The sequence below is a fragment of the Gilliamella sp. N-G2 genome, from assembly GCF_002142215.1.
Lineage (GTDB): Bacteria > Pseudomonadota > Gammaproteobacteria > Enterobacterales > Orbaceae > Gilliamella.
In genome coordinates this window covers 1-49,270 of record NZ_NAST01000019.1, presented here as the reverse complement: position 1 = coordinate 49,270, position 49,270 = coordinate 1, and the positions used below count along the sequence as shown (strand labels likewise).

Sequence of the window (49,270 nt, the reverse complement as noted above, 5' to 3'; positions counted from 1 at the left end):
CGCCATTTCGGATACAACATTAAATAATATTGCCCAAATTTCAGAAGGCAAAGAATGTCAAAATATTGTTAAATAACAATAAATAATTTAATATATCGCCTTTATTTTAATTAATTAAATATGGATGATTTATGCAACGTATCGTTATTTGTCTCATGATGATTTTATGGCTTGCTGCTTGTTCTAGTGGCGGTTCTTCTAAAACTCCTATGCAGAAACATCGAGGACATTCTGATGTAAAAGGTGGTGTTTATTTAGAGAAACAGCATGAACAGCCGAAACCTGATAGTGCACCTTTATCTGTTGATAAAGAAAAGTTTATTACCATGATGGTAAAAAAACATGGTTTTAATCGTCAACAGCTTCGTACAGTTTTAGAACAGACAAACAAACTTGATTGGGTAATTGGTTTAATGGATAAACAAGCACCTAAATCAGGCTCTTCGAATGTACCTAATGGTGCCTGGATTCGTTATAAAAATAAGTTCATAACACCGGGTAATTTGCCTAGAGGAGTCGAATTTTGGAATAAATATGACAAAGATTTGCAACGGGCTTATAAAGAGTACGGTGTGCCACCAGAAATCATCGTCGGTATTATTGGCGTTGAAACAGGTTGGGGCAGAGTTATGGGTAAAACCAAAATTATTGATGCATTATCAACGCTTGCATTTTATTATCCAAGACGATCACAATACTTTGCTAACGAACTTGAAGACTTTTTAGTCATGTGTCGTGATGAGGGTGTTGATCCATTCGATTTGAATGGATCGTTCGCAGGTGCAATGGGTTATGGCCAATTTATGCCATCCGCATTTAGAAAACATGCTGTTGATTTTAATCATGATGATCATATAGATTTATGGGATCCCGTTGATGCAATTGGCAGTGTAGCTAACTACTTCAAAGCACATGGTTGGCAATTCAACGAAAAAGTAGCCGTTGCTGCTGATGGTCAAGTTTTCCAACTTGATACAGGATTTAGCACAAAATACTCAGTTGAATACTTAGCTAAAGCGGGATTAAAGCCAAAAAGCTCTATTGGCGGTTATAAAGAAGTCAGTTTATTACGTCTGGATATGGGCGATAATTACCAATTTTGGTATGGTTTACCTAACTTCTATGTCATCACCCGCTATAATCATAGCACCCATTATGCGATGGCAGTATGGCAATTAGGTTTAGCAATTAAAGAAGCAAGATAAACTAACAAAGAGTTAAAAAAATCAAAGTAAAGTATTGTAATCATGCTTTTCTGCTTTATTTATTATATCTTTAAAAAAAGTTGAGAAGAGGGCTTTTATATTTTTTAAATCATGAAATTATAAGTTTTAACGAGATTAATAATAAGAAGATACCAAAATATTTGATTAGTTTATTTATTGATAATTTTTGAGTGATTTGTACTCCTATTTTTGCCATTGGTATACTAGCTAACATAATAGATAATACTGCTGGTAGATAGACAAAACCTAAACTATATTCTGGTAGTCCTTTGGTATTCCATCCGGCAATGATGTAACCAATAGTACCACCAAGTGCGACAGGTAAGGTAAACGCCGCAGAAGTGCCGATAGCTTTTCTTATATCTACTCCGCATTTCTTTAAAAAAGGTACCACTAATACACCACCGCCAACTCCAACTAATGCAGCAAATACACCAATTAATCCGCCAATAAGTATATAAATTGAATTAGGTAATGATGTCGCTCGGTTATCTTGTATTTTCGCAACTTTTCCAGTTTTTAGAATAAATTTGCTGCCTGTATAGATAAGGAAAACAATAAAAATCCATTTAAGCCAAATACCGGGAATATAAGGCGTCATGTAAGATCCACCAATGGTACCAATAATGCAACCTATTACCATCTTTTTTAAGATCGACCATTCAATATTATGATTTTTATTCTGAACCCAACTTGATGATAAACTAGTACCAATGATTGTTGCTAGAGATGAAGCAACTGCAATATGGTTTATCCATTGCCCACCATGTCCAAAATAGTTGAGTACCATGAGTAATGCTGGCACAATTAAAGCACCACCACCAATACCAAACATACCGGCAAGTAATCCAGCAAATGCTCCTATACAAAGCAAGATAATGAATTCAACAATCATACTCTATCCTTAAGTTGGCGCATTCACATACTTTAATAATTTGATTTTTTTGAATTATAATAAGATTTTTGGCAAACCTATTAAAAATAACTATTAGTTACATGTTATGGCAATATTGTATAAAGGCTGGCTAAAAATAACAATAGATTGTTAAATATTGATGAATTATATGTGAAAATATTTCTAATCTTTAATAAAATATTTGTAAAGTTTGGGTTAAACCAAACAAAAAGTGTAAATTTTGATTATTAATTTGTATGCGCCAAATTAATCTATCAGTTCGCTACGTTTGTAACAAGTATAATATTATAAAAGTATTTTTTTGATTGATCATTCAATATTAGAATTTTCATTCTGCTCCAACTTAATTTATTGATGCCAAATATCGTTATTAATGGTTTAGATAACCAATTGACGCCAAGATAAAGTAATCAATTACTATAAGTCTTCATAAATCAAAGCCTACTCTATATCAAACATACTAGCAATTATATTTTAATAAATTAACTATTTGAAATTAATTGCTAATAGAATAACAAGATGGTTTTATAAAATTTTCATAACTATAATCATTTTTAATAGTTATATAAATAATGGTTACCTTTTTATATAATGCTCCTTTTCATTTAGGATTTTAAGTTCAATGCTAACAGAAATATTACACGGCTCGATGATCTCGGCAAGTTTAATTATAGCTATTGGAGCCCAAAATTTGTTTGTACTTAAACAGGGATTACTAAAAAATCATATCTTTTTTGTTGCTAGTATTTGTTTTATCTGTGATTTTACCTTAATGGCTATAGGTATTTGGGGAGTTGGTGCATTTATTAGTAGTAATCCTATTATTACCAACGTGCTTGCTATTTTTGGCGCTTTATTTTTGATTTGGTATGGATTTAATGCCTTCAAAAGTGCAATACAAGGTAACAGTACTATGCAAATTGATTCTACTCAGCAACAAAAAAATGCGCTAACTAAGGTTATATTGTCTACTTTGGCTGTTACTTTACTTAATCCTCATGTTTATTTAGATACAGTTGTGATTGTTGGTGGTATAGCTGGTACTTTATCAACTGAGCAAAAATGGGCATTTTTAATTGGTGCTGTTTGTGTTTCATTTATTTGGTTTTTTGGTATTGGTTATGGTGCTCGGTTACTTATACCATTATTTAAACAAAAAAGAATGTGGATTATATTGGACTCAATTGTAGGCATCGTAATGTTCTATATTGCTTACCGACTTATTTTTTATGTTATTTATGGTAGTTGAATGTTACTAATTTCCCCACAGCATTCAACTTGAAAATTAATTAGCGTTAGCATGAGTACAACTTTTTTTATAACCATTTTTGCAGGCTAAATAATAATGTCTGGCTCTTTTAGGATCTTTATCAACTCCCAGTCCTTGTTCATAGATAATTGCTAACATGTATTGGGATCCTTCTTAGTTTTGAGCGGCTGCAAATTCAAATAATTCTCTGGCGTAGTTATGATTTTGCTCAAAGTAAGTACCTTCATAATAAGACATGCCTAAATAGTATTGCGCTAATGCTACTCCTTGGTTGGCTGCTTCGATTTCCAATTTTATACCTTTAGCCAAATCTTTGGTTAGTCCTCCCTCACCATTGAAGTACATAATAGCCAAATTATACTTTGCACAAGGATCGCCACCTTTTGCTGCTATTTCATAATATTGTCTTGCTTTAAATTTATTTTTTTTAACACCATTACCATTTGTATTACCAGACTCAATGGATAGTGTTATAAAATAATCTTCTGATTTAGCAAACGACATACAGGCATTATATCCATTAGGTTATGATTTAACGCTATAAATCGTCTATTTTTTGCTATTGAATTAAGTTAAGGCAATAGCACAATTATTATTTTCAGTGGAGTTTTTAACTATAAATAAGCAATAAATTGAAAAATATGATAATTTTTTCGGTATTAACTACATCCACAATCAACATTGCTAGTTTTTTGTTTTTTTGCTTGATTATTTTTCTTGATAATTGCTTGAACTTTTTTGGAAACTACTGATAAATGGTCTTTAGAATCTAAATAGTTTTGTTCTGCGGCTTTAGCAAACCATTGTTTTGCTTTAAAATAATTCTGTTTAACACCAGTGCCTTTATAATACATAGTTGCTAAAGTATATTGTGCTACAGGATCTCCTTTTTGCGCTGCTTTAGTATCCCATTCAATACCCTTTAGATAATTTTGCTTAGTACCTTGTCCGTTATAATACAACATAGCTAAACTATGCTGAGCACCAATATGTCCTTGTTTAGCTGCTTTTTCAAACCATTCTTTTGCTTTACTATAATCTGGTTCAGTTTTTTGTTCGGGCTCATTAATTGCCCCTTGTTCAATACCTTTAAATATCCGTTTTTTAACTGTATAACCATTAAAATACATTATTCCAACATGATATTGAGCCTCAGGATCATTTTGTTCTGTAGCTTTTTGATATTCACTTTCAAAATTTAATTCATGTTTTTCATCAGCAAAAGCCGAACCATAAGTGAACAAACCTAATGATAGGATTAGAATTAATTTTTTCATTATATACCCAGTAATTTTATTACTGTAAAAGACTGTAGCGAATTTATTCGTTATAGATAAATCTATTGTCGTTGTGTAATTTAGCTATTTTATAAGCAAGTTTACAAAAGTATCAATAGTTTTCTTTTGGTTAGTAAAATGTTGGGTCGTGAGCTAGATTATTCGGCACATCGTGTGCCTCACCCTTTTAAGGCCTACACAAGTGTTGTTCAAATTCGTTCCAGACGAATTAGTCGAACGCAGCGTTCTCTTCACTAAGTAATTTATCTGTAATGGAATAGGTGAAAGAAAAAAAAGTGGTGGGTCGTGAGCGATTCGAACGCTCGACAAACGGATTAAAAGTCCGCTGCTCTACCGACTGAGCTAACAACCCATAAGATAAATAGTAAGTGGTGGGTGATACCGGGTTCGAACCAGTGACCCCCTCCTTGTAAGGGAGGTGCTCTCCCAACTGAGCTAATCACCCCAAATGTTTTATTTCTAAAACTTCACGGTAAGAATTGGTGGGTGATACCGGGTTCGAACCAGTGACCCCCTCCTTGTAAGGGAGGTGCTCTCCCAACTGAGCTAATCACCCTTACCGTGTGGATGTGCATTATAAGTCGTGTCTTATTTCAGTCAACCTTTTTTTTCACTTTTAAAAAAAATTAGCTCTATTCGGTGTAATTTTAGTCATTTTTTGGGTAATACTTCGCAAAAATGGATTTTGTGGATTTATTTCTTTATATTTGTCTCTAAGATTGGGTGATATCGTTTATCAACCCATTTAAACTAAATATGACACTTTTTAATAAAAGTCGAATGGTAATTTATGTCGAGCCAATGCAACTGCGCTATCAAATAATAGAAACTAAAATGCGCAGAGAAGAGATTATAAATTTTAATGAGATTGTTTATCAAAATTGGACTGATATTGACTGTTTTATTCAAAATTTAAAACAGCAAGCCCCGAGATTAACTGCGATTGAATTGAATTTAAGTGATGATTATATAAAGTATCAGAAAATTGCATATCCAGAGGTAAAATTGACGCCAACCGAATTAGCCACATATGTTGAAGCATCTCTATATAAACTCTTTCAACAGTTTGGTAATCAGCTTTTTTTTGATTTTGTATCTATTTCACATAAAACATTAATGATTGCTGTCTGTGAGCGTGATACAGTTAATTATTGGATAGAATTGTTCCAAAAGAATGGGTTTACTTTGTTGTTTATGGGTAGTCATTTTGAAAGTAATTCATTTAACTTTTTACCATGGCGCAAGCAAAAAGCAAAACAGCACCAATTCCAGTTGCTTCTATTTGCTGTTAGTTTGATTGGAGTGATGAGTTGTTATTTTTTTTATCTTTTAATCAAAGCTCAGTCAGACTTATATCACTATTCCCAACTATTATCCGAGCAGCAAGCATCACAACAGCAGTTGAAAAGTGAATTATCAGGTTATATACCCTATCCGTCATCAAGCCAAAAACAGATCCAACAATCGCTACAGATGTTTTCAGAAAAAATGCCGACAACGATTTGGTTGAATCTATACGAATATGAATCTCAAAAAATAAAAATTACCGGTCGAAGTGTCAATTATGTGGATATTATCAACTTTAACCAGCTAGTTTCTTCCAATCATGATGTGAAGAACAGCCGAGTAAAAAATATCGAAAATAGTCATGATAGTTTGTTGTTTCAGATGGATATTGAGTTGAATGAATAATGATTTTTTAGAGAGACCAATTTGGCAACAGTACTTAATTTGCATTTTGTTACCGTCAACGTTGTTTTTTATTGGTTATCAATTTTTTATCCAAGATTTAAAGCTGCAAGCTGATCATCAAATGACCTTATATAAAGAAAAGCGAATTGAAACAAAATCCCTTCAAGCAAGAATTGAACGTTATCAAGCTACTAAAAATAGTTCGCTAACGTTGATAACAGAGCATGAACTTGCTAAAGCAATTGAACATTATAATTTAAGCTTAACATCTTTCAAACATGAACAAAATGATTTAGAAATTTATTGGGATGTTGAATTAAATGGGCCGTTTGCATGTTTTATGAATTTTATTAGCGATTTCAATAATAATTTTTATTATTTGAATTTTCAAAACCTTTCTATTAGTAAGCAAGATAGTTATTTGAAAATTAAATTTAGTTTACAGTTTAAAAGAGAGGATACACGATGAGCCGTTATTTATTAATATGTGTATTGATGAGTTACTGTTCAATGATTCATGCTGTTGATTGGCGCGATCCCTTTTTGCAAATAATTGAGCTTGGTTGTCAAGAACAAACCGATCTTTTAAATAAACAGCTCCAAGCTTGGCAATTTAGAGGATCTATTCAACGTGTTAATTATCAACAAATATGGCTTCTATCCGATAATGATTGGTTGGCGATTACGAATAATAATGTTCCTCATGTTTTGTTTCCATGGACAATTCAAGCTGTACTTAGCGATAAAATTCTATGGCAAGCAAATTTGTCCGAGTATTGCAACCATAAGATAATATGGGCAATGCCGTTAACTAAATAAGATAAGATTTATATTAGAGGTTGTAATTAATGAATCAATCTAATCAACCATTTAGTCAATTAGTTAGCCTATTAGAAAAAAATTTAAAGAAACTATTTTTAATAATTTGGTTAATGATTTTATCGATGCCATGTTCGGCAGAGCCTATAGTTTCGGAAAAGAATCAATCAAATGAACTTATTTCAATTAATTTTTATCAAACTGATATTGCAATTATTTTACAGGCTCTAGCCGATGATAAACTGATGAATTTAGTTATGATGGATGATATATCTACTAAGCAAACTATTAAGCTTCATAATGTAGATTGGTCAAAAGCATTAAAAGTTGTGTTAAATTCAGCAAATTTAGAGGCAGAAATTGAAGACAACATTTTATTTGTCTCTAAATCTATTGAGCCGGACTTATTAGCGCATAAAGAGTTGTTAGAGCAGAAAGAGCAGGAATTAAATCAGCCGTTAAATTTGTTAACTATTTCAATTAATCATGCCGATCCTAATAATTTAGTTGAGAATATTCAACAACAAGGGTTATTATCTAAGCGTGGTAAGGTAACTGTGGATAAGCGAACCAATTCAATAATTATTACCGACATGAATAAACAATTTGCTGATATAAAAAAATTAGTTAAAACTTTGGATCAACCCATTCCACAAGTTCATATTTCGGCCCATATTGTAACAATGAGTGATGAGAGTATGGAAGAGTTAGGGATTAAATGGGGATACTCAGGCAAATCTTCACAATTTTTTAATCAACTAAATGTTGACTTGGGTGTAGCTCATTCGTCGTCTTCTGTCGGTTTTAATTTAGCTAAACTTTCGGGGAGTTTGTTAGATTTGGAGCTTTCCGCATTAGAATCGGAAAATCAACTTGAAATTATTGCTAGCCCAAATTTGTTAACGGCAAATCAAAATATGGCGTCAATTAAACAAGGAACGGAAATTCCTTACGAGGTGTCAAATGGCAGTAATGGTTCAACATCCATTGAGTTTAAACAAGCGGTGCTAGGTTTAGAAGTCACTCCAAAAATTGTTGCTGGTAATCAAATGATATTGGATTTATATATCACTCAAAACACTACTGGCCGTTCAATTAAGCGCCGCGATGGGGGCGAAGCGTTAGCAATTGAAACACAAGAAATTAGAACGCAAGTCAAAATTAAAAGTGGCGAAACGGTTGTGTTAGGCGGAATTTTTCAGCAAGTTAATAATGTCAGTAAAAATAGCGTTCCAGCCATTAGTAATATACCGATTATTGGTAATGCTTTTAAAAACAAAGCAAAAAAACAACAAAAAAGAGAATTAGTTATCTTTATTACTCCGCAATTAGTTGAGTAAATAGTCATGGAGTTGTATCATACTTAAACTTATTTTGTTACTTTGTTTTGAGCATACTAACTCACAGCAAAATATAGTCACTAGAATTACAATTTATTATAAAAGTTGAGAATATCATGTTTCATTTTGTCGCTTCTGATTTAGATGGCACTTTGCTAAATACTGAGCATAGTTTATCGCCATTTACTAAAAAAATTCTTCAAGCTTTACGTCAAATGGGGATTCACTTTGCCTTTGCTACTGGTCGACATCATATCGATGTTGGTCAAATGCGCGAAAATATGGAAATCGACGCTTTTATGATAACTTCAAATGGCGCTAGAGTTCATGATAGTCGAGGTAATTTAGTTTTTAGTCGTAGCTTTGAGCCTAATATAGCCTGTGAGTTAGCACAAATTTGTCAAGACAGTCCATATGTTTATACGCATGTTTATCGTGGTGATGATTGGTTAATTAATAAACCAGATGCATATTCGCTTAGTTTTTTCACTGACACGCAATTTAAATATCAGTTTTTCGATCCGCGTAATTTTGCCGCTGATGATATTGCCAAAATTTATTTTACCACTTCTGATGTTGCACATAACTATCATTTGATTGAACTAAAACACAAAATTGAACAACAATTCGGCAAAAAAGTTAGTATAGCTTTTTCTACAGCAAACTGCCTTGAAGTGATGGCGGAAAATGTAACCAAAGGTAGTGCATTAAAATTAGTGGTTGAAAGCTTAGGTTATCAGCTTAAAGATAGTATTGCCTTTGGTGATGGAATGAATGATTATGAAATGTTAAAAATAGCAGGGAAGGGTTGTATCATGAAAGATGCAAGTCCTGAACTTAAGTCATTACTTCCTGAACTTGAAGTAATTGGATCTAATGCTGATGATGCTGTTCCTCACTATTTAGCTAATCTTTTACTTTAATTTGAATAGTTATATTAACCATAAATATGATTGTTGATAAAGATCTTAATACTCTGGGCTTGCGTTGCCCAGAACCCATTATGTTGGTTCGTAAAGCGATTAGAGAATTAGCAGTTGGTCAAATCTTACATGTTATAGCTGATGATTTCGCTACAACTCGTGATATTCCTAGCTTTTGTCGGCATATGGATCATCAATTAGTGAATGCTCAGATTGAATCAGTACCATTTGAATATTGGATTAAAAAATCACATTAATAAATTGATCTGAATAATTTTCAATTAAATTCATTTTCATTACGATAAATCAATTTGTTTTAAATGATAGTGTAATGTGCGCCAATCATTAGGCTCAAGGTTATCGATCATTAAAAACAGTACCCTTCTTTTGCCATCGCGACATGATTTTAGATTTAAAATTACCACATAACGTAAAAGCAGTGGTTTTCGCATTAAATGCCAACGTTGTTTATACCAATAAATTTGGTGTATATAATCAAATAATGCCAGTTCACCGTTTATAGTTCTAAAATAATTGACACTACGCCACCATTCAACGATTGAAACTAAAATTAAAATATAGATATAACAATTCAAAGATGTATCGGCTAACTGAATAAAACTGATCATAATTAAAATTAAATAAAAACAACTAGAACCTAATAATTGTAAAAAAGATGGAGTAAGATTTGTGCTCCACATATTAATATTCTTAAATTGATGTAAAGCACAATTATTTAATTGTTTTATCTGTTTTATTTAAAAATATAAAAATATTGTGAGATAATACGCAAAATTCTTGAATAATTTACTAATAATACGGTTAACATCGTCAATTTATTAGCTATTTGGTTGTTGTTTTATAACATATTGGTTGTAGTAATTTATTAATCAATGTATTAGTAACGATATATAAAAATAGCAATTAATTTTAATCTAAATTTCTTATTTAAATTAAAACAATTAATGGTTAAAAATTTGATTCAAGTTTTATTTGCAATATAGATAATTATTGCTTTTTATTTTGAGTCTTATCGAGTAAGTAGTATACTCGTCGGTTAAAAATGATATTAATAAATATAACAACAGTTTTATTATCTTTCTTTGATTAAAAATCAATTGGATAGGAATGATTTGTGATAATACTAAAAATATTAAAATTTTGCCTTAAACTTTTTATAGGTTTATTTCTTTGTGGTTTAATTATTGGCATAGCTGGTTATAGCTATTATTCAAAAGATCTACCGGATGTTGCAACATTAAAAGATGTTAGATTGCAAACACCTATGCAAGTTCTCAGTAAAGATGGTGAATTGATTGCTGTTTTTGGTGAACGTAGACGAATACCTTTAAAATATGATGAAATTCCACCTATTGTTGTAAATGCTGTTATTGCTACTGAAGATGCACGGTTCCATGAGCATTTTGGCATTGACCCAATTGGTATTGTACGTGCCATGTATATAGGATTAAAAGATAAGAGCTTTTCACAAGGTGGTAGTACTATTACTCAACAAGTTGCTAAAAACTTTTTCTTAACACCGGAAAAAAGCATATCTCGTAAAGTAAAAGAGATGATTATTGCTATTCGTATGGAGCAAGAATTATCTAAAGACGAGATAATGGCGTTATACCTTAATATGATCAATTTTGGATCGCGAGCATATGGTATTGCTGCCGCATCATTTACCTTTTTTGGTAAAACACCTGATCAGTTAACCGTAGATGAAGCCGCATTACTTGCTGGTTTACCAAATGCTCCTTCAGCGTTTAATCCGATTTCTCATCCAGATAAGGCGTTAATTAGACGTAACTGGGTCTTGGGACGAATGTTAGACCAATCTTATATTACTCAAGCTGAATATGATGAAGCAATTAAGAAACCTTTAAATGCCAGTTACCATACGCCAAATATTGAATTTTCTGCACCATATGTCGCTGAAATGGCAAGACAATTTATGTATGATAAATTTGGTGAAAATGCTTATACTGATGGTTATAAAGTTTATACAACCATCTCTAAAACTGATCAAGTTGCAGCAACTGAAGTAGTTCAAAATCATATTATTGATTATGATATGCGACATGGCTATCGAGGCCCTGAAAAAGTCTTATGGGAAAATAATGAGCCAGCATTAAACGAAGATCAAATCCAAGAAGCCTTGCACAAATATATTTGCTACAGCGGTATGTGCCCAGCAGTGGTATTAGAATCGAATGATAAGGAAGCAAAAGCTGTATTATCTGACAAAAGTAATATTACTATTGCTTACCAAGATATGAAATGGGCAAGAAAATTTATTAATGATAATCAACAAGGTGTTTTTCCAAGAAAAGTTAATGATACGTTAAAAGCAGGTCAACTAATTTGGGTAAAAAAATCTGATGATAATTGGTCTTTAGCGCAAATACCAGCTGTTAATGCCGCATTGGTTTCTCTTGATTCGGATAATGGGGCTATTAAGGCAATTGTTGGTGGTTATGATTTCAATTTAAGTAAATTTAATCGTGCAACACAAGCTTTACGTCAATTGGGTTCGAATATTAAACCATTTGTGTATACTGCCACGTTAGAGAAAGGTTTAACTATGGCAACACTGCTTAATGATGCACCTATCGTGCGTACTACTGGGAGTGAGACTTGGCGTCCAAAAAATTCACCACCTACTTATGCGGGGCCGTTAAGAATGCGAATTGGTTTAGGAATGTCTAAAAACGTGATGATGGTAAGGGCACTACGTGCAGTTGGTATTGACTATGCAGCTACTTATTTAGAACGTTTTGGCTTTCCAAAAGAGAACATTTCACACAATGAATCACTTGCTTTAGGTTCTGCTTCGTTTACACCATTGCAGGTTGCTCGTGCTTATTCGGTGATTGTGAATGGTGGTTATCTAATTACACCATATTTAATTGAAAAAATAGAATACGATAATGGTAGTGGTGTGATTTACCAACATCAACCATTAATCGCATGTCATAACTGCAAAGATGAAGTTGTGAAATTCGATTCAGTTACAGTATCATTAGATAATGTTGAAAATGAGTCAAATGAGACAGGTAATGAAGAACCGGAAGAAGCGAATCTTAAATCAGAAGATAATTTAATCTTACCAGATATTAATAAAGACAATAAAATTTCTGATGTAACACCAAAATATGCACCACATACAATTGATAGTGGTATTGCCTTTATTATGAAAGACGGATTACGTAGTATTGTCTTTGGTGGTTCGGATTGGCAAGGTACAGCTTGGCGTGTAAAAGCCTTAGGTCGAAAAGATGTTGGTGGTAAAACTGGTACAACTAACCAATCGAAAGATGTTTGGTTTTCTGGATTTGGGGGCAATATTGTCACATCGGTTTGGATGGGCTTTGATGATCACCGTCGTGCTTTAGGGCGGACTTTCCGTGCCGAAGCTGGGGCAGTTACAGCTAATCCAGTATGGGTTGATTATATGAAAGTTGCTCTTAAAGATGTGCCAGAAAAACAAGATGTAAAACCAGATAATGTGATTTCAGTGACAATTGATCAACGAACAGGAATGTTACCTGGTTCTGGTGCAAGAACAATGTCAGAATACTTTATTAAAGGAACTGAGCCAACTACATATGGATCACAAGAAGTTGGTACTAGTGTGACGGATTCACAAGGTAATACTCAAGAACTATTCTAAGTAAGGTTATTATATGAATGGTTCAATAAGAATTATTGGTGGCAAATGGCGCGGTAGAAAATTGTCGGTTCTTGATAAACAAGGCCTGCGTCCTACCACAGATAGGGTAAAAGAAACTTTGTATAATTGGTTAATGCCAATTATACAAAATAGCAATTGTTTAGATTGTTTTTCAGGTAGTGGATCATTAGGTTTTGAAGCAGCATCACGTGGAGCTCAATCAGTCACATTATTAGAGAAAGACAAGCAAGTAGCTAATCAGCTGAAAAAAAATAAACAACTCATTTCAAGTGATAATATTGATATTTATGCAACCGATACTTTTCAATGGTTAGATAAACCTGCGCAAAAACAATTTGATGTTGTTTTTATCGATCCGCCTTTTCATCAATCATTGATTGAAAAGACAGTAAAACTCCTTGAAAATAATCATTGGGTTACTTCATCAGCTTATATTTACATTGAGTCTGAAACCACTCATGATCTAACTAGTTATATCCCATCAAATTGGTATTTACATCGGGAAAAAACAGCCGGACAAGTTCATAGCTATCTATTTATACGAGAAGACAAATAATGTTTATACTTTTGGGTAAATTAATCTATTCATTTATATGGTTATTTTTATTATTTAACTTAGTTCATCCATTTCCAAAGCCAGCCAATGTTGTTGCATACGTTGGATTGGCCGCTTTTGCTATAACACATGGCTTACAAGCTTGGTTATTACAATCAACGATGACCAATCAAGAAAAGCAGCAGGATAAATATAAAGCACTTAGACTTTTTATTTTTGGTGTTTTTGAAACACTTAGCTGGAAGAACAAAAAATAACGGTTAAAAAAGGTTGCCATACACGAATATTTTTGTATAATGCTCACCACTTCTTTCGAAGCATTCAATATGCGGGAATAGCTCAGTTGGTAGAGCGCAACCTTGCCAAGGTTGAGGTCGCGAGTTCGAACCTCGTTTCCCGCTCCAATTTAAGATTTATAGTATCCTACAATCAACAGTTAACTTATTTCCCTTTTTGAAACTGTCAATAATTGCCATCTCTGTGTCTATATAAGTACGTAAATGAAATGCATCAATTCTACTACAGACATACCGACTCAATTATAGAACTCACTAATCAACAAGGTACTATTGTTTTGTGAGCCAATTATAAAACATGGTGTAAAGTTGATAGCTTATGTATCAATAAAATTGAACAAAAACCTAAAATATTAAAGCTAATATTTTGGTGAAGAAGCCATATTATATTACGATACTTTTAAGTTTTATGAGGAGTAAATAGTGCGATTTATCACTCCAAATCCGATTATGTTATTGGTTGGGATTCACTTATATTAGTATACTTCTAATCCAATAGTTTGGTTTGATCCTTTTGGAATAGATCTTATGTCATATAGTGTCATTGTTTGTAGAAGATGAGTTTGTCTTCCTGATTCATTGGCGTTAAAATTAATAACAAAAGGAAATTCGTAAAATATTTCTGTTAACGGTAGATTTGCAAAAACATTAGAATAATTAGTTAATGGAATACAACATAATAAAGTTGGTGTAACTAATGTTGGTGAATTACGAGCAACAGGAGGGAGATATCCTCTCCAAATGCTTCTAATCCAAATCATGCAAGCTTATAAGGAATGAATCGTTAAAAAACGGCATAGTTAATGGATATTTCAAAATTATTGAAGAAGAAAGGTAATTTTTAATGAAAAGTATACTCACAGATCAGGAACTTAAAGAAATATCAGATCGTTGTAGTAAAGCAACAAATGGTCCTTGGATTTCTTATGTAGAAGGAAGGGATCACGTTAGTGGTTCAAATTTTATCATGACTGGATTAGATGATAATAGAGGTGAAGATATAGAGTTATTAGGCGCAACAATCGATGATCAAGATTTTATAGCTCATGCTCGACAAGATATTCCAAAACTATTAGCGGAAATAGAGTCATTAAAGAAGCAACTTAAAACAATAAGTTAGTAATTATGGCATACAGGGCTATGCTACACAAGCAAAGTAGAAAAACTCACTTCTATAAAATAGGTAGCTACGCCTGTTAGATCTATCGATACCAAATACGAAATAAATGAACTCTATTACAACCATAATGACTAAATGGGGTCTTTACTATATCTCCTTAATGAATAAGTAACAATCGTTTGATAAGTCAATTACAAAGCCTGGGCGGGATAGATAGTTTTTACATTAATGAAATAGAGAAAAATCTGCCTTCTCAAGGCATGACTTTGATGAAGAAACAGAGTTACATTACAATATCTTTAGGTATTATGATAAGCAGATAGCGAGATTTACTATTGAAAGACCCGATTGGTTTATTAGAAAGGAAGAATCTTTGCTTATAAACCTAATCCTATTACTTAAATTGATCAGCGTAGATTATTATTCATAATTTAAAAGACCTAAACAAATACAGAAACTCACCATAATATTACAGCCCATCCGTAAAATAGAGTGTTTAGCCAAAAGATAGCTTATATTGCATAAATAATTGTATCAAAATGATGTTATTTCTTTACTTTTGTTGTAATTTGTATTGATTACCTGCTATATCACTAATTGAATTATCATTCATAAATTAAAAAACTCTGAAAGCATAGATTAATGATAATATTTTTATTGTTTCTTTATACCTATCTATTTTATCGTCTTATCTACTCTTATTGAGGTCAGAAGATTGGTATCGGCTAAACAATTTAAAAGAAGTAAGTCCCAACTATGAACCGGTTGTATTTTTACTATAAAGTGGAATAGTTTTTTTATTTAATTATAAATAACCTTATTTTGTTATGCTCATATATTCTATTAAACTATCAACAAATAACCTTACGTTCAGTGGTAGGTGTTTTGCATGCTGTTATAATAAAAAGAAAGGCCGTGTTGTGCCATTAAACTCCATCAATAAATCAACGAGCTCGCTACTTTTTAATTTTTTTCTACCGAAAAACGATAAAGTTGCATAAGGCCAGCATGATTTTTGACTAATTCATTAGTTGCTAAAAAATCATCCAGTATAATAAAGTTGCCTTTTATTTCTAACTCTATTGGTTTTTCTTTTTTACATAAGTGCCATAAGATTTTACGTCTTGTACTCGGTAATTCAAATTCAATACATTTATGTTTTTTTTAAATCTTCTAATATGACTGGCTTCCCCAACATATTTTGTAAATATGTTGGGGAAGCCACAACAATTATTAATCCTCTAATTTTCTGGCGATTAGATTACAGTCTTTCGGTTTTTGTCTTCTTATTGCTATATCAAAATTATCTTCATAAAATATACAAGTGAATGCTATTGCTCATGTATAATTGATACCCCTTAATGCCATTCATAATGCACAAGATAGAGAAAATTTAGCTAAAATGTCTCCTATGGGAAAAATTGGCAACCCGCAAAATATAGTTCATGCAGTTGTTTATTTAACGCAAAGTGAATTTGTGACAGGAATGACAATGATAGTAGATGGTGGATCCTCAACGGGTGTTTGATAGAAAAATAACTAAAATTAAATAAAACTGCAAGTAATAACTATTTATATATTATCGGTTGATAAATATATAATTATATTGCAAAATTGGCTAATAATGTTATTTACTTGTCAATTGAGTTAGTGATGGATGCTAAGAAAACAAATATTATTAATAAATTAAATAGTTTATTAAACCGTCAGGTTGCCTTAATTGCGGAAGATATTGATTATTTAAGTTACCAAACAGCCTCTATTCCTAGCGATATTTCTGCTTATGACGCATATAGAATGATGACTCAATCTCAACCTAAATGGCTTAAAATATTATTTAAGATGAGAGATTTTTTAGGCAAAATGGTAGGAATTAGAACCATTAAAGGTTTTGAACAGTTAAGTAAAAATATACCTAGTGTTGGAGATACAGTGCATTTTTTTAACGTAATGGAGTTAGAAAAAGATAAATTAACTTTAATCATTAGAGATCATCATCTAGATGTTTGTTTACATCTTCGCTTAGTTGATGATAATGATAAACAAAATAAATTATATGTAATTACATCAGTCAAAAATCATAATTTTATCGGCAAGGTATATATGGCACCAGTGTCTGTTCTACATCCATTTATTGTTAATAGACTATTGATTAATCTTAAAGCTAAAAAATAAATGTATTAGTAAATCTGGGTTGAATTTGATTGCATAATTAACCATTTTTAACTTTATTTCGTGTTATAAAAAACAAATCAGAATTAGTAAAAGTTTTTAGCTCTGAAAAATTTAGCTAAAGATTTATGCAAATAATTTAAAATATATAAGGAGTGTATAATGATAATTGTAACTTTTAAGTTTAAAAAACCTTTGGAAGAATTGTTAGCTAAATTTGAAGAACATAATAAATTTTTAGATGAGTATTTTGCTAACAATAAGTTTATTGCGTCTGGTCCTTTAGAGAATAAAACAGGTGCGATTATTGTAGTAATGAGTGATTCACTTGAAGAAGTTAGAAATATTATGAAATTAGATCCATTTTGTATTTATGATCTGGTTGATTTAGAATTTACTTTATTCCAAGCGAATAAAATTTCGTCTAACTTATTAAGTAATTAAATTTACATTATCTGATCTGATGGGGTAACAGTAGGTGCTTATGATGCACCTACTTAAACAAATAACTTAGTAAATACTAAAAAACTTACTTAAATAAAACTAATTTTGTCTATCTAAAAACTATCCGTAGTACGATATCCACCGCCACCTGATGAAGAGCTCGATGAATAACTATTCCCACTGCCACTGGATGAGGAACTTGAAGAACTTGATGAAGTTGATGATGTTCGATTACTACTGGATGACCAGCTTGATGATGAGCGACTTGAGCGCCTAGAAGATGATGAACTTGAGCTACTAGACATCGACCAGCCACTATCTGTACTTGATGAAGTTGTATTATTTCTTAGTACACGCCTAGCTAGAAGCTCCATAACGATTTTTTCAGGAGAATCACCATTTTCTATTAAGTTATTTAGTAGGTTATTAAGTGTGTTTGAAGAAATTTTATATTCATAAAAAGAACTAGGTATATTATTTTGCCTAAATAAATTCAATGTTTGATTAAAGCGAATAAAAATATCTTCAAGGTTTCCAATTGATTGTTGAAAATGTGGAATACGTTGTTCAAGTTTTTTTATCTGTTTATCTAATTCAGGAATTTTTTTAAGTAATATATCATCTTCTTTGGATTTAGTTTGTAAGGTTAGCTGTTCAAGTTTTTTAATTGACTGATTTTCTAATAATTTAGCTAGCTTTGAAGATAATTTTTTAAACTGAACACTTTGTCCTGATTGTGTGTCATTTAATGTATTATAAGCCTCTTGCTTCTGGCATTCAGCTTTATCTAAATCATGTTCAATTTTAGCTAATTCAGTTTTTAATTGCGGCAGCTTCAAACTATTTTCAACCAGTTGTTCTTTGTTATTTTTTTGTTTTAAGGCAAAATCGTATAATTTTTTCTGATTATCGTATTTCAATTGCGATTCTTTCATTAAGGATTCGAGTATTTTTTGGTTTTTATAATTTTCATTGAAATGAACAAATTCAGCTAGCGATTCATCCAGATTTCTAAAAACCCAACGCCCCTTATAATTATCTTCGCCATAGTTTCTTTTGATTAAATAATTGTAATAGCTATTTTTACTGTACTCGGCTAATTTTTTTGAGAACTCTTTTTGGCATATTTCATAATCATTGTTTACTTTTTCTAAACTTTCCTGTTCGATAATAAAACGATTAAACGATGAAACGTAATCTGGATCGCTTTCCAGTTGTAGTACCTTTTGGGTAGTAAGTTCATCTAACTTTGCAAGAGTATTTGTCAATTGTTGTTGATATTGATTAGTTTGTTTTTCTAATTTACTAAGCTTGCTATTTAAGTCACTATATAGTCCCTGTAATTGCTTAATAATATTTTGGACTTGAAAATCACCATTTTCCGGTGATTCTTTTAAATAGATGACAGCAATTTTTTGATAAATATTAGCCTGTTCATTCTTTAAATTTAAAATCTTATCAAGGGTATCTTGTCTTTCTTGATAAGCCATATCTAAAGTGGCTTTAATCCCTTGTGCTTGTTCATAAATTTTATTTTCAATTATTTTGGTCTGCATGGTTTACCACTCTAAAATCCTACCTGATTTCACTGATTTAGGGCAATTGAAGATTAAACGTCCTTTCGGTTTGGTACAAAGTTTATTGTTATCAATATGCCCATCTTGCATTTTATCGGCTTTAACACTGTTATATTTTTCTAAAGTGACTTGTTGACCAAATGTATTTACCAATTTTGATTCTCCAGTTTCAATACTTTGTACCCATAATGAATCTGAATGGTTATTGGTTGTCATCGGTCTTACAATCAAGTACCAAGATTTACCATTAGTATTGTCATGAGTGCGCTCTACTCCTGATTTGTAATCTGGATGATCAACAATCGTTAAAGTTAAATTAGTTTGAGCCAGTTTAATATAATAAGCCATCATTTCTTGATAATGCTCGACATGCTCAAAATTCAAATTTTTTAAATCAGAACTTAAGGCATTTTGTAATGCAACAACCTCACTCATATCAGAGTTAGGTACGTTTAATGTTTGTAGTTGTTTAGTATCAGATAGAATTTTATTTTCAAGAGCTTCAGCACGCCCAACTGAATGATAAAGTTTTTCTATTGGTTCAAGATCAATATCTTGTTGTCCTTGATTGAGATTATCAAGAATTTTATCAACTGAAATTTGTAAAATAGGATATTTTTTAGTTGCCTCTATAAACTCTTTACTTTGAATTAAGTTGGCCAAATTTTTATCCTTTTCAAGTAATTCACTTAATTCTGTTATTTGTTTGGTTATCTCAGGTAAAGTAGAGGAGATTGAGTTATCAAGTTCTTTCAGATCATTAAGTGTTTTCTTATTCATCTCAAACGTTGGCGATGAAATCTCCGTTGATTCAGTAACAGGAAGATTAATCTCTTGATTGAGTAAATCAGTAATTGAGTCTTTTAATTTTTTTACGGGAACTTGTGCAAAGTAAACAGGAAGTTTATCAATTTGCAAAAATTTATTGTTAAGATCATTTAAGGTATTTTTTTGGGATAAAATATGACTATAAGTCGTATCGATATTATCATTAATTTTTAGAATATCTTTTAATATGCTGAAGTTGAGCAACAATAAAATAATTAAGATCACACCGATAAAAGGATAAAGTATACTTCTTTTTATGTAACAAAAAGCAAAAAAACGAATTAACCAATTACGTTTAGGTGCAATAAATTGTAATCTTTGGTTAAACCAAAGATTAATTCCCTTCTCAATGATTTCGTCATTAACAATTTGCCCCTTAGCTTGATAATAATTTTTTATATTTTCTGCTAAGTTTGTACGCAAAGCGTTATGATCAAGGTGCTCAAGTAATAATTGTTGCTTTTGATAAAGTTCGTCAATGATTGCCATTGCACCTAGTTGGTCACTAAGCTTAATATTTGACATTAATTATTAGCCTTTAAAATAATATTATTAAAGCGTTGTTTACCATCTTCAACAATACGATCTATCTCTTTCGCATTATCAATTGATTCATTACGTAATTCGGCAATTAGCTGCTGACTTGATTCTTGATAATTGACAATTGCGTCGACTAAAGCACGTAAAGAATCAGCTTTAATGGTTGAGCTATATCCAGCACGTAAACTTTCTTCTAATTGCTTATTACCAGCAGAAGCAATGCTTTCAATACCTTTATTCATGCCATCTTTTATCGCTTCTAAAGTTTTAGTACTTTCGCTTAAACCAGTTAAAGAAGTGATTGATGCACTTAATGCAGTAAAAACAATTTCATTGGTGGAAAAAAAGCTTACACTTTGTTGATAAACTCGTTCTTTCACTGAGGTTGTTTGTTGTATACGTGCAAAGACTGCTTCTGCTGAATTATAAGAAACGGTTAAATTATTGGCTAAATCCAATATTATTTGGTAACGACTGTCTTCTTGTTGAACATTACGTAATGCTTCATCTCGGATAAGCTCTAAACGCGCTTTTGCCACATGATCATCTTCTTTAAAATTATCCACATCGGCAATGGCTAAAGATAATTTATTTTTACATTCTTCAAGACGAGCGGTTGCTATTTGAACTAATTCTTCGGCAGTGATTTGAGCTTGTTTCAATCCAAATCGAAAATCTTGATAGGCATTTAGAATAATATGCTCACGCTCAATTTGATTACCGGTTTCTTGCGATACTTGTAAATAGGTCTTTTTTATCAGATTGAATCGGTCGGGAATAGAACCTCGTTGAAGTTTCATCCAACCTATTTTTATTCTTTCAAAAAAATCTAATCGACCATCATCAAGCCAACCTAACATTTTTTCCATATCCGTTCGGATACTATCAAAATGATTAACAATTTTGGTGTATCGTTGTGAAACTTCAACACCATCTATTTGTTCGCGAACCACTTGGTTAAAAGCACTTTGTTGTTGTAAGGTTCGTGCTATTGCGATAACTCGATTTTTATCAATTTCGGCAACGTTATCCAATAACTTTAAAATTGGTGCATCGGCTTGTGGTTTAATAATAATTCCGATTTTATTTAATAATTGTACTGCTCTATCAATATAAGGTATGACCTGGCTAGACATTTATAAATCCTTTAATTTTTATTATTACATCGACAAATCTGCTAAATTATATCTTAATATATTGTTTACAACAATTTATCTAATTTGCCTATTTCCACTAGTTACATATTACTACGCAGATTATGTTGACGATTATTGGCAACCCATGAGGATGTTATTTACTCAATATGGAAAGATAATGTTTGAATTGATTCTCGACGTTAAATATTGATTAAAGTCGTTAATTTATAGAATGGTTTATTTATTCAGCAACACATAAGAATTTAGCAAAAAAATTATCATATAAACCAGATGGATAAAAAATAGTATAATATATAAGTAAATTTGGATTTTTAATTTATATCGACATTTTTTATTCTTTTGATTGCCAATATTCCCACTATATGGTAAAAACTAAAAAATTGATATTATTTTTCTATATCTAAATTTAAACTCATTAATAACATATCTTTTTCTGTTTTAAATTATTTATCAATTCACTGATGTTTTTATAACTTCGATCTTGTATTTGTTTAACATTCTTTGCAGCTCCACAATTAGTAATGATTTTTCTAACTTTTAATTTTAAAAATAGATTAGGGGGGTTATTAGTACTGTGTATTAATTCTCTATCTAATTTTTCAAATGAAAATGTTGTTTGACCAGCATAGATTTATTTCGGGAGAGAAAATAATGAATAAAGTATATAAGTTAGTTTGGAGTGTACGACGTCAAGCCTATATAGTGACATCAGAAAAATCGCAATCTAAAGGTAAATTATTCTTTATTAATTTATTATCAGTTGCCGGTTTATCATTAGCTATGATCCCTTTCAGTTATGCCCAATGTGACAGTTCATCACCCAACAAATATTGTGGAAAAAATATTATTAATCAATACCCGAATAAAGATTCTGTTGGCAAACAATCACCAACTTTTATAAGTCAATTTTTGGCAATGACTAACTTTAGCAATTCTATCGATTTAACTATATCTAACCATGTTGAGTCCAATGATGATGGTTATAACTATATGAGTGGTAATGATATCAATGATATCAATTTAAGCCAGTCTGATGGAGAAGTCATTGGTGGTAAAAATGGAATCAATCTTGAGCATAATGGTTCTGGCTCTACAACGATTAATATTTCGGGTGATGTCACGGGTAAGCAAAATGATGGTTTACATGTGGTAAATTCAAATAATACACATGATTTAGATATCATGGAACTTATTGATGCAAGTATCCATGGAAAATCAAATGGTATTAATGCGGTTAATTATGGTCATGGTACCACAACGATATCGACCATTGGCTCTGTGGTTGGTGATGATCTTGATGGTATTTTGGCTGTGAATGATGGAGATACTCAGGGATTAAATATAATCCAATCATCGGGTGAGATTCACGGTAAAAAAAATGGTATTAATGCTGATAATAAAGGAAAAGGCAAATTGAATATCAATACTAATGACAATGTTATTGGTGATGGAAGTGAAGGAATTAATGCAGTTAATGAACAAAATGCAGGCGATTTAACTATTTCGCAAGATCGTGGTTTAATTTCAGGTGCACTTAATGGCATCAAAGCAAATAATTTTGGTAATGGTTCAACTAATATCACGGTAGCCGGAAAAGTTGTTGGTAAACAAAATGATGGTCTTTTTGCCAATAACAATTCTAATACTCATGATTTAACCATTAGTCAGAAATCAGGTGAGATCAATGGTGGAGCAAATGGCATCAATGCTGTTAATAATGGTAATGGTTCAACGATAGTCACAACGTCCGGTAAGATAGTGGCTAATCATAGTGCTGGGGTATCTATTACTAATTTTGCGAATACTCACAAATTAACCTTTAATCAGGTAGCCGGTTCCATTATAGGAAAAGGATCTGGTGTTGGTATTATTAATAATGGCAATGATACAACGTCCATTTCTATTATGGGTGATATTGAAGGCCAAAAACAAGAAGGTATGTCTGTATTTAGTGGGGTAAACACGACTGGTTTAAAGGTTGAACAGTCAAATGGTAATATCAAAGGGTTAAGTTATGGCATGATTCTAACTAATAAAGGTAATGGTTCAAGCGAAATTAACACTAATGGTACAGTGACAGGTTCTGGGGATGATGGGCTTCGTATAATCAATGAAACTAATACTCGTGATCTCATTATCAATCAAAATGGTGGCGCGATTTATGGTCAAGGCGCTGGTATCAATATTACCCATAGAGGTACTGGTTCTTCTAATGTAACTATCAAAGGTAATGTTACTGGCAATGTTAATTCTGGCATTATAGCTGCTACTGACACTAATACCAAGGATATTACTATTTCTCAAGCATCAGGAGAAATTCATGGTGATATAGATGGTATTAATGTTAACCATAATGGAACAGGTTCAACAATTATCTCTACCACAGGCAGAGTGATTGGTGAAAATGGAAATGGTATCAATGCCACGATTCAAACAAATACCCAAAATATTATTGTTAAACAAGAATCAGGGCGTATCCAAGGTGGTCTAAAAGGAATTTCTCTAACAAATTATGGCACAGGGTCAACCACTGTTGATACCACTGGTGAAGTTATTGGTGGTCAGCATTATGGTATCTATATTAAAAACGATAGACACAGCCAAGAAGCAAGTGTCACTCAGTCTGGAGGAAGTATTCAAGGTAAATTAGACGGAATAAATATTGATAATAATGGAGTTAATACCACGACAATAACAGCAGATGGCGACATTATAGGCACTCAAAATAATGGTATTTTAGTAGTTAATAGTGAAAATAGTCAAGGCATAACGGTTTCTCAGAACAGTGGCAATATTAAAGGTAACGATTATGGGATTATTTTGTTTAATAGTGGTAAAAGTACTACGTCGGTAAGTGTTTCTGGTAACGTTATCGGCTCACAGAATGATGGAATAACTGTAGTAAATTATGAAAATACAGATGATATTAAAATTGATCAATTAGCTGGTAATATTCAAGGTAAGGAAAATGGAATAAATATAATCAGTACAGGTCAAGGTGCAACGAATATCACTACAAAAAGTAAAATAGTCGCTGAGGAGAAAGATGGGATTACCGCGGCAATTAGAGGCAATAGTAAGGAGATTAATATTATTCAAGCAGGAGGTGAAATCAATGCCAATAATTATGGATTCAATATATCTAATGATGGGCAACGTTCAACACTAATCAGTTTAGCGGGTAAAGTCGTAAGTAATAATGACAGTGTTTGGGTTAATAATGGCTCATATAGTTCTGATTTAATTATCGATCAAACTGAAGATAGTGAGATTATTGGGCAAACTAGTGGTTTTAATCTTACTAATAGTGGCCAAGGTGTAACTACTATTAAAATTGCGGGTAAAGTTACGAGCAGAAATTTAGATGCCGTTATGGCGGGTAATGAGTTTAACACTAATGAGTTAATATTTAAGCAAACCACTAATAGTGTTATTCAAGGTGGAAATAATGGTGTAAATTTGGTAAATCGAGGTCAGCGCTCGACCGAGATTTTTATTGATGGCGATGTCTCTGGTATAGGTGGTTCTGGAATTGTTGCCGCTAATTATGGTAGCGCACAGGATCTATTATTGCAACAAACAAATGGGGTTATAAGTGGCTTTGATAAGGGGATTTCTGTATTCAATAATGCTAGTGGTAACACCAAAATTGATATATCAAGTAAAGTAATCGCGAACAATAGTACATCCGGAATAGCCATAAATAGCAATGGTAGAGAAGGGATTAAAACCTATATAAATCTGAATCAAGGTGCAGATGTTTCATCGGCTAGCGGTATTGCGATTAAAAATGATAAAACAGATTCTATAGTCTCTTTAAATGATGGTGCAAAAATCAGTGGTAAAATTGTACTTGGAACTGGTAATGATACTTTGTTTATTAATGAAGGTGCAGATATATCGCAACTGATTATGGTTGATGGCGGTAATAAATTTACTCGTGTTGCAGGCTCTTCAGATAATGATACGCTAAACTTAAATACGCATCTTATTGGATCATCCACCTCTGATGGTTCGCTAAATAATGTGGCTATTTTGGGGTGGGAAAATATTAATTTGAGCGGTAGCGGTAAACTAACGTTAACGGGTAATTTAAATACTGATAATTTGACGCTTGATTCTGGTGCAATAGTTGAACTGCAATCAGGTTTGCACCAATCTATAATTACTGGTAGCGTCAATAATGGAGGCTCAATTAATCTTAACAACGCTTTTGCTGGTGACCGTTTAACTGTTACAGGCGATTATATAGGCAATGGTGGTAAATTAATTTTTGATACTGTTCTTCAAGATAGTGATAGTGCTACCGATCGCTTACTAGTAAATGGTAATGTTTCAGGCAACACATGGATACAAATCAATGATATTAATGGTTTAGGTGCTGATACAGGTAATACCAATGGTATTGAATTAATCCATGTTGGCGGTACCAGTAGTGATGATGCCTTTAAAATGCAAGCAGAACATTTAGATGCCGGTGCTTATGAATATTATTTACATAAAGGTGATATTAATAACCAAAATAATAACTGGTATTTGCGTTCTTACTTACCGCATAACCCGACGGATCCGACCAATCCAACGAATCCAACTAACCCGACGGATCCGACCAATCCAACGGATCCGACTAATCCGACTAATCCAACGAATCCAACGAATCCAACGAATCCAACTAACCCGACGGATCCGACCAATCCAACGAATCCAACTAACCCGACGGATCCGACCAATCCAACGGATCCGACTAATCCAACGAATCCAACGAATCCAACGAATCCAACGGATCCGACGGTTCCAACGAATCCGACCAATCCAACTAACCCAACTATTGCCCCTGAACCAGGCAAACCGGTACCTCAGATAACCTATCGTAAAGAGGTTCCATTGTTTGTGGCTGTTGCTGCACAGCTTCGTCTTGCCGATAATCTTATGCAGAGCAATTTGCACCAACGCATCGGTAATGTACCATTATTGAATTCGCCAATAAGTTGGGGGCGAATTATTACCAAGCGAGTGAATTTAAAACAAAATGGCATCGCTAATGCGCATAGCAAAGGAAACTATAGCGGTTTCCAATTAGGCAGTGATATTTGGCAGAATGATGATTGGCGAATTGGGGCTTATTTTGGTTACTTAAATGGTGATTTAAGTGTTGATGGTTTCGCTAGTGGTAAATATAAACGAGTGGGTAAAAATGAGATAAATTCTTACTTTTTAGCTGCATATAGTACCTATATGCAGAATGATGGTAGTTATTTTGATATGGTTTTACAAGGAGTTCGTCATCGAGTTGATCTCAATCCAAATGGTAATAAAAATAGTAAACAAAAAGGTAAAGGTTTGAGCGCATCGATTGAAACAGGCAAACCCTTTGTTTTAATGGAGAGCAATTGGAAACTAGAGCCGCAAGCACAAATAATCCATCAATGGCTTGATTTGAAAGATAGTCATATCAGTGGTAAAACCACTGTAAAACATAGTGATAATAATAGTTGGTTATTCCGTTTTGGTACAAGGTTAGAGGGTAATTATAAAACTGAAGATACTTTATTGCGCCCTTATGCACGAGTTAATCTTTTCTATTCTCCAAATGGTGCGGATCATGTTAAATTTGATTGTAAAAATGCTAGTAGCGAATTTAGTAATGGTGGTAAATATTTAAGTTCGGAATTAGCAATTGGTGGCAGTTATGAAATCAATAATCAAATCAATTTATATAGTGAAATAGGGCATACATGGACTCATGGTGGTGATACCAGAGTGAAAGCTCCTGTTAGTGCTTCTGTTGGCATACGAGCTAAATGGTAAGTTAAAAAAATCTCAATAAATTTGAAAAGCCGATATTGTATGCTAAATATCGGCTTTTTTGTGACTTTTTTCTACATATAATAAATATTTTAAAACTAAATATTTGGTCGGTGTTGAGTAAACCACTCTACAATGGCCAGATCGCTATGTGAAAAAAACGCACTGGTTGCTGTATCAATTGTGGCAATATTGATCATATCCTTATCTGATAGTTGAAAATCAAATAGATTAAAATTTTCCATCATACGCTCTTTTCTAACTGATTTAGCCAAACAGATAATTTGCCGTTGAATTAACCAACGTAAAATAATTTGACCAACCAATTTATTATATTTTTTTCAATTGTGGTTTTTATACTCAAAAAAAACGTTCCTCAATTTTTTATATAATTGTTTCAATTTATTATCAAATAATCTTAATTATGTTAAGGATATTATTATTCATTCATAAATGAATAGATCCATATAAATAATAGTTATCATAATAATTTTGAAGAGTCTTAAAATTTATCTATGGTGTTTTTTTTGTACCGTATTGTTATATAGGTAAATTCCATGAATCATTAAACCGATTCTTGGTTCGTTTTTATTTTAAAGTAGGACTTATACCACCGATTTTATTAGTTTACTTTTAGGTATTGCTTTAACAGCAATTTCTAAAGAAGTTGCCTTAGATTTGTTTTTTATTGGATAAATATTTATTAATGTATTGAAATCAGTAGCACTAATTTTTGTCATCATTTAAGTTATTTTATTTATTTCAAATCATCAATATAGCAAACCAGCAAATATGAGCGAATTACTTGCGTTTTGTTTAGCTAGTATAATATTGTATTTATTGACGCTATTTCTGAAAAAGTAAAATACAATAATTCCGTTTTATCTCTAAACTGCGAATCTTTACTAATAAGTCTGATAACTATCAGACTTTTTTATTAATTGAGCAACCTGATTAATCGCAAATTATTGCATTTGCTGATTTGACTATTTATCATGACCGAATATTAAATTATTTATATTCAAAAAATATTGTGGAATCTTATGTCAGTTAATATTTCTGCATCAACACTTTCCAAAAAAGGTAATGAGACAAGAGCGGCATTGATCCGTAGTGGGGTAGAGTTGATGACCACTTATGGATATATCTCATCGAATATTGAAAGTATTTTAAAGCAAGTTGGTGTACCTAAAGGGTCATTTTATTATTACTTTAAAAGTAAAGAAGAGTTTGGTAAAACGATTATTGCTAGCTATGACAGTTTTTTTGCTCATAAATTAGATAAACATTTAACTAATGCGTCAATTGAATCCCCCTTAGCGAGAATAACCGCCTTTTATGAAGATGCAAAGAAAGGTATGGCAAAATATGATTATAATCGCGGATGCTTAATTGGTGAATTAATACAAGAGGAATCATTATTACCCGAAGGGTATGCTGTGTTGCTTGAACAGGTCTTACAAAATTGGCAGGCAAAAATTGAAAATTGTCTTTTGCTAGCCAAAAATCTAAATGAAATTAGTTCAGATATAAATTGTAAATTATTAGCAGCGTTCTTTTGGTTAGGGTGGGAAGGTGCTGTAACGCGCAGTAAATTGGTAAAAAAATCTGATCCTTTAGAGTTATTCATAAATACCTTCATCAATATGGTCAGTAAAAAGTAACTATCAATTTAATTTATTTAAATTTTTATTTTTTCATTATTACCTTTAGATTATTTATTGCTTTTAACTAGACGATCGGTCTATAATTTTTAGACCAATCGTCTATTGATAATGATTACATTAGTTAACTGGTATCCTTATCAATTCAGTTAAGTGATCGTTAGTCGGTTAATTATCCATTGAACAATAGGGAATATATATGTCATTTAAGGCTCTTATGTTAGAAAAAGATGAGGTTAATGGGGTATCACATTCATTAAAATCTTTAACTAAACAACAATTATTACAACAACAAGGTGATACTTTAATTCAAATTCAATATTCAAGTATCAATTACAAAGATGCATTAGCATTGACTAATAAAAGTCCTATTGTTAGACAATGGCCAATGGTTCCTGGAATTGACGGAGTAGGTACCGTTATTGAATGTCAAAATGATCGTTATCAAGCCGGCGATTTAGTTATCTTGAATGGTTGGGGATGTGGTGAAACGCATTGGGGATGTTATGCTCAATATGCCTATTTAAAATCGGATTGGTTAATCCCTTTACCCAAAAATCTTACCCCTTATCAATCGATGATTATTGGTACTGCGGGGTATACGGCGGCTTTATGTGTTAAGCGTATTGTTGATTTTGGTGTTAAACCAGAAGATGGCAAAGTTTTAGTTACTGGTGCAACAGGTGGTGTTGGGTCCTTAGCGGTTGGGTTATTGAGTAAATTAGGCTATCAGGTAACCGTTTCTACTGGTAAAGTGACTGATGAAGATTATCTACATAAACTCGGAGCTGTTGAAATTATTAATAGTCAATCATTGAAAGAGCCAAATCGACCATTACAAAAAGAGTTATGGTCAGCAGCCATTGATGTGGTAGGTTCTTACACTTTAGCTAATATTTGTGCTCAAACCCGATATGGTGGCATTGTGACATGTTGTGGTTTGGCGCAAGGTATGGATTTACCTGCAACAGTGGCACCATTTATTTTACGCGGTGTAACACTATCGGGAGTTGATAGTGTGATGGCAAGTTATGATAACCGGGTTGCTGCTTGGCAATTAATAGCACAAAACATGGATGAGCAGCAGTATACTCATATAGCTAAAACCATTACATTAGAACAATGTTTTGAGATAACAAATAAGATGATCGCTGGTGAAATTAAAGGACGCTTTGTGGTTGATGTGAATAAGTAAACTTTGTACTTAAATAAGTAGAATAAATATGCAGCATAGATTAATGCTGCATATTTAATAACTAGTTGGTTGAATTATTGTATAGCTGAATTAAAGAGTTTTCAGTTGTATTTAATGATTTAATTTCTTGATTAATATTTTTATCATCTAACTTGGTTAAAACAAGCTTGATTTGTGTAATCATTTTCGGTAAATAATCAACAAATCCATCAAAGTAAATGCGATTTAAACCTTGCATTTTGATTACCGCGTAATCACCTTTATATTTTTTTAAATTATCAGAAATATCTATAATTTGTTGAATTTTTAGTTCAATAGCTTGTGTATCTAAATTTTTGATATTGTTTTTTTCATCAAACGTACTATTAATTAATCCGACAATTTCTTGTGTTATGTCCATTATTTCCATACAATCATATTGAAGAGTCAATCCTCTTTTCTTAAAATCCAACTTTTGAATATCATGTATTTCATTGTATAATTTATTATAAATAAGTTTAGCTGAGTTTTGTGCTTGTATAAACTCATTATATGAATTAGCTAGTTGGTTAAAAAGTTTTGGTACTTTTTTGTAATCATCTGATTGATATTCATCATTAAGGGCGTATTTTTGAAGTTCATGCAAAGCTAATGCTAATTTGACATAATTTTCAGCAAATTTTTTACCTTCTGTATCTAATTCGAGTAATTGTGGTTCACTTTTTTCTAATTCATCAATTAATAGTTTGTAATTATGTAGTAATTTTTCAGAAGGTAAAGATAAATTCAAAACAAGAGAAAAGTATTTTAAAGGCTCCTTTTTGATTGCTTTCAATGTACATGCCTTATTTTTTTCTCCACAATTTTGAAGAACTTTTTTGGTTTTTTTGTCCAAATCAATTAAAGTTGAAGTATTTTTTACTTTTTTATTTGAAATTTGTCCTAAATAGCCATAATCATAATTAAAAACGGATAGCCAAAGCTTTATTTTCGCGGATTGAGCATATGCTTGACGCGTAGTTTCATCCATTGTTTGTTCTATTGTTTGAGATGGTTCTGGTTCTGGCTCTGGAGCAGGAGTTTGTTCTATTACTGATATGTTGGTTGATTCTACCGGTTGCTTGTCATCTGGTTGTTGTTTAGTTTTATCATCGCAGCTAATTATTAATAAACTAACTATAATTAAAGTGAGTATTTTTGTTGGCATATAATTCTTCTCTTTATTATAAATAATAACATCAATTAGTGGATATTTTTTATGTCTAGTAGTTTATTCAATAATCGATAATAACTCAATTAGTTATTAATTAACCAATTTATAAAACAACTTAATCGCTTTTGTATCAAATTAATGATTATAATAATAGCGATATAATACAAAACTTGTGTTTTCCATAAAATCAGACTAAATTCGATCTAATCCATTTTATAGTAAAGTTCGCAATGACCGTTAGAATTATCCATATTGAATGATTAATTTAAAGGGGAATGTGATATGCCTTATCAAACACGAGATGACCTACCAGAATCAGTGCGACATGTCTTACCTGCTCATGCTCAAGATATTTTTAAAGAGGCTTTTAATAGCGCCATAAAAGAGTATCAAGATCCCAAAAAACGACGCGATAACAGTAATCCGGAACAAGTTGCTTTTCGAGTGGCTTGGGCGGCAGTTGAAAAAGTGTATCGCAAAGGTGAAGATGGTAAATGGGTGACAAAATAGCGCCACAAATAGTAATCAAAGTTTGTTTTAATATGTGATAGTGCTAGTATTAAAAGTATTAGTCACTTAGTCTAAAATCTAAGCCAACATTTAAGGTTGGCTTATTTAGAAAAAAATCAAGGAATGAAATGTTTATTTTTTCTCTTACTTATCTTAAACCTATTAACGAAGTTGAAAAACATTTACCACAACATATCGATTATTTGAATCGTTATTATCAATCAGGTCATTTTATCAGCTCAGGACGTAAAGTACCGCGCATAGGTGGTGTCATTCTTTGTCGTGCTGATAGTCATGACCAAGCCATGTCAATTATTCAGGAAGATCCATTCTATATTCATCAAATTGCCAAATATGAAGTGATTGAGTTTATTCCTACTAAATATGCAGAAGGATTTGATATATTCCTGTAAATAGTAGTTGCAGATTAAAAATTTTATCAATAAAGCGGAAAAATTTAAATTTTGGTTATTTGTCGCTAATTTAGATTTAATTATCAACTAAACATGGTGTTAACCATCACTCGCTAGCAGATTATTGAGTTATTTAATTAATCTGATCATTAAATCCTCACATCAACAAAATTAATAAATTTGTTTGAATCCTTTTTAACTTTTCAAGCCTCTATATAAATATGTGATTCAATAAATAAAATTATCTTAAATTTATTTAAATTTAAGTTTCTGTTTTGAATAGATTAGATAGAGATAAAAAATATGGGCAAAAACAAAGAACAACTAATCAAATTAGCTTGTCAGAGCGATAAACAAGCACTTGAAAAGTTATTGTTGATTTGTCAACCCAATATTAAACGATTCGCGCGACGTACATGCTCAACTTCAGAAGATATTGAGGATGCTGTTCAAATTGCCTTATGGCAGTTATATCGAAAAATAGGAATGTTAAAAACGGTAGCCACTTTTACTAGTTGGTTATTTCGTATTGTCGAACGAGAATGTTATCGATTATTTAGAATTAGGCAAGCGAATAAAATTAATGACGAGTTTCAACTCGATGATTTACCTGCAACATATTCCAATATCGATCTAAAAATTGACTTAATTAATGCAATTACTGCTTTGCCATTAATTTATCGGCAAGTATTTATTTTAAAAGAAGTTGAAGAATATTCATCTCCTGAGGTTGCTGCCAAATTAGGGATCACTATTGAAGCGGTAAAAAGCAGATTACACCGCGCTAGAACAATTATAAAACAACAAATTAAAACACCAAAAATTGCTGATATTTAAAGCATATATAGGAGAGTAATATGTATTGTCATAATTCAATAACGCGACATTTAATAAGAGGTTTAAGAGCACTAATGTTGATTATAGGTGTCTTTGTATTTCAACTATCACTTTTCATTAAACTATTATTTGTTATTTGCGCATTTTTTTTGTTGCGAGGTTGTCCGGTATGCTGGTTTTTAAACTTGATTAATAAACTACAAACTAACAAGGGAGAATAATATGGGGAATTATCAATCAAGAGATGATTTTAAATATCTCACGTCTTTATTGAAGTATGCGCCTAATGAGACACAAGCATTTATTGATTTTGACCATCAAACGATTAAGCGAAGTAATGGAGTTATCCCAACAAAAACAAGAGAGTTAATCGCATTAGCGATAGCACTTACTACGCAATGTGCTTATTGTATTGACGTTCATGTCAAAGGGGCAAAAAAGGCCGGAGCTAGTTCAGAAGAGTTGGCTGAACTGATTGCTATTTCTGCCTCAGTAAGAGCAGGCGCAACCATGGCTCATGGTCTATTAGCTATGCGCTTGTCTGAATAAGCGCATAGTTAATCTATTACTATTAGAATTTTACAAATTGGTAATTAATTAGTTAAAGGATTAATTATCAATTTAACTGTTTTCCAGTTTAATTAATTTTTGCTTTTTCCTCCCTCAATCCTCTCTTTTTTATAAGAAAGATTTCCTTATTATGCCGATTTTTTCCTTATCAATACGGAAAAAGTTGGTTAGAAATTATTCATTTTTCCTTTTATACTAAATTTAAATCGTCAATAAACATAGGTACTTGATTATGAATAATAAAGGTTTACCAACAGGTTTTTTATGGGGAGGAGCAGTTGCCGCTCATCAATTGGAAGGTGGTTGGCAAGCTGGTGGTAAGGGGCCTAGTGTTGCTGATGTGATGACTGTTGGGTCGCCTAAAAGTTATCGAAAAATCACCGAAGGTATTATTCCTGGTGAGTATTACCCTAATCACGAGGCAATCGATTTTTATCACCACTATAAGGATGATATTAAATTGTTCGCTGAAATGGGTTTTAAGTGTTTTCGAACGTCGATTGCTTGGACGCGAATCTTTCCAAAAGGTGATGAACTTGAACCAAATGAAGAAGGGTTGAAGTTTTATGATGATCTTTTTGATGAATGTTTAAAATATAACATTGAGCCAGTTGTTACCCTTTCACACTTTGAGCTACCTTATTATTTAGTTACCGAATATGGTGGCTTCCGTAATCGAAAACTAATTGATTTCTTTGTTCACTTTGCTGCTGTCTGTTTTGATCGTTATAAAAGTAAAGTGAAATATTGGATGACCTTTAATGAGATCAATAACCAAGCTAATTTTAATGAAGATTTTGCACCTTTTACTAACTCAGGTATTTACTATAAACCAGGCGATAACCGTGAAGAAATCATGTATCAAGCTGCGCATTATGAATTAGTAGCTAGCGCAAAAGCGGTTCAAATTGGCCATGCGATTAATCCAGATTTTGAAATTGGATGTATGATTGCTTTAGTGCCAATTTATCCTGAAACTTGCAAACCAAGCGATATTTTAATGGCGCAAAAAGTGATGGAACGTAAGTACTTCTTTACTGATGTGCATGTTCATGGCAAATACCCAAATTACATTCAAAAATATTGGCAACGTAAAAATATCAAACTCGATATTACCCCACAAGACTTAGAAGTATTAACTAAAGGAACGGTTGATTATATTGGATTCAGCTATTACATGTCGAATGTGGTTAGACACAATAAGGGTAATGATCATTATGATTATAATGAAAAAAACGATTTAGTCGGCAACCAATATGTCAAAAAATCCGATTGGGGTTGGCAAATTGACCCTGAAGGCTTGCGTTATACATTAAATTGGCTAACTGATACTTATCGCTTGCCGCTTTTCATTGTTGAAAATGGTTTTGGTGCTTATGACAAAGTTGAAGCAGATGGTAGTGTTCATGATAGTTATCGAATTGAATATCTACCTTAGAAACAGTATTTGAAAATACTATTTTCAAAGTAAGTGATCTTTATATGATAGCAAATACAGCAACAATGGGGATATTAGCACTCTATTTTAATATTGTTGTTGGTTATGAATTAACTAAAATTGAAGAAGAAACTGGTTTAAAAGTAAATGCACTTAATGGTGCTATGTTATCGGTATTTGCTTTTGTTATGACTCTACCAGAATTGGTGATGCAAAGCGGTGCAATGGTTTTACTTAATGACCAAAGTGAATTAGTTTTTAACGGATTACGTTTAAAACCGTTTGTTTTCCGATTAGGAACTTCTGGTATATTCATTGGTATTATGATGGCCATTGTGGCAACTCAACTTTATTTTCTTTGTGTACGCCGTAATTGGGTAGTTAAAATGCCTGAAACTGTGCCATTAGGTGTTTCACGCTCATTTACTGCATTAATACCTACCTTTGTTATCGCTTTCACAATTATCATTCTAAATGGGATTTTAGTCTATTTTGGTACCGACATTTTTGATATTATTGGTGTTCCGTTTACCTTTGTAACCAATTTAACTAAAAGTTGGTTTGGTATCATGGTGATTCTCTTTTTAATTCATGCACTTTGGGTGGTAGGTATTCATGGTGCAAGTATCATTGGGGCATTCATTACGCCTATAATGCTTAGTAATATGAATGAAAACGTTGGTGGCGCCCATATCCCATTTGCTGGTGAGTTCAATAATTCATTGGTAATTTTAGGTGGTTCAGGTTCAACGTTACTTATGACTTTCTTTATTGCTTTTTGTGCTAAATCGAGTCAATTAAAAATTTTGGGTCGAGCATCAGCTGTACCCGCAATCTTTAATATTAATGAGCCAATTATCTTTGGTATGCCGATAGTTTATAATCCATATCTTGCTTTACCATTCCTATTAGCGCCAATGGCATGTGGTACTTTAGGTTATTTTGCGATTAGTAGTGGGTTTATGAACCCAATTATTGCATTAATACCATGGCCATCACCAATGGGATTAGGGGCGTTTATTGGTACTGGTGGGGACTATCGGGCTATGTTTGTTGCGATACTTTCAGCAATTTTAGCGTTAGTAATTTACCTACCTTTTGTCAAAATGTACGACAACAAACTGTATAAAGAAGAACAAGTTAAATTTGACAATCAAGTAGCTTAATTTATTTCTTCACAGATTAAAGCACGCAATTAACTCAATTTCGTGCTTTTTTGCTTTGTAATATACTCAATTATAATCATCACTAAACTGATATTAGTTTTTTTAATGGCCAATCTCTGATCGATACTGCTATTTTCTATGCTATATTTAAAATTCCTTCTTGATCAAATAATGAATAAAAATCTGAATTTTTTATCAATATTAGAATAGAAGGGAATAATTATTTTTTAATAAGGAGATGTGAAATGTACTATATTAAACACAAGTTAAGAAAGTATTGTTGCATTATCTTTCTTCTATCAATAAGTCAATATGTAGCAGCTATAGAAAATATAAAACAGAAGTTTGAAGCTGGTGCCGTGGCTTCTCCCGATTATTATGGTGCCATCGCCGCAGAAGAGATCTTAAAAAAGGGTGGTAATGCTGTTGATGCCGGTGTCGCTACTGCATTTGCTTTAGCTGTAACGTATCCAGAGGCGGGCAATATCGGTGGTGGCGGATTTATGACCGTTTGGATGGAAGGAAAACCTTATTTTATCGATTATCGAGAGACAGCACCTAATCAAGCCTCTAGAGATATGTTTCTTGATAAACAGAAAAATGTAGTAGCTGATTTAAGCTTATATTCGCATAAAGCATCAGGTGTTCCAGGAACTGTAGCTGGTATGTGGGCGGTTCATCAGCGATTTGGCAAACTTAGTTGGCAAGAAGTGATAGCACCAGCTATTCGGTTTGCAAACCAAGGTTTTACGGTAGATAAACAGCTGATTACACGTTATCAGGAAGTACAGGATTTGGCACCGACCAATGGACATTTTAAACAGTACTTTGGTGCTATGCAGGAAGGAAAAAATTTCAAACAACCTGAATTAGGTGCTGTGTTAACTCGTATCGCAACGGACGGTGCTGATGAATTTTACCGAGGTAAAACAGCCCAATTAATTGCACAAGAAATGGCAAAAAATGATGGTTTAATCACACAAAATGATTTAGCCAATTATCAAGCTAAATGGCGTGAGCCTATCATCGGCAATTGGCATGATATGCAAGTGATAACGGCACCACCGCCAAGTTCAGGTGGTGTTGGGTTGATTCAATTATTATTAATGAAACAAAAATTAGCTGATGATTTCAAAAATGTTAAAGTAAACTCTGCTCAGTATGTCCACTTATTAGCAGAGATCGAAAAACGTGTCTTTGCTGACCGCGCTGAATACATGGGTGATCCTGATTTTGTTAGTGTGCCAGTTGCTAAATTAATTGATGATAGTTATTTAGCTAATCGGGCTAAATCTATTAATGCCAATGCGGTTTCAATTACTGAGCAAGTAAAACCTGGACTAGATAATAATCATGAAAAATTGCAAACTACTCATTTTTCAGTTGTAGACAAATGGGGAAATGCTGTTTCTAATACATACACTTTAAATGGTTGGTTTGGATCTGCTGTAGTTGTAGAGGGAACCGGTATTGTATTAAACAATGAAATGGATGATTTTAGTAGTAAGCCTGGTATTGCCAATCAATTTGGTGTTGTAGGTAAAGATGCTAATGCAATAGAGCCAAATAAACGTCCACTATCATCTATGTCACCTAGTATTTTAGTTAAAGATAATGAAGTGGTTATGGTTATTGGTACCCCTGGTGGTTCGAGAATATTCACATCTATTTTTCAAGTTGTGACAAATGTTTTTGATAATAACATGACATTAAAATCGGCTATGGATGCGCCACGTTACCACCATCAATTATTACCAAGTAATGTGATTTTTATCGAGCCTTTTCAGACTGAAGTACCAATTGATTTCAAAAATCAACTTGAGAAAATGGGATACCAATTTGAAAAACAAGATTTTAACGGTGACATTCAAGCGATTAGAATTATTAATAATAAACCTGAACCCGTATCTGATTTACGCGGCAGAGGAACGTCGATTATCGTTAAATAATCGAGTGAATATTACTTCATAACGAAATATAAAATATTCAATTTTGACTTTATTTATCTAATAGCTAAATAATATGAAAAAACCCGTTTAATTAAACGGGTTTTTTATTGCTATTTATTTGATGATTATTCAGGAATAATATCAACAATAACTTTTGCAAAAGCTTCGCTGTGTACTTGGAATAACACTTCGTGTTCACCAGTAGTACGCAATACACCATTTGGTAAACGAACTTCGCTTTTTGATACTTGAATACCACGAGCTTTAACTGCATCAGCGATATCACGAGTACCAATTGAACCAAATAAACGACCTTCATCACCTGCTTTAGAAGTAATAGTTACTTTACCTAAAGCATTGATTTCAGCAACGCGTTGTTCAGCTGCTTTTAATGTTTCAGCTAATTTTGCTTCTAATTCAGCACGACGAGCTTCGAAGAATTCAATATTCTTTTTAGTTGCTGGTACTGCTTTACCTTGTGGAATCAAAAAGTTACGAGCGTAACCCGCTTTAACATTAACTTGATCACCTAAGCTGCCTAAATTAGCAACTTTATCGAGTAGAATAATTTGCATTATATGTTCCCTCTGTTGCTAATTACTGATGATTGTCAGTATATGGTAATAATGCCAAGTAACGAGCGCGTTTGATAGCGCGAGCTAGTTGACGTTGATATTTTGCGCTAGTACCAGTAATACGGCTAGGTACGATTTTACCACTTTCTGTGATATAGCTTTTTAATAAAGAAACATCTTTATAATCAATTTCTTTAACGCCTTCTGCTGTAAAACGGCAGAATTTGCGACGACGGAAGTAACGTGCCATTTGGCTATTCTCCTAATAGTTTAACTTGGTCAGCATGTAAAACTATTTGACTGGTTTTATCTCGTTTAGTATGTGTACTAATAAAGCCACTTACCAAAACTTTGCTGCCTTTTTTAATACTGTAACTTAACTCTTGTTGTCCACTGACAATAACGGGCATTATGCACCATGCTTGTCTTGGGAGTCCTGCTTCAATTTGTTCAGAAACATGTTCTAAATAAAACTGACAGTGTGATATCCCACTTGGACTCATTTTTTTAATCGGGGTTTTGGTAACCAATCCCGATAAAACTAAACGATTATTCTTCCGAATCATCGTCCATGTTTGCATCGCTAAAATCTTCTTCAGAACTACGACGTTCATCTTTAGCTTTTAGCATTGGTGATGTTTCAGTTACAGAATGTTTAGTACGCATAATTAAACTGCGAATTACTGCATCATTAAAACGGAAGTTATCTTCAAGCTCATTTACTGCTTCTTGAGTAGCTTCAACATTCATTAACACATAATGTGCTTTATGCAATTTTTCGATAGGATATGCTAATTGACGACGACCCCAATCTTCTAAACGATGGATTTTGCCACCATCAGTGGTTAATGTACCAGTATAACGTTCGATCATACCAGGTACTTGTTCACTTTGATCTGGGTGAACCATAAATACAATTTCGTAATGACGCATTATCGCTCCCTACGGATTAATCAGCTTTCTGTCGGGGGCAACCGCAACCCATTGAAAGCAAGGAACATGAAAATTAAGCGGTTGAAATCGACGGCGCATTATATATCAAAATAATTACTTTAACAAATGAATAAATATTAAAAGTGTTATTCGTTTTTTATAATAAAAATAATCTGTTAATCATAACTAAAAATTTTAACTAAAAATCGATTATAAATAGAATAAAAAAACTTTTCGGCAAAGTTTTTACTTGAATAAGTGAATTAGGTGTAAAAATGTAACGATATCTATACATCTTTGTTATTAAAATATGTTATTCTTTATAAAATAAAAGTTTAATGTTAATAGCTATTTTTAAAGGAGTGCTTATATGGCTGAAGAAACCATTTTTAGTAAAATAATTCGCCGTGAAATTCCTGCTGATATTGTTTTTCAAGATGATCAGGTCACTGCCTTTCGGGATATTTCTCCTCAAGCCCCTACACATATTTTAATTATTCCCAATAAATTGATCCCAACCGTAAATCATATTGCAGAGTCTGATGAAGCTCTGCTTGGTCATATGATGGTTGTTGCGGCTAAAATTGCCAAGCAAGAAGGGATTGATGAAAGTGGTTATCGTTTAATAATGAATTGTAATAAAGATGCAGGACAAGAAGTCTTTCATATTCACATGCATTTATTAGGTGGTAAAAATTTAGGGCGATTAATAGGTTAACTTATATGAAACAGTTTAAACGTATCGTTGGAATGGGCATGCTTGCTTTTAGTTTAGCTGGATGTCAACTTCTTGGTTATAATCAAAAAACTGAAGTCAATCCGCCAGTAGAAATCCCCGATAACACTGGAGTGGTAGATACTCCGCCACAGATAGTTAAAACAACTGATTGGAATGATATATTATCTCCAGTTGTTAATAAAATATTGCAATCTTCATCAGCAATTGAAGGTAATAAACTGTTGTTAATTAGTGATATCCAAAATCGTAGTGGTGATTATTTAGCAACAAATCAGATTGATACAACGTTACATAATATACTGAATAAGCAAAGCATTTTCTCTGTGGCTGATAGACAATCGATCAGTCAAGCTAAACAAGCGTTAGGTATTTCTGTTGATGATAAACTTGTTTCTCGTAGCAAAATGATCGGTTTGGCTAAGTCAATAAATGCAGGCTATGTGCTTTTTACCACACTTTATAAGTTACCAACCGAAAATGAAGATGCCAATTTATCTATGGAGTTACTTTCAACCCAAACGGGTGAAATTTTACAACGTGTAACAACAAAAGATATCCAATCCAAAAATTCTGCTAATCCTGATAATGCTCAAGGAGCTGCTGAATAATGGGTCCTTTATTGATCGATGTACCAAGTACATCATTAACTAATGATGATATGGCGCTTTTAAAAAATCCAATGGTAGCAGGGATTATTTTATTTAGTCGTAATTATCAGTCACCTGAGCAATTGACTGACTTGATAAAGCAAATTCGTTCGGCGACATCAGAACGTTTATTAATTTCGGTTGATCATGAAGGTGGTCGAGTTCAACGTTTCAAACAAGGTTTTACTCTTATTCCTCCTGCGCAATCTTTTGCTTTGCTTAATGATTTAGAAAAAGCGAAATCATTAGCATTTGACGCTGGTTGGTTACTAGCGATGGAATTGATTGCCTACGACATTGATTTAAGTTATGCGCCTGTACTTGATTTAGGTCATGATTGTTTAGCCATTGGTAGTCGGTCATTTCATCAAGATAGTTATATTGCTTATCAAATTGCATCGTCAATGATTGATGGTATGCATTCGGCAGGCATGAAAACAACTGGTAAACATTTTCCTGGTCATGGTCATGTTATTGCTGATTCTCATAAAGAAACACCAATTGATTATCGTTCGAAAGAACTCATTAAAAATGATATGCAGATTTTTGCTAAATTAATCGCTGAAAAGAAACTTGATGCCATTATGCCTGCTCATGTTATTTATCCTGAATTTAATGATAAACCTGCCAGCGGGTCAGCGTTTTGGCTAAAAACAGTGTTACGTGAAAAGTTACATTTTGATGGTGTTATATTTTCTGATGATTTATCGATGGAAGGTGCATCTGTTTTGGGTGATCACGCTGAACGAGCTAAAGCAGCGCTTAATGCTGGTTGTGATTTATTATTGGCTTGTAATAATCGAAATGGCACATTAGCTATTTTAGATGCATTAATTCGTTTAAATGAAAAACAGCCGTTATTAACCAATAAAGCAAGACTACTATTAACTAATACCAAAGTAAATTATGCCGATTTGATAAAGAGTCATGATTGGCAGAATCGTCATCAAAATTTAATGAAGTTGAATGAAAAGTGGGAGCATTATAATGCAAGCAGCCATCATTAAAATCGACAATAATACACAATTAGTTGCTTATAATGATGCAGCAAAAGCATTATTTTCTAGTAATTTATTAAGCTTAGATCAGCCATTTGATTATCGAAATGCATTTAATTTAGATGCAACATTCGATTTATCCGAACATGATGATACGATTATTGTATTGAACTCGCAGTATTTTTTATTGCAAAAAATTAATGAATCATCCCTTATTACCTTTGTTTTGCAACCAGTTGAATATCTAAAAAAACGGTTATCAAAAATTAATGTTGTTGGACATCATGCTTTTGATATTTTTGCTGTTAAAAGCCAACCAATGCAAAAATTAATTGCTCAAGCTAAAGCTTTTTCAATGCAAAGGGAGCCACTATTGATTACCGGTGAAACTGGCACCGGTAAAGATTTATTGGCTAGTGCATGTCATCAATATAGCCCTAGGGGGGATCAAACCTTTTTAGGTCTTAATTGTGCTGCTATGCCTGATGATGTTGTTGAAAGTGAGCTTTATGGCCATGCCGCAGGGGCTTATCCAGGAGCACTAGAGAGCAAAAAAGGTTTTTTTGAGCAGGCTAATGGTGGTTCTGTATTACTTGATGGCATTGATGAAATGTCATTCCAAATGCAAACCAAATTATTGCGTTTTATTAATGATGGCTTTTTTAGACGAGTCGGCGATGATAACGAAGTTTATGTTGATGTTAGAATCATCTGTGCAACTAAAGTTGATTTAGCTGAATTGGTGGAACAAGGAAAGTTTAGGAAAGATCTTTATTATCGCTTGAATGTGTTGTCCTTAAATTTACCTTCACTACAAGAGCGTCAGGAAGATATTGCACCGCTTACACAAATTTTTATTGATGAATTTGCTAATAAACAAGGCATTACACCGCCAACAGTTAATCAAGATGTGATTCCTTATTTAGCTCAATACTCATGGCCAGGTAATGTAAGACAGCTTAAAAATGTACTTTATTCAGCATTGGCTCAGTTAACATCTCCACAATTGACGGTAAAAAACATTGTTTTACCAGCAATAACTTCAACTCAGATCTCATTGATTAGGGATATTGACAATAAAACGCTAGATGAAATGACTAAAAACTATGAAAAAGAAGTCCTAAAAAGTCTCTATGTCAAATATCCAAGCTCAAGAAAACTTGCCAAAAGATTAGGGGTATCCCACACCGCAATTGCTAATAAGCTTAGAGATTATGGAATAAGAGAGGAAGATTTTTGTTAAAATAAAAAATGTTTGGAATATATTTCATTTTTCAATTATTCTATAGTTTATAGTAGAATCGTATTGGTAAATTTCTATATGTTATTCTTCATATAGTTGATTGATCATATTGTAATATATTTACTATCCATAACACATTGAGGTTAAACAACTATATTATTGACTCGATATGAGGGTTGTTTATAAAATAGAGTATGCTTATGCGACTCAATTAAACATTTTCTTTTTTATACCTTATTTTTTTCTTTTGTATTTTTCAGTAGTTGGCAATTAGTTTTCGGCTTTATCTAGCTAGGATTAGATATGAAATTACTTTCAGTTGTTTTACCCATGTATAATTCTGAGAAATATGCTGATGTTTGTATCAAGAACATCCTTTCTCAATCATTTAAAGATTATGAGTTGATAATTATTGATGATGGAAGTTCCGATTCTACAGGTTTGATTTGTGAACAATATAAGTATGATTCCAGAGTAAAATATTTTTATCAACCAAATGGTGGATCCCATAAAGCAAGGAATTTAGGTATCAAAAAATCAACGGGTGAATTGATCACATTTGTTGATTCAGATGATATTATTCCTAGTAATTATTTCGAAGTTTTGGTAAATTTATATAAAAATGACATAGATTGTGTATTTTGTGATATTTATCATCAAAAACATGAAGGATTGGTTAAAAATTTCTTTTTTAACAAAGAGTTTGTATCACTAGATACAAGGAAGAAGATAACTTATATGTTAAGTGATGATTCTTTCCCTGCCCCTTATGCAAAATTGTTTAATTTAAGTAAAATAAGAAATCTTGGTCATCAGTTTCTGGAGTGTGATAATTATTTTGGTTTTGCTGAAGACTTTTATTTCAATTCAATATATTTAATTAATTCGGAAAAATTGCTTTATACAAATAGAACCTACTATATTTATAATAAACTTAACGAAAATTCTCAATGTAATAACCCATCCTTAGATGTACAAAGACGAAATAATGTCGATAGGGCTATAGTTATTTATTCAATATTGCAATATATGTTTCAAAATAAGTTAAACATAAACAAATATAATGCTATTTTCTACATGATAAGAAAACATTTGGATTGGGGAGGGAGTGTTACTAAAGATACACTATTAAATTTACTTAGACACTCAAATTTACCGAAATCTTATATGAAAAAAGTATTTTCTTTTTCTTTGGGTATTTATTTATTCGATTTTTTTAATAAATGATGGAGATTTTTATTAATTATGATTCCTAAAATAATACATTACTGTTGGTTCGGTAATAATCCTAAGCCAAAAAAAGTTTTAGATAATATCCAAGATTGGAAAAAGAAACTTCCTGATTATAAGTTTGTAGAGTGGAATGATAGCCATCTTAATTTAACAAATAATCAGTACGTCAAAGAGGCATATCAAGCTAGGAAATTTGCATTTGTTTCTGACTTTTTTAGGGTTTATGCCTTATTTAATGAAGGAGGAATTTATTTAGATACAGATATAACTCTGTCTAAATCTTTTGATCCTTTTCTCAATTTGGATTTTTTTTCATGTTATGAAAACTGGAGAGAAATAATCCATCCTATCTCAACAGCTACTTTAGGGGCAGCTAAAAGTAATCTCTTTATTAAAGAAATATTAGATTCTTATGAAAATAATAAGTTTATTATAAATGGAGAACCAGATGTAACAACCAATGTTGAAAGAATAACCACCTTATTAAAAAATAAAAAATTAGTAGCTGAGCCATATAATAAATTTGATACTTTAAAAATTTCGTCAAAAGAAGTCATTTTTCCTTCCCATTATTTTTGCGAAAAAATTGAAGGTTATGATAATTATTGTGTTCATGAATTTTATGCCTCTTGGAAAGATGATAGTAACGATGAAATTATCCATACAGAGCAAGAACAACCTTATAAAGTCAAATTTAAGTTAAATAAGAAAGTTGTATTTGTTAAATTAAAGCAAGAAACGATACCAAATAGAATATTGGCTTCGTTTTCATTTAAGAAAAAAAAATATGCATTTATCACTATCTAAATAGGAATATTTAATCGTGCAACCAAAAATAACTGTTGTAGTACCTGTTTATAATACAGAAAAATATTTAAGAAAATGTTTGGATAGCCTTGTTAACCAAACTTTTAAAGATATTGAAATTCTCTGTATAAATGATGGTTCGAAAGATAACTCACATATTATTTTAAACGAATATGCTAAAAAAGATCCTAGAATAAAAATCTTTAATAAAGTTAACGGTGGACTGTCATCTGCAAGAAATATGGGTATTGAAAATGCTAGAGGTGAATATATAACTTTTCTTGACTCAGATGATTATGTTGAAAATAATGCTTACGAATTGGCGTTATCAAGATTTGTTAATGATAAAGTTGATTTAGTACATTTTTCAACAAATTTAGTTATGGAAGAAAATGATTGTGAACGTTACAATCAAGATTATTTTCAACACAAATTTCGTGGATTAGTAAAATTAACTAGCTATGTTATTAACTATTTAGATGTTTGTGCTTGGAATAAAATATATAAGCTTTCAATTATTAACAATTATGGTATAAGATTCCCAGAAGGTAAACTTTATGAAGATAATCCTTTTTTCTGGTCATATGCATTGGTGTGTGACTATGCTTATTTTATGCCAGAAAGATTGCATAACTATTTAAGTAGAAAAAATTCAATTATGAATTTAACGATGAAAGTTCAAAAAACTAAAGTTAATGAGCTATCTCATGAATATGACAGATTATTATGTTTTGAAGAGTTTTTATCTTTTATTTTTAAATGGAATTTGTTTTATAAAGTAGCTTTAACTTTAGAAAAATATTTTGAAAAAGTTTTTAGAGATGAAATTAACCATGCATCGAAAAAAAACGTAAAAAACATTCTGGAAAAATCAACTGATATCATAAATAAGTTTTCTTTAAACAAATTATTTCCTTTAAATCGTCTTTTTAGAACATTATCTAAACAAAAATATTATAAAATTGAGTACATTGAGTTTATAACGAGAAAGCAGAGAATATTTGGTTTATATCGTTCACCATATCGTACTACTTTTTGTTTATTAGGAATAAAAGTTAAAAAAAGAATAACTAAAAATAAATTAGATAAACTTGCTATAGATACAAATAACAAATTTAATTATCTATATGATGAGTTATCTCAATTACGACAGATTATTGTTTCAAATGTTTCAAAACAGAAAAAAGAGAGATTTCTACCTAATAAAAATAATTTAATATTTTATAACCAAATTAACCTAAATGATTTTAGATATTATTTTGAAAATTTATCAATCGTAGCAAATTTAACAAATAACTTAGATGATTCTAATTCGGTATTTTCATTTGAGCATCAGAACGTTTCTGAAATAATGAAACTAGCAGAGGAACAAAACAAACTATTTTATTATATTTTTACAGGGTTTATAAGTAATGTAATACCGCCTTATGGAACAGCAATGCCAATATTTTGCTCATGTATTTCATTTGTGGTTGATTCTCAAGGTTATTATAATGATGGTAATGTAGCAACAGATCTTGAAAACTTATTGAATACAGTTCAACTAGATAAAAACCAGTTATTAAGATCCAAAAATGTTATCAGTGAAATCGTTAACAATAAACTATCTAAATATAATAATTATAATAGTAATTTCAATAATTATAGAGAAGATAATAAGAAAAATGTTCTTGTTGTTCAATCAGATTGGGAAATTTATAAAAAGCACTATGAAATAAATTATAATTTTGAAGATATGCTAATTGAAGCTATTTGCAATAATCCAAACGGGAACATAGTCATTAAATTTTCCTATAAGTGTTGTGAAGGACAACTTAAACGTTACAAAAGTATCTTGGCAAACTTAGATGGTAATTTATCTATTAAATATGTAGAAGATAATATTAACCCGTTTGATTTAATTAACCAAATGGATGAAGTGTATGTACATAATGATATGATAGGTTTAGAAGCATTAATGTGTGGTAAACCTGTTTATGTTTATGGTATACCTTTTTATGCCGGATGGGGGCTGACAATTGATAAAATACCACTTCCACGGAGAAAAAGGAAATTATCTTTAGAAGAATTATTTTATATTTCTTATATTGACTATTGTTTTTATCTTAACCCTGAAAATAAGACTATCTGTGAAATTGAAGAAGCTCTAAATTATTTACTTAAAATTAAAAAGTATTTATAAATAGCTCAAGTGAAATCTCATAGTTATTTTTTTACCTTTAAGTATATTAATAATTCATAAGAATTAACTTTTTATTTTTTGTATTTATATAATTAATATAAGATGAAATAAAAAATATTTTACTTAAAAAATTTTAATAAAACTCACATGAATATTTTACCAATTTTATCAATAATAGTTTCTGTATATAATACAGAAAAATATTTAATAAAATGTTTAGATAGTTTAATCAATCAAACTTTTAAGAATATTGAAATTATTTGTGTTAATGATGGATCAACTGATGGTTCTCTAAAAATATTAGAAAAGTATCAAAAAATTGATAATCGAATCAAAATTATCAGTAAAATAAATGGAGGCGTGTCTTCAGCCCGAAACATAGGAATCGGACAAGCTAAAGGGGAATATATTACTTTTGTTGATTCAGATGATTTTATAGAATCAGATACATATGAGAAAGCAATCGATCAATTTAATAAACCTGAAGTTGATCTAGTTTACTTTTCGACTAATCTTATAGTTGAAAACAAACTTAGTCGAATCCAAGACGAACGCTATTTTGAACATAAATATAAAGGTTTTATTAAATTATCTAATGATGTCATGACGAAGATGGATGTATGTGCATGGAATAAAGTTTATAAACTTTCAATCATTAGGCAATACAACATTCTTTTTCCGGAAGGCCTTAGGCATGAAGATAACCCTTTTTTCTGGTCTTATGGATTGTTATGTGATGAAGTGTGTTTTATTAATGATAAATTTTATAATTATCTTATAAGAGATGGTTCTATTATGAGTTATAAAAAAAGAAATCAGAAAAATAGTATAATTTCTCATGAATTGGATTCATTATTGTGTTTCGATTATTTACTGCAATTTGTATTTCGATGGCAGTTACTTGATAAGTTTAGACCAGTTTTAGTTGATTTATTAAAAGATAAATTGTTAGAGTCCATGCGCTGTTTACCTAAAAAGGATAGAATATTAGCTTTAAATGAAGCAACTCAAATTGTTAAGCTATTTGATTTAACATCTCACTTTCCTAATAATAAATTCCTACATTCAATAGCTAATAAAAACTATTACAAAATAGGAAAGATAAATCAATTATTTTTGAACAAAAGACAACGCTTGATTGGAGTTTGGGACGCTGATAAATTTTACATTTTATGTTTTTTAGGTATTAAGATTAAAGTAAAAAAATAAATATATCATTTAATATATATTAATATTTTATGATGAATTATTCCTTAATCATAACACAATTAAATTAACGAGAAAGTCTTATATAGTGTATAAT

General features: G+C 31.8%; 44 protein-coding genes, 4 tRNA genes and 4 pseudogenes. 34 read left to right on the top strand and 18 right to left on the bottom strand.

Going from position 1 to position 49,270, the window contains the following annotated elements:
- Positions 1-131: 131 nt before the first annotated feature.
- A complete protein-coding gene (gene mltB, locus B6C99_RS09620; RefSeq protein ID WP_086359628.1) occupies positions 132-1,205 on the top strand; it encodes a lytic murein transglycosylase B in 1,074 nt (357 codons plus the stop codon).
- A gap of 109 nt (positions 1,206-1,314) precedes the next feature.
- On the opposite strand, the gene B6C99_RS09615 is transcribed toward mltB, so the two are convergent.
- A complete protein-coding gene (locus B6C99_RS09615) occupies positions 1,315-2,121 on the bottom strand; it encodes a sulfite exporter TauE/SafE family protein (protein ID WP_086359627.1) in 807 nt (268 codons plus the stop codon).
- 643 nt (positions 2,122-2,764) lie between these two features.
- Here B6C99_RS09615 and B6C99_RS09610 point away from each other — a divergent pair.
- Positions 2,765-3,391, top strand: a complete 627-nt coding sequence (locus B6C99_RS09610; RefSeq protein ID WP_086359626.1) for a LysE/ArgO family amino acid transporter — start codon at positions 2,765-2,767, stop codon at positions 3,389-3,391.
- Between the two features lie 36 nt (positions 3,392-3,427).
- Here B6C99_RS09610 and B6C99_RS13080 read toward each other — a convergent pair whose 3' ends face one another.
- The 6 genes from B6C99_RS13080 to B6C99_RS09585 form a co-directional block, all read right to left on the bottom strand.
- Entirely contained in the window at positions 3,428-3,550 is a 123-nt protein-coding gene (locus tag B6C99_RS13080) for an SEL1-like repeat protein (protein ID WP_143413927.1), read from the bottom strand.
- A gap of 15 nt (positions 3,551-3,565) precedes the next feature.
- On the bottom strand, positions 3,566-3,916 hold the full coding sequence (locus tag B6C99_RS09605) for a tetratricopeptide repeat protein (protein WP_086359625.1): 351 nt from the start codon (positions 3,914-3,916) through the stop codon (positions 3,566-3,568).
- A 155-nt stretch (positions 3,917-4,071) separates the two neighbouring features.
- On the bottom strand, positions 4,072-4,689 hold the full coding sequence (locus tag B6C99_RS09600; RefSeq protein WP_086359624.1) for a tetratricopeptide repeat protein: 618 nt from the start codon (positions 4,687-4,689) through the stop codon (positions 4,072-4,074).
- A gap of 297 nt (positions 4,690-4,986) precedes the next feature.
- Positions 4,987-5,062: transfer RNA gene (locus B6C99_RS09595), tRNA-Lys, on the bottom strand.
- A gap of 17 nt (positions 5,063-5,079) precedes the next feature.
- Positions 5,080-5,155 (bottom strand) — tRNA-Val (locus B6C99_RS09590).
- A gap of 35 nt (positions 5,156-5,190) precedes the next feature.
- Positions 5,191-5,266, bottom strand: a tRNA-Val gene (locus B6C99_RS09585).
- A 200-nt stretch (positions 5,267-5,466) separates the two neighbouring features.
- Between B6C99_RS09585 and B6C99_RS09580 the strand changes: the two genes are divergently transcribed.
- The 6 genes from B6C99_RS09580 (at position 5,467) to tusA (ending at position 9,741) form a co-directional block, all read left to right on the top strand.
- Positions 5,467-6,402 carry a PilN domain-containing protein gene (locus B6C99_RS09580; RefSeq protein ID WP_086359623.1) on the top strand — a complete coding sequence of 312 codons (936 nt, stop codon included), beginning with the start codon at positions 5,467-5,469 and terminating at the stop codon, positions 6,400-6,402.
- On the top strand, positions 6,395-6,871 hold the full coding sequence (locus B6C99_RS09575) for a hypothetical protein (protein WP_086359622.1): 477 nt from the start codon (positions 6,395-6,397) through the stop codon (positions 6,869-6,871). The genes B6C99_RS09580 and B6C99_RS09575 overlap by 8 nt, the downstream gene beginning before the upstream one ends.
- A complete protein-coding gene (locus B6C99_RS09570) occupies positions 6,868-7,221 on the top strand; it encodes a hypothetical protein (protein ID WP_086359621.1) in 354 nt (117 codons plus the stop codon). Before B6C99_RS09575 ends, B6C99_RS09570 begins: the two co-directional genes overlap by 4 nt.
- Positions 7,222-7,250: 29 nt before the next feature.
- A complete protein-coding gene (locus B6C99_RS09565; RefSeq protein WP_086359620.1) occupies positions 7,251-8,561 on the top strand; it encodes a secretin N-terminal domain-containing protein in 1,311 nt (436 codons plus the stop codon).
- Positions 8,562-8,677: 116 nt separating this feature from the next.
- Positions 8,678-9,484, top strand: a complete 807-nt coding sequence (locus B6C99_RS09560; protein WP_086359619.1) for a Cof-type HAD-IIB family hydrolase — start codon at positions 8,678-8,680, stop codon at positions 9,482-9,484.
- Between the two features lie 26 nt (positions 9,485-9,510).
- Positions 9,511-9,741: a sulfurtransferase TusA gene (gene tusA / locus B6C99_RS09555; protein WP_086359618.1), complete on the top strand. Its 231-nt coding sequence runs from the start codon at positions 9,511-9,513 to the stop codon at positions 9,739-9,741.
- A gap of 39 nt (positions 9,742-9,780) precedes the next feature.
- Here tusA and B6C99_RS09550 read toward each other — a convergent pair whose 3' ends face one another.
- Positions 9,781-10,185, bottom strand: a complete 405-nt coding sequence (locus B6C99_RS09550) for a protein YgfX (protein WP_086359617.1) — start codon at positions 10,183-10,185, stop codon at positions 9,781-9,783.
- A 434-nt stretch (positions 10,186-10,619) separates the two neighbouring features.
- Here B6C99_RS09550 and B6C99_RS09545 point away from each other — a divergent pair, with 434 nt between their 5' ends.
- From B6C99_RS09545 to B6C99_RS09530, 4 genes are all read left to right on the top strand, one after another.
- Positions 10,620-13,160 (top strand): PBP1A family penicillin-binding protein, encoded by a 2,541-nt coding sequence (locus B6C99_RS09545; protein ID WP_216819448.1) that lies wholly within the window; start codon positions 10,620-10,622, stop codon positions 13,158-13,160.
- A 13-nt stretch (positions 13,161-13,173) separates the two neighbouring features.
- Positions 13,174-13,737, top strand: coding sequence for a 16S rRNA (guanine(966)-N(2))-methyltransferase RsmD (rsmD, locus tag B6C99_RS09540; RefSeq protein ID WP_086359616.1), 564 nt, complete (start codon positions 13,174-13,176; stop codon positions 13,735-13,737).
- Positions 13,737-13,994 (top strand): DUF1145 domain-containing protein, encoded by a 258-nt coding sequence (locus B6C99_RS09535; protein WP_086359615.1) that lies wholly within the window; start codon positions 13,737-13,739, stop codon positions 13,992-13,994. Before rsmD ends, B6C99_RS09535 begins: the two co-directional genes overlap by 1 nt.
- A gap of 71 nt (positions 13,995-14,065) precedes the next feature.
- Positions 14,066-14,141, top strand: a tRNA-Gly gene (locus tag B6C99_RS09530).
- A gap of 368 nt (positions 14,142-14,509) precedes the next feature.
- Here the strand turns inward: B6C99_RS09530 and B6C99_RS13075 are convergent.
- A complete protein-coding gene (locus B6C99_RS13075; RefSeq protein WP_143413929.1) occupies positions 14,510-14,794 on the bottom strand; it encodes a hypothetical protein in 285 nt (94 codons plus the stop codon).
- 83 nt (positions 14,795-14,877) lie between these two features.
- On the opposite strand from B6C99_RS13075, the gene B6C99_RS09525 reads away from it, so the two are divergent.
- From B6C99_RS09525 to B6C99_RS09510, 4 genes are all read left to right on the top strand, one after another.
- Positions 14,878-15,153, top strand: a complete 276-nt coding sequence (locus B6C99_RS09525; protein ID WP_086359614.1) for a hypothetical protein — start codon at positions 14,878-14,880, stop codon at positions 15,151-15,153.
- 1,348 nt (positions 15,154-16,501) lie between these two features.
- A complete protein-coding gene (locus tag B6C99_RS13700) occupies positions 16,502-16,681 on the top strand; it encodes an SDR family oxidoreductase (protein ID WP_086359613.1) in 180 nt (59 codons plus the stop codon).
- A 125-nt stretch (positions 16,682-16,806) separates the two neighbouring features.
- Positions 16,807-17,328 (top strand): DUF2867 domain-containing protein, encoded by a 522-nt coding sequence (locus B6C99_RS09515; RefSeq protein ID WP_086359612.1) that lies wholly within the window; start codon positions 16,807-16,809, stop codon positions 17,326-17,328.
- 159 nt (positions 17,329-17,487) lie between these two features.
- A complete protein-coding gene (locus tag B6C99_RS09510) occupies positions 17,488-17,769 on the top strand; it encodes a YciI family protein (RefSeq protein ID WP_086359611.1) in 282 nt (93 codons plus the stop codon).
- A 113-nt stretch (positions 17,770-17,882) separates the two neighbouring features.
- On the opposite strand, the gene B6C99_RS13390 is transcribed toward B6C99_RS09510, so the two are convergent.
- From B6C99_RS13390 to B6C99_RS09495, 3 genes are read right to left on the bottom strand one after another with little or no spacing between them, the layout of a single operon-like run.
- On the bottom strand, positions 17,883-19,325 hold the full coding sequence (locus tag B6C99_RS13390; RefSeq protein ID WP_216819447.1) for a hypothetical protein: 1,443 nt from the start codon (positions 19,323-19,325) through the stop codon (positions 17,883-17,885).
- Positions 19,326-19,328: 3 nt separating this feature from the next.
- Complete coding sequence (locus B6C99_RS09500; protein WP_086359610.1) at positions 19,329-20,699, bottom strand: DUF6384 family protein; 1,371 nt, start codon at positions 20,697-20,699, stop codon at positions 19,329-19,331.
- Complete coding sequence (locus tag B6C99_RS09495; RefSeq protein ID WP_086359609.1) at positions 20,699-21,850, bottom strand: merozoite surface protein 3b; 1,152 nt, start codon at positions 21,848-21,850, stop codon at positions 20,699-20,701. The genes B6C99_RS09500 and B6C99_RS09495 overlap by 1 nt, the downstream gene beginning before the upstream one ends.
- A 672-nt stretch (positions 21,851-22,522) precedes the next feature.
- Here B6C99_RS09495 and B6C99_RS09490 point away from each other — a divergent pair.
- Positions 22,523-27,679, top strand: a complete 5,157-nt coding sequence (locus tag B6C99_RS09490; RefSeq protein WP_158092466.1) for an autotransporter outer membrane beta-barrel domain-containing protein — start codon at positions 22,523-22,525, stop codon at positions 27,677-27,679.
- 95 nt (positions 27,680-27,774) lie between these two features.
- On the opposite strand, the pseudogene B6C99_RS09485 reads toward B6C99_RS09490, so the two are convergent.
- A pseudogene (locus B6C99_RS09485) lies at positions 27,775-28,017 on the bottom strand (aldo/keto reductase); the annotation flags it as partial.
- A gap of 702 nt (positions 28,018-28,719) precedes the next feature.
- Between B6C99_RS09485 and B6C99_RS09480 the strand changes: the two are divergent.
- Both B6C99_RS09480 and B6C99_RS09475 read left to right on the top strand, forming a co-directional pair.
- A complete protein-coding gene (locus B6C99_RS09480; protein ID WP_086359606.1) occupies positions 28,720-29,340 on the top strand; it encodes a TetR/AcrR family transcriptional regulator in 621 nt (206 codons plus the stop codon).
- A 199-nt stretch (positions 29,341-29,539) separates the two neighbouring features.
- Entirely contained in the window at positions 29,540-30,535 is a 996-nt protein-coding gene (locus tag B6C99_RS09475) for an MDR family oxidoreductase (protein WP_086359605.1), read from the top strand.
- Positions 30,536-30,596: 61 nt separating this feature from the next.
- Here the strand turns inward: B6C99_RS09475 and B6C99_RS09470 are convergent, their stop codons facing one another.
- Positions 30,597-31,721: a DUF3829 domain-containing protein gene (locus B6C99_RS09470; RefSeq protein ID WP_086359604.1), complete on the bottom strand. Its 1,125-nt coding sequence runs from the start codon at positions 31,719-31,721 to the stop codon at positions 30,597-30,599.
- A gap of 288 nt (positions 31,722-32,009) precedes the next feature.
- Between B6C99_RS09470 and B6C99_RS09465 the strand changes: the two genes are divergently transcribed.
- The 7 genes and pseudogenes from B6C99_RS09465 to ggt all read left to right on the top strand — a co-directional run bounded on the left by B6C99_RS09465 (position 32,010) and on the right by ggt (position 38,610).
- A complete protein-coding gene (locus B6C99_RS09465; RefSeq protein WP_034882497.1) occupies positions 32,010-32,237 on the top strand; it encodes a ChaB family protein in 228 nt (75 codons plus the stop codon).
- A gap of 128 nt (positions 32,238-32,365) precedes the next feature.
- Complete coding sequence (locus B6C99_RS09460; RefSeq protein ID WP_086359603.1) at positions 32,366-32,650, top strand: YciI family protein; 285 nt, start codon at positions 32,366-32,368, stop codon at positions 32,648-32,650.
- A gap of 303 nt (positions 32,651-32,953) precedes the next feature.
- Positions 32,954-33,487, top strand: coding sequence for an RNA polymerase sigma factor (locus tag B6C99_RS09455; protein WP_086359602.1), 534 nt, complete (start codon positions 32,954-32,956; stop codon positions 33,485-33,487).
- Between the two features lie 222 nt (positions 33,488-33,709).
- A complete protein-coding gene (locus tag B6C99_RS09445) occupies positions 33,710-34,036 on the top strand; it encodes a carboxymuconolactone decarboxylase family protein (protein WP_086359600.1) in 327 nt (108 codons plus the stop codon).
- Between the two features lie 253 nt (positions 34,037-34,289).
- Positions 34,290-35,489 (top strand): annotated as a pseudogene (locus tag B6C99_RS09440) (6-phospho-beta-glucosidase); the annotation flags it as partial.
- A gap of 2 nt (positions 35,490-35,491) precedes the next feature.
- Positions 35,492-36,661 (top strand): annotated as a pseudogene (gene celB / locus B6C99_RS09435) (PTS cellobiose transporter subunit IIC); the annotation flags it as partial.
- Positions 36,662-36,906: 245 nt separating this feature from the next.
- The gene (gene ggt, locus B6C99_RS09430) at positions 36,907-38,610 is read left to right on the top strand and encodes a gamma-glutamyltransferase (RefSeq protein ID WP_086359597.1); all 1,704 of its coding nucleotides are present in this window, start codon (positions 36,907-36,909) and stop codon (positions 38,608-38,610) included.
- Between the two features lie 125 nt (positions 38,611-38,735).
- On the opposite strand, the gene rplI is transcribed toward ggt, so the two are convergent.
- Genes rplI through rpsF form a run of 4 tightly spaced genes read right to left on the bottom strand, consistent with a single transcriptional unit; the run spans position 38,736 to position 40,118 of the window.
- On the bottom strand, positions 38,736-39,185 hold the full coding sequence (gene rplI, locus B6C99_RS09425) for a 50S ribosomal protein L9 (protein ID WP_065579335.1): 450 nt from the start codon (positions 39,183-39,185) through the stop codon (positions 38,736-38,738).
- Positions 39,186-39,207: 22 nt separating this feature from the next.
- Positions 39,208-39,435 carry a 30S ribosomal protein S18 gene (gene rpsR, locus B6C99_RS09420; protein ID WP_025314965.1) on the bottom strand — a complete coding sequence of 76 codons (228 nt, stop codon included), beginning with the start codon at positions 39,433-39,435 and terminating at the stop codon, positions 39,208-39,210.
- Positions 39,436-39,439: 4 nt separating this feature from the next.
- Positions 39,440-39,751: a primosomal replication protein N gene (gene priB / locus B6C99_RS09415; RefSeq protein ID WP_065613412.1), complete on the bottom strand. Its 312-nt coding sequence runs from the start codon at positions 39,749-39,751 to the stop codon at positions 39,440-39,442.
- Entirely contained in the window at positions 39,735-40,118 is a 384-nt protein-coding gene (gene rpsF / locus B6C99_RS09410; RefSeq protein ID WP_065579333.1) for a 30S ribosomal protein S6, read from the bottom strand. The genes priB and rpsF overlap by 17 nt, the downstream gene beginning before the upstream one ends.
- A gap of 370 nt (positions 40,119-40,488) precedes the next feature.
- On the opposite strand from rpsF, the gene B6C99_RS09405 reads away from it, so the two are divergent.
- The 8 genes and pseudogenes from B6C99_RS09405 to B6C99_RS09370 all read left to right on the top strand — a co-directional run bounded on the left by B6C99_RS09405 (position 40,489) and on the right by B6C99_RS09370 (position 49,176).
- Positions 40,489-40,836, top strand: a complete 348-nt coding sequence (locus B6C99_RS09405) for an HIT domain-containing protein (RefSeq protein WP_065579332.1) — start codon at positions 40,489-40,491, stop codon at positions 40,834-40,836.
- A gap of 5 nt (positions 40,837-40,841) precedes the next feature.
- Positions 40,842-41,465: a penicillin-binding protein activator LpoB gene (locus B6C99_RS09400; protein WP_086359596.1), complete on the top strand. Its 624-nt coding sequence runs from the start codon at positions 40,842-40,844 to the stop codon at positions 41,463-41,465.
- Positions 41,465-42,511: a beta-N-acetylhexosaminidase gene (gene nagZ / locus B6C99_RS09395; RefSeq protein WP_086359595.1), complete on the top strand. Its 1,047-nt coding sequence runs from the start codon at positions 41,465-41,467 to the stop codon at positions 42,509-42,511. The genes B6C99_RS09400 and nagZ overlap by 1 nt, the downstream gene beginning before the upstream one ends.
- A 352-nt stretch (positions 42,512-42,863) precedes the next feature.
- Positions 42,864-43,745, top strand: a pseudogene (locus tag B6C99_RS09390) (sigma 54-interacting transcriptional regulator); the annotation flags it as partial.
- Positions 43,746-44,048: 303 nt separating this feature from the next.
- The gene (locus B6C99_RS09385) at positions 44,049-44,972 is read left to right on the top strand and encodes a glycosyltransferase family 2 protein (protein ID WP_086359593.1); all 924 of its coding nucleotides are present in this window, start codon (positions 44,049-44,051) and stop codon (positions 44,970-44,972) included.
- 18 nt (positions 44,973-44,990) lie between these two features.
- Positions 44,991-45,785, top strand: coding sequence for a glycosyltransferase family 32 protein (locus tag B6C99_RS09380; protein ID WP_086359592.1), 795 nt, complete (start codon positions 44,991-44,993; stop codon positions 45,783-45,785).
- Between the two features lie 16 nt (positions 45,786-45,801).
- Positions 45,802-47,967 carry a glycosyltransferase gene (locus B6C99_RS09375; RefSeq protein WP_086359591.1) on the top strand — a complete coding sequence of 722 codons (2,166 nt, stop codon included), beginning with the start codon at positions 45,802-45,804 and terminating at the stop codon, positions 47,965-47,967.
- A 147-nt stretch (positions 47,968-48,114) separates the two neighbouring features.
- Positions 48,115-49,176: a glycosyltransferase gene (locus B6C99_RS09370; RefSeq protein WP_086359590.1), complete on the top strand. Its 1,062-nt coding sequence runs from the start codon at positions 48,115-48,117 to the stop codon at positions 49,174-49,176.
- Positions 49,177-49,270: the final 94 nt, after the last annotated feature.

What these genes read in the sequence shown, in the direction of transcription:
- mltB (WP_086359628.1), top strand. Translation starts at nt 132, where the DNA reads ATGCAACGTATCGTTATTTGTCTCATGATGATTTTATGGCTTGCTGCT.
- B6C99_RS09615 (WP_086359627.1), bottom strand. Translation starts at nt 2,121, where the DNA reads ATGATTGTTGAATTCATTATCTTGCTTTGTATAGGAGCATTTGCTGGA.
- B6C99_RS09610 (WP_086359626.1), top strand. Translation starts at nt 2,765, where the DNA reads ATGCTAACAGAAATATTACACGGCTCGATGATCTCGGCAAGTTTAATT.
- B6C99_RS13080 (WP_143413927.1), bottom strand. Translation starts at nt 3,550, where the DNA reads ATGTTAGCAATTATCTATGAACAAGGACTGGGAGTTGATAAAGATCCT.
- B6C99_RS09605 (WP_086359625.1), bottom strand. Translation starts at nt 3,916, where the DNA reads ATGTCGTTTGCTAAATCAGAAGATTATTTTATAACACTATCCATTGAG.
- B6C99_RS09600 (WP_086359624.1), bottom strand. Translation starts at nt 4,689, where the DNA reads ATGAAAAAATTAATTCTAATCCTATCATTAGGTTTGTTCACTTATGGT.
- B6C99_RS09580 (WP_086359623.1), top strand. Translation starts at nt 5,467, where the DNA reads ATGACACTTTTTAATAAAAGTCGAATGGTAATTTATGTCGAGCCAATG.
- B6C99_RS09575 (WP_086359622.1), top strand. Translation starts at nt 6,395, where the DNA reads ATGAATAATGATTTTTTAGAGAGACCAATTTGGCAACAGTACTTAATT.
- B6C99_RS09570 (WP_086359621.1), top strand. Translation starts at nt 6,868, where the DNA reads ATGAGCCGTTATTTATTAATATGTGTATTGATGAGTTACTGTTCAATG.
- B6C99_RS09565 (WP_086359620.1), top strand. Translation starts at nt 7,251, where the DNA reads ATGAATCAATCTAATCAACCATTTAGTCAATTAGTTAGCCTATTAGAA.
- B6C99_RS09560 (WP_086359619.1), top strand. Translation starts at nt 8,678, where the DNA reads ATGTTTCATTTTGTCGCTTCTGATTTAGATGGCACTTTGCTAAATACT.
- tusA (WP_086359618.1), top strand. Translation starts at nt 9,511, where the DNA reads ATGATTGTTGATAAAGATCTTAATACTCTGGGCTTGCGTTGCCCAGAA.
- B6C99_RS09550 (WP_086359617.1), bottom strand. Translation starts at nt 10,185, where the DNA reads ATGTGGAGCACAAATCTTACTCCATCTTTTTTACAATTATTAGGTTCT.
- rsmD (WP_086359616.1), top strand. Translation starts at nt 13,174, where the DNA reads ATGAATGGTTCAATAAGAATTATTGGTGGCAAATGGCGCGGTAGAAAA.
- B6C99_RS09535 (WP_086359615.1), top strand. Translation starts at nt 13,737, where the DNA reads ATGTTTATACTTTTGGGTAAATTAATCTATTCATTTATATGGTTATTT.
- B6C99_RS13075 (WP_143413929.1), bottom strand. Translation starts at nt 14,794, where the DNA reads ATGATTTGGATTAGAAGCATTTGGAGAGGATATCTCCCTCCTGTTGCT.
- B6C99_RS09525 (WP_086359614.1), top strand. Translation starts at nt 14,878, where the DNA reads ATGAAAAGTATACTCACAGATCAGGAACTTAAAGAAATATCAGATCGT.
- B6C99_RS09515 (WP_086359612.1), top strand. Translation starts at nt 16,807, where the DNA reads ATGGATGCTAAGAAAACAAATATTATTAATAAATTAAATAGTTTATTA.
- B6C99_RS09510 (WP_086359611.1), top strand. Translation starts at nt 17,488, where the DNA reads ATGATAATTGTAACTTTTAAGTTTAAAAAACCTTTGGAAGAATTGTTA.
- B6C99_RS13390 (WP_216819447.1), bottom strand. Translation starts at nt 19,325, where the DNA reads ATGCAGACCAAAATAATTGAAAATAAAATTTATGAACAAGCACAAGGG.
- B6C99_RS09500 (WP_086359610.1), bottom strand. Translation starts at nt 20,699, where the DNA reads ATGTCAAATATTAAGCTTAGTGACCAACTAGGTGCAATGGCAATCATT.
- B6C99_RS09495 (WP_086359609.1), bottom strand. Translation starts at nt 21,850, where the DNA reads ATGTCTAGCCAGGTCATACCTTATATTGATAGAGCAGTACAATTATTA.
- B6C99_RS09490 (WP_158092466.1), top strand. Translation starts at nt 22,523, where the DNA reads ATGAATAAAGTATATAAGTTAGTTTGGAGTGTACGACGTCAAGCCTAT.
- B6C99_RS09480 (WP_086359606.1), top strand. Translation starts at nt 28,720, where the DNA reads ATGTCAGTTAATATTTCTGCATCAACACTTTCCAAAAAAGGTAATGAG.
- B6C99_RS09475 (WP_086359605.1), top strand. Translation starts at nt 29,540, where the DNA reads ATGTCATTTAAGGCTCTTATGTTAGAAAAAGATGAGGTTAATGGGGTA.
- B6C99_RS09470 (WP_086359604.1), bottom strand. Translation starts at nt 31,721, where the DNA reads ATGCCAACAAAAATACTCACTTTAATTATAGTTAGTTTATTAATAATT.
- B6C99_RS09465 (WP_034882497.1), top strand. Translation starts at nt 32,010, where the DNA reads ATGCCTTATCAAACACGAGATGACCTACCAGAATCAGTGCGACATGTC.
- B6C99_RS09460 (WP_086359603.1), top strand. Translation starts at nt 32,366, where the DNA reads ATGTTTATTTTTTCTCTTACTTATCTTAAACCTATTAACGAAGTTGAA.
- B6C99_RS09455 (WP_086359602.1), top strand. Translation starts at nt 32,954, where the DNA reads ATGGGCAAAAACAAAGAACAACTAATCAAATTAGCTTGTCAGAGCGAT.
- B6C99_RS09445 (WP_086359600.1), top strand. Translation starts at nt 33,710, where the DNA reads ATGGGGAATTATCAATCAAGAGATGATTTTAAATATCTCACGTCTTTA.
- ggt (WP_086359597.1), top strand. Translation starts at nt 36,907, where the DNA reads ATGTACTATATTAAACACAAGTTAAGAAAGTATTGTTGCATTATCTTT.
- rplI (WP_065579335.1), bottom strand. Translation starts at nt 39,185, where the DNA reads ATGCAAATTATTCTACTCGATAAAGTTGCTAATTTAGGCAGCTTAGGT.
- rpsR (WP_025314965.1), bottom strand. Translation starts at nt 39,435, where the DNA reads ATGGCACGTTACTTCCGTCGTCGCAAATTCTGCCGTTTTACAGCAGAA.
- priB (WP_065613412.1), bottom strand. Translation starts at nt 39,751, where the DNA reads ATGATTCGGAAGAATAATCGTTTAGTTTTATCGGGATTGGTTACCAAA.
- rpsF (WP_065579333.1), bottom strand. Translation starts at nt 40,118, where the DNA reads ATGCGTCATTACGAAATTGTATTTATGGTTCACCCAGATCAAAGTGAA.
- B6C99_RS09405 (WP_065579332.1), top strand. Translation starts at nt 40,489, where the DNA reads ATGGCTGAAGAAACCATTTTTAGTAAAATAATTCGCCGTGAAATTCCT.
- B6C99_RS09400 (WP_086359596.1), top strand. Translation starts at nt 40,842, where the DNA reads ATGAAACAGTTTAAACGTATCGTTGGAATGGGCATGCTTGCTTTTAGT.
- nagZ (WP_086359595.1), top strand. Translation starts at nt 41,465, where the DNA reads ATGGGTCCTTTATTGATCGATGTACCAAGTACATCATTAACTAATGAT.
- B6C99_RS09385 (WP_086359593.1), top strand. Translation starts at nt 44,049, where the DNA reads ATGAAATTACTTTCAGTTGTTTTACCCATGTATAATTCTGAGAAATAT.
- B6C99_RS09380 (WP_086359592.1), top strand. Translation starts at nt 44,991, where the DNA reads ATGATTCCTAAAATAATACATTACTGTTGGTTCGGTAATAATCCTAAG.
- B6C99_RS09370 (WP_086359590.1), top strand. Translation starts at nt 48,115, where the DNA reads ATGAATATTTTACCAATTTTATCAATAATAGTTTCTGTATATAATACA.